The 57,671-nt window shown below is 35.0% G+C and carries 61 protein-coding genes, 4 pseudogenes and 2 riboswitches (2 of these 67 only partly in view); of the genes and pseudogenes, 50 read left to right on the top strand and 15 right to left on the bottom strand.

Annotated elements, in window-relative coordinates:
* The 10 genes from M014_RS0108850 to M014_RS0108805 all read left to right on the top strand — a co-directional run.
* On the top strand, window positions 1–820 hold the 3' portion of the coding sequence (locus M014_RS0108850; protein WP_026591405.1) for an aldehyde dehydrogenase. 548 nt of this gene lie to the left of the window's left edge; the window shows 820 of its 1,368 coding nt (coding positions 549–1,368); its start codon lies off the left edge, out of view; the stop codon is at window positions 818–820.
* Between the two features lie 235 nt (window positions 821–1,055).
* Window positions 1,056–2,039, top strand: a complete 984-nt coding sequence (gene potA, locus M014_RS0108845) for a spermidine/putrescine ABC transporter ATP-binding protein PotA (RefSeq protein WP_026591404.1) — start codon at window positions 1,056–1,058, stop codon at window positions 2,037–2,039.
* Window positions 2,036–2,881 (top strand): ABC transporter permease, encoded by an 846-nt coding sequence (locus M014_RS0108840; protein ID WP_026591403.1) that lies wholly within the window; start codon window positions 2,036–2,038, stop codon window positions 2,879–2,881. Before potA ends, M014_RS0108840 begins: the two co-directional genes overlap by 4 nt.
* 6 nt (window positions 2,882–2,887) lie before the next feature.
* Complete coding sequence (gene potC / locus M014_RS0108835; protein WP_026591402.1) at window positions 2,888–3,688, top strand: spermidine/putrescine ABC transporter permease PotC; 801 nt, start codon at window positions 2,888–2,890, stop codon at window positions 3,686–3,688.
* Window positions 3,689–3,729: 41 nt separating this feature from the next.
* Window positions 3,730–4,779, top strand: coding sequence for a polyamine ABC transporter substrate-binding protein (locus tag M014_RS0108830; RefSeq protein WP_026591401.1), 1,050 nt, complete (start codon window positions 3,730–3,732; stop codon window positions 4,777–4,779).
* 59 nt (window positions 4,780–4,838) lie between these two features.
* On the top strand, window positions 4,839–5,486 hold the full coding sequence (locus tag M014_RS0108825) for a phosphatase PAP2 family protein (RefSeq protein WP_026591400.1): 648 nt from the start codon (window positions 4,839–4,841) through the stop codon (window positions 5,484–5,486).
* A gap of 222 nt (window positions 5,487–5,708) precedes the next feature.
* Window positions 5,709–7,904 carry an MMPL family transporter gene (locus M014_RS0108820; protein ID WP_026591399.1) on the top strand — a complete coding sequence of 732 codons (2,196 nt, stop codon included), beginning with the start codon at window positions 5,709–5,711 and terminating at the stop codon, window positions 7,902–7,904.
* Window positions 7,905–8,249: 345 nt separating this feature from the next.
* Window positions 8,250–8,666 (top strand): hypothetical protein, encoded by a 417-nt coding sequence (locus M014_RS0108815; protein WP_026591398.1) that lies wholly within the window; start codon window positions 8,250–8,252, stop codon window positions 8,664–8,666.
* A 100-nt stretch (window positions 8,667–8,766) separates the two neighbouring features.
* Window positions 8,767–9,681 (top strand): RluA family pseudouridine synthase, encoded by a 915-nt coding sequence (locus tag M014_RS0108810; protein ID WP_026591397.1) that lies wholly within the window; start codon window positions 8,767–8,769, stop codon window positions 9,679–9,681.
* A gap of 100 nt (window positions 9,682–9,781) precedes the next feature.
* Window positions 9,782–10,387 carry a DUF1648 domain-containing protein gene (locus tag M014_RS0108805; RefSeq protein WP_026591396.1) on the top strand — a complete coding sequence of 202 codons (606 nt, stop codon included), beginning with the start codon at window positions 9,782–9,784 and terminating at the stop codon, window positions 10,385–10,387.
* A 210-nt stretch (window positions 10,388–10,597) separates the two neighbouring features.
* Here M014_RS0108805 and M014_RS0108800 read toward each other — a convergent pair whose 3' ends face one another.
* The gene (locus tag M014_RS0108800) at window positions 10,598–11,398 is read right to left on the bottom strand and encodes a CAP domain-containing protein (RefSeq protein ID WP_026591395.1); all 801 of its coding nucleotides are present in this window, start codon (window positions 11,396–11,398) and stop codon (window positions 10,598–10,600) included.
* 458 nt (window positions 11,399–11,856) lie between these two features.
* Window positions 11,857–11,991: pseudogene (locus M014_RS30600) on the bottom strand (glycolate oxidase); the annotation flags it as partial.
* A gap of 374 nt (window positions 11,992–12,365) precedes the next feature.
* Between M014_RS30600 and M014_RS0108795 the strand changes: the two are divergent.
* The 9 genes from M014_RS0108795 to M014_RS0108755 all read left to right on the top strand — a co-directional run bounded on the left by M014_RS0108795 (window position 12,366) and on the right by M014_RS0108755 (window position 20,655).
* Complete coding sequence (locus M014_RS0108795; RefSeq protein ID WP_026591394.1) at window positions 12,366–13,337, top strand: lipoprotein; 972 nt, start codon at window positions 12,366–12,368, stop codon at window positions 13,335–13,337.
* On the top strand, window positions 13,334–14,005 hold the full coding sequence (locus M014_RS0108790; protein ID WP_026591393.1) for a response regulator transcription factor: 672 nt from the start codon (window positions 13,334–13,336) through the stop codon (window positions 14,003–14,005). Before M014_RS0108795 ends, M014_RS0108790 begins: the two co-directional genes overlap by 4 nt.
* 1 nt (window position 14,006) lies before the next feature.
* Window positions 14,007–15,407 (top strand): sensor histidine kinase, encoded by a 1,401-nt coding sequence (locus tag M014_RS0108785; RefSeq protein ID WP_026591392.1) that lies wholly within the window; start codon window positions 14,007–14,009, stop codon window positions 15,405–15,407.
* A 318-nt stretch (window positions 15,408–15,725) separates the two neighbouring features.
* Window positions 15,726–16,415, top strand: coding sequence for a FadR/GntR family transcriptional regulator (locus tag M014_RS0108780; RefSeq protein ID WP_255259962.1), 690 nt, complete (start codon window positions 15,726–15,728; stop codon window positions 16,413–16,415).
* 170 nt (window positions 16,416–16,585) lie between these two features.
* On the top strand, window positions 16,586–17,305 hold the full coding sequence (locus M014_RS0108775; protein ID WP_026591390.1) for a (Fe-S)-binding protein: 720 nt from the start codon (window positions 16,586–16,588) through the stop codon (window positions 17,303–17,305).
* A 16-nt stretch (window positions 17,306–17,321) separates the two neighbouring features.
* Entirely contained in the window at window positions 17,322–18,743 is a 1,422-nt protein-coding gene (locus M014_RS0108770) for a LutB/LldF family L-lactate oxidation iron-sulfur protein (protein WP_026591389.1), read from the top strand.
* The gene (locus M014_RS0108765; RefSeq protein WP_026591388.1) at window positions 18,743–19,453 is read left to right on the top strand and encodes a LutC/YkgG family protein; all 711 of its coding nucleotides are present in this window, start codon (window positions 18,743–18,745) and stop codon (window positions 19,451–19,453) included. The genes M014_RS0108770 and M014_RS0108765 overlap by 1 nt, the downstream gene beginning before the upstream one ends.
* Before the next feature lie 114 nt (window positions 19,454–19,567).
* Window positions 19,568–20,290 carry a prepilin peptidase gene (locus M014_RS0108760; RefSeq protein WP_026591387.1) on the top strand — a complete coding sequence of 241 codons (723 nt, stop codon included), beginning with the start codon at window positions 19,568–19,570 and terminating at the stop codon, window positions 20,288–20,290.
* Window positions 20,291–20,343: 53 nt separating this feature from the next.
* On the top strand, window positions 20,344–20,655 hold the full coding sequence (locus tag M014_RS0108755) for a cyclic-phosphate processing receiver domain-containing protein (RefSeq protein ID WP_026591386.1): 312 nt from the start codon (window positions 20,344–20,346) through the stop codon (window positions 20,653–20,655).
* A 33-nt stretch (window positions 20,656–20,688) separates the two neighbouring features.
* On the opposite strand, the gene M014_RS0108750 is transcribed toward M014_RS0108755, so the two are convergent.
* From M014_RS0108750 to phaQ, 7 genes are all read right to left on the bottom strand, one after another.
* Window positions 20,689–21,540 carry a formate/nitrite transporter family protein gene (locus M014_RS0108750; RefSeq protein ID WP_026591385.1) on the bottom strand — a complete coding sequence of 284 codons (852 nt, stop codon included), beginning with the start codon at window positions 21,538–21,540 and terminating at the stop codon, window positions 20,689–20,691.
* Window positions 21,541–21,818: 278 nt separating this feature from the next.
* Entirely contained in the window at window positions 21,819–22,616 is a 798-nt protein-coding gene (locus tag M014_RS0108745) for a TerC family protein (protein ID WP_026591384.1), read from the bottom strand.
* A gap of 79 nt (window positions 22,617–22,695) precedes the next feature.
* A riboswitch (yybP-ykoY riboswitch) is annotated at window positions 22,696–22,872 on the bottom strand.
* Window positions 22,873–22,910: 38 nt separating this feature from the next.
* Window positions 22,911–24,230, bottom strand: coding sequence for a TrkH family potassium uptake protein (locus M014_RS0108740; RefSeq protein WP_026591383.1), 1,320 nt, complete (start codon window positions 24,228–24,230; stop codon window positions 22,911–22,913).
* A 115-nt stretch (window positions 24,231–24,345) separates the two neighbouring features.
* Window positions 24,346–24,531: an alpha/beta-type small acid-soluble spore protein gene (locus tag M014_RS0108735; RefSeq protein ID WP_000241213.1), complete on the bottom strand. Its 186-nt coding sequence runs from the start codon at window positions 24,529–24,531 to the stop codon at window positions 24,346–24,348.
* 171 nt (window positions 24,532–24,702) lie between these two features.
* Window positions 24,703–25,146, bottom strand: a complete 444-nt coding sequence (locus tag M014_RS0108730) for a MaoC family dehydratase (protein WP_026591382.1) — start codon at window positions 25,144–25,146, stop codon at window positions 24,703–24,705.
* Between the two features lie 101 nt (window positions 25,147–25,247).
* Window positions 25,248–25,772 (bottom strand): polyhydroxyalkanoic acid inclusion protein PhaP, encoded by a 525-nt coding sequence (phaP, locus tag M014_RS0108725; RefSeq protein WP_026591381.1) that lies wholly within the window; start codon window positions 25,770–25,772, stop codon window positions 25,248–25,250.
* A 42-nt stretch (window positions 25,773–25,814) separates the two neighbouring features.
* Window positions 25,815–26,267 carry a poly-beta-hydroxybutyrate-responsive repressor gene (gene phaQ, locus M014_RS0108720; RefSeq protein ID WP_026591380.1) on the bottom strand — a complete coding sequence of 151 codons (453 nt, stop codon included), beginning with the start codon at window positions 26,265–26,267 and terminating at the stop codon, window positions 25,815–25,817.
* Between the two features lie 196 nt (window positions 26,268–26,463).
* Between phaQ and phaR the strand changes: the two genes are divergently transcribed.
* The 5 genes from phaR (at window position 26,464) to M014_RS0108690 (ending at window position 31,702) form a co-directional block, all read left to right on the top strand.
* Window positions 26,464–26,934, top strand: a complete 471-nt coding sequence (gene phaR / locus M014_RS0108715) for a polyhydroxyalkanoic acid synthase subunit PhaR (protein ID WP_026591379.1) — start codon at window positions 26,464–26,466, stop codon at window positions 26,932–26,934.
* 155 nt (window positions 26,935–27,089) lie between these two features.
* Window positions 27,090–27,833 (top strand): acetoacetyl-CoA reductase, encoded by a 744-nt coding sequence (locus tag M014_RS0108705; protein WP_026591378.1) that lies wholly within the window; start codon window positions 27,090–27,092, stop codon window positions 27,831–27,833.
* A gap of 83 nt (window positions 27,834–27,916) precedes the next feature.
* Window positions 27,917–29,002 carry a class III poly(R)-hydroxyalkanoic acid synthase subunit PhaC gene (gene phaC / locus M014_RS0108700; RefSeq protein WP_026591377.1) on the top strand — a complete coding sequence of 362 codons (1,086 nt, stop codon included), beginning with the start codon at window positions 27,917–27,919 and terminating at the stop codon, window positions 29,000–29,002.
* A gap of 135 nt (window positions 29,003–29,137) precedes the next feature.
* Window positions 29,138–30,331, top strand: coding sequence for an NAD(P)/FAD-dependent oxidoreductase (locus M014_RS0108695; RefSeq protein WP_026591376.1), 1,194 nt, complete (start codon window positions 29,138–29,140; stop codon window positions 30,329–30,331).
* Window positions 30,332–30,352: 21 nt separating this feature from the next.
* The gene (locus M014_RS0108690) at window positions 30,353–31,702 is read left to right on the top strand and encodes a TrkH family potassium uptake protein (RefSeq protein WP_026591375.1); all 1,350 of its coding nucleotides are present in this window, start codon (window positions 30,353–30,355) and stop codon (window positions 31,700–31,702) included.
* 37 nt (window positions 31,703–31,739) lie between these two features.
* On the opposite strand, the gene M014_RS0108685 is transcribed toward M014_RS0108690, so the two are convergent.
* Window positions 31,740–32,075, bottom strand: a complete 336-nt coding sequence (locus tag M014_RS0108685) for a DUF3905 domain-containing protein (RefSeq protein WP_026591374.1) — start codon at window positions 32,073–32,075, stop codon at window positions 31,740–31,742.
* Window positions 32,076–32,247: 172 nt separating this feature from the next.
* On the opposite strand from M014_RS0108685, the gene M014_RS29605 reads away from it, so the two are divergent.
* The 4 genes from M014_RS29605 to cbpA all read left to right on the top strand — a co-directional run bounded on the left by M014_RS29605 (window position 32,248) and on the right by cbpA (window position 35,686).
* The gene (locus tag M014_RS29605) at window positions 32,248–32,400 is read left to right on the top strand and encodes a hypothetical protein (RefSeq protein ID WP_026591373.1); all 153 of its coding nucleotides are present in this window, start codon (window positions 32,248–32,250) and stop codon (window positions 32,398–32,400) included.
* Window positions 32,401–32,834: 434 nt separating this feature from the next.
* A complete protein-coding gene (locus M014_RS0108675; RefSeq protein WP_026591372.1) occupies window positions 32,835–33,617 on the top strand; it encodes a DeoR/GlpR family DNA-binding transcription regulator in 783 nt (260 codons plus the stop codon).
* Between the two features lie 692 nt (window positions 33,618–34,309).
* Window positions 34,310–34,939 carry a class II aldolase/adducin family protein gene (locus M014_RS0108665; RefSeq protein ID WP_026591371.1) on the top strand — a complete coding sequence of 210 codons (630 nt, stop codon included), beginning with the start codon at window positions 34,310–34,312 and terminating at the stop codon, window positions 34,937–34,939.
* Window positions 34,940–35,062: 123 nt separating this feature from the next.
* A complete protein-coding gene (gene cbpA / locus M014_RS0108660; RefSeq protein ID WP_026591370.1) occupies window positions 35,063–35,686 on the top strand; it encodes a cyclic di-AMP binding protein CbpA in 624 nt (207 codons plus the stop codon).
* A 62-nt stretch (window positions 35,687–35,748) separates the two neighbouring features.
* On the opposite strand, the gene M014_RS0108655 is transcribed toward cbpA, so the two are convergent.
* On the bottom strand, window positions 35,749–36,516 hold the full coding sequence (locus M014_RS0108655; protein ID WP_026591369.1) for a divergent polysaccharide deacetylase family protein: 768 nt from the start codon (window positions 36,514–36,516) through the stop codon (window positions 35,749–35,751).
* Window positions 36,517–37,047: 531 nt separating this feature from the next.
* On the opposite strand from M014_RS0108655, the gene M014_RS0108650 reads away from it, so the two are divergent.
* Window positions 37,048–37,329 (top strand): aspartyl-phosphate phosphatase Spo0E family protein, encoded by a 282-nt coding sequence (locus M014_RS0108650; protein WP_026591368.1) that lies wholly within the window; start codon window positions 37,048–37,050, stop codon window positions 37,327–37,329.
* Window positions 37,330–37,358: 29 nt separating this feature from the next.
* On the opposite strand, the pseudogene M014_RS26630 reads toward M014_RS0108650, so the two are convergent.
* Window positions 37,359–38,355, bottom strand: a pseudogene (locus M014_RS26630) (DUF3149 domain-containing protein).
* Window positions 38,356–38,586: 231 nt separating this feature from the next.
* Between M014_RS26630 and M014_RS0108630 the strand changes: the two are divergent.
* The 4 genes from M014_RS0108630 to M014_RS30005 all read left to right on the top strand — a co-directional run bounded on the left by M014_RS0108630 (window position 38,587) and on the right by M014_RS30005 (window position 42,249).
* Window positions 38,587–39,033, top strand: coding sequence for a MarR family winged helix-turn-helix transcriptional regulator (locus M014_RS0108630; protein ID WP_026591364.1), 447 nt, complete (start codon window positions 38,587–38,589; stop codon window positions 39,031–39,033).
* 468 nt (window positions 39,034–39,501) lie between these two features.
* On the top strand, window positions 39,502–41,196 hold the full coding sequence (locus M014_RS0108620) for a M3 family oligoendopeptidase (protein ID WP_026591363.1): 1,695 nt from the start codon (window positions 39,502–39,504) through the stop codon (window positions 41,194–41,196).
* Between the two features lie 140 nt (window positions 41,197–41,336).
* The gene (locus M014_RS0108615; protein ID WP_026591362.1) at window positions 41,337–41,870 is read left to right on the top strand and encodes a DinB family protein; all 534 of its coding nucleotides are present in this window, start codon (window positions 41,337–41,339) and stop codon (window positions 41,868–41,870) included.
* A 262-nt stretch (window positions 41,871–42,132) separates the two neighbouring features.
* On the top strand, window positions 42,133–42,249 hold the full coding sequence (locus M014_RS30005; protein WP_026591361.1) for a DUF6254 family protein: 117 nt from the start codon (window positions 42,133–42,135) through the stop codon (window positions 42,247–42,249).
* A gap of 8 nt (window positions 42,250–42,257) precedes the next feature.
* Here the strand turns inward: M014_RS30005 and M014_RS0108605 are convergent, their stop codons facing one another.
* On the bottom strand, window positions 42,258–43,466 hold the full coding sequence (locus M014_RS0108605; RefSeq protein WP_026591360.1) for an ATP-binding protein: 1,209 nt from the start codon (window positions 43,464–43,466) through the stop codon (window positions 42,258–42,260).
* 233 nt (window positions 43,467–43,699) lie between these two features.
* Window positions 43,700–43,743, top strand: a riboswitch (PreQ1 riboswitch).
* A 93-nt stretch (window positions 43,744–43,836) separates the two neighbouring features.
* On the opposite strand from M014_RS0108605, the gene queC reads away from it, so the two are divergent.
* Genes queC through queF form a run of 4 tightly spaced genes read left to right on the top strand, consistent with a single transcriptional unit; the run spans window position 43,837 to window position 46,243 of the window.
* Window positions 43,837–44,499, top strand: a complete 663-nt coding sequence (gene queC / locus M014_RS0108595) for a 7-cyano-7-deazaguanine synthase QueC (RefSeq protein ID WP_026591359.1) — start codon at window positions 43,837–43,839, stop codon at window positions 44,497–44,499.
* A complete protein-coding gene (gene queD, locus M014_RS0108590; RefSeq protein ID WP_026591358.1) occupies window positions 44,499–44,993 on the top strand; it encodes a 6-carboxytetrahydropterin synthase QueD in 495 nt (164 codons plus the stop codon). Before queC ends, queD begins: the two co-directional genes overlap by 1 nt.
* On the top strand, window positions 44,986–45,702 hold the full coding sequence (gene queE, locus M014_RS0108585; RefSeq protein ID WP_026591357.1) for a 7-carboxy-7-deazaguanine synthase QueE: 717 nt from the start codon (window positions 44,986–44,988) through the stop codon (window positions 45,700–45,702). The genes queD and queE overlap by 8 nt, the downstream gene beginning before the upstream one ends.
* A gap of 43 nt (window positions 45,703–45,745) precedes the next feature.
* Window positions 45,746–46,243: a preQ(1) synthase gene (queF, locus tag M014_RS0108580; RefSeq protein WP_026591356.1), complete on the top strand. Its 498-nt coding sequence runs from the start codon at window positions 45,746–45,748 to the stop codon at window positions 46,241–46,243.
* 48 nt (window positions 46,244–46,291) lie between these two features.
* Here the strand turns inward: queF and M014_RS0108575 are convergent, their stop codons facing one another.
* Window positions 46,292–46,477, bottom strand: coding sequence for a YkvS family protein (locus M014_RS0108575; RefSeq protein WP_026591355.1), 186 nt, complete (start codon window positions 46,475–46,477; stop codon window positions 46,292–46,294).
* A 237-nt stretch (window positions 46,478–46,714) separates the two neighbouring features.
* Between M014_RS0108575 and M014_RS29600 the strand changes: the two genes are divergently transcribed.
* Window positions 46,715–46,873: a hypothetical protein gene (locus M014_RS29600; protein ID WP_026591354.1), complete on the top strand. Its 159-nt coding sequence runs from the start codon at window positions 46,715–46,717 to the stop codon at window positions 46,871–46,873.
* Window positions 46,874–46,967: 94 nt separating this feature from the next.
* A complete protein-coding gene (locus M014_RS0108565) occupies window positions 46,968–47,570 on the top strand; it encodes a histidine phosphatase family protein (RefSeq protein ID WP_026591353.1) in 603 nt (200 codons plus the stop codon).
* A 36-nt stretch (window positions 47,571–47,606) separates the two neighbouring features.
* Here the strand turns inward: M014_RS0108565 and M014_RS0108560 are convergent, their stop codons facing one another.
* Window positions 47,607–48,185, bottom strand: coding sequence for a GNAT family N-acetyltransferase (locus M014_RS0108560; protein ID WP_026591352.1), 579 nt, complete (start codon window positions 48,183–48,185; stop codon window positions 47,607–47,609).
* 217 nt (window positions 48,186–48,402) lie between these two features.
* Here M014_RS0108560 and M014_RS0108555 point away from each other — a divergent pair, with 217 nt between their 5' ends.
* The 11 genes and pseudogenes from M014_RS0108555 to M014_RS0108510 all read left to right on the top strand — a co-directional run.
* Window positions 48,403–48,597 carry a hypothetical protein gene (locus M014_RS0108555; protein ID WP_026591351.1) on the top strand — a complete coding sequence of 65 codons (195 nt, stop codon included), beginning with the start codon at window positions 48,403–48,405 and terminating at the stop codon, window positions 48,595–48,597.
* Window positions 48,598–48,621: 24 nt separating this feature from the next.
* Window positions 48,622–48,939: a hypothetical protein gene (locus M014_RS0108550; RefSeq protein WP_026591350.1), complete on the top strand. Its 318-nt coding sequence runs from the start codon at window positions 48,622–48,624 to the stop codon at window positions 48,937–48,939.
* 545 nt (window positions 48,940–49,484) lie between these two features.
* Entirely contained in the window at window positions 49,485–49,844 is a 360-nt protein-coding gene (nrdI, locus tag M014_RS0108545) for a class Ib ribonucleoside-diphosphate reductase assembly flavoprotein NrdI (protein ID WP_026591349.1), read from the top strand.
* Window positions 49,831–50,529 (top strand): annotated as a pseudogene (locus tag M014_RS26625) (ribonucleotide reductase N-terminal alpha domain-containing protein); the annotation flags it as partial. The gene nrdI and the pseudogene M014_RS26625, both read left to right, overlap by 14 nt.
* A 289-nt stretch (window positions 50,530–50,818) precedes the next feature.
* Window positions 50,819–52,237, top strand: a pseudogene (locus tag M014_RS26620) (ribonucleoside-diphosphate reductase subunit alpha); the annotation flags it as partial.
* Between the two features lie 170 nt (window positions 52,238–52,407).
* On the top strand, window positions 52,408–53,376 hold the full coding sequence (gene nrdF, locus M014_RS0108535) for a class 1b ribonucleoside-diphosphate reductase subunit beta (RefSeq protein ID WP_026591348.1): 969 nt from the start codon (window positions 52,408–52,410) through the stop codon (window positions 53,374–53,376).
* Between the two features lie 415 nt (window positions 53,377–53,791).
* Window positions 53,792–55,141: an APC family permease gene (locus tag M014_RS0108530; RefSeq protein ID WP_026591347.1), complete on the top strand. Its 1,350-nt coding sequence runs from the start codon at window positions 53,792–53,794 to the stop codon at window positions 55,139–55,141.
* A gap of 208 nt (window positions 55,142–55,349) precedes the next feature.
* Window positions 55,350–56,648: a Glu/Leu/Phe/Val family dehydrogenase gene (locus tag M014_RS0108525; RefSeq protein WP_026591346.1), complete on the top strand. Its 1,299-nt coding sequence runs from the start codon at window positions 55,350–55,352 to the stop codon at window positions 56,646–56,648.
* Between the two features lie 18 nt (window positions 56,649–56,666).
* Window positions 56,667–56,957 (top strand): SAV0927 family protein, encoded by a 291-nt coding sequence (locus M014_RS0108520; protein ID WP_026591345.1) that lies wholly within the window; start codon window positions 56,667–56,669, stop codon window positions 56,955–56,957.
* A 27-nt stretch (window positions 56,958–56,984) separates the two neighbouring features.
* Window positions 56,985–57,233, top strand: coding sequence for a hypothetical protein (locus M014_RS0108515; protein ID WP_026591344.1), 249 nt, complete (start codon window positions 56,985–56,987; stop codon window positions 57,231–57,233).
* A gap of 136 nt (window positions 57,234–57,369) precedes the next feature.
* Window positions 57,370–57,671, top strand: partial view of a sigma 54-interacting transcriptional regulator gene (locus tag M014_RS0108510; protein WP_026591343.1) — the beginning only. Its footprint extends 1,828 nt past the window's final position; 302 of the gene's 2,130 nt are visible here — the first part of the coding sequence; the start codon lies at window positions 57,370–57,372; the stop codon falls past the right edge of the window.

Here is a 57,671-nt window from a genome sequence, read left to right as displayed (position 1 = left end):
TTTCTTTACTGGTAGTGTAGGGGTTGGCAAGATTGTTATGGAAGCGGCAGCGAAAAGCTTGACACCTCTTACGTTAGAGCTTGGTGGGAAAAGCCCATGTATTGTGCATAATGATGCAAAATTAGAAATAGCGGCAAGGCGTATTGTTTGGGGGAAATTTTTGAATGCGGGACAAACATGTGTTGCGCCGGATTACATATATGTTCATTCTTCTATAAAAGAACAACTTATTGAAGCACTGCGAATGGAAATTAAAAATCAATATGGAGAAAAACCTCTACAAAATGAAAATTACGTTCGGATTGTCAGTAAACGTCATTTTGAAAGGCTATGTTCTTTTTTACAAGATGGCAGTGTTGAAATTGGCGGAAAATACAATGAAGAAACTCTACATATAGAGCCAAGTGTTGTAACGAATATTACGTGGCAGGATTCTATTATGGAAGATGAAATTTTTGGTCCGATTTTGCCGATTATGGAGTATGAAAATATAGAAGATATCATTGGGAAAATTCAACGACAACCTAAATCATTAGCTTTATATGTATTTTCAGAGAGTAAAGAAATTCAAAAACAAATTACGCGTAATATTTCATATGGCGGTGGGTGTATAAATGACGTTGTGTATCACCTTGCTACGCCATATTTACCCTTTGGTGGCGTTGGAAGCAGTGGATTAGGAAGTTATCATGGGGAGCAAAGTTTTCGAACATTTTCGCACTATAAAAGCATTTTGTCTCAATCTACAGTATTTGATATGAAAATTCGTTACTCTTCTACAAAAAGTGCTTTAAAATTTATACGAAAGTTGTTAAAATGATGATGGTGTTTATCAGTAGGCGTAGCCGTATGATAAAAACCCCTTCTCGCTTGAAGGGGTTTTTCTGTTCGACATGTGTATCATGCGAAAATGAATCAAACATACTACATAAAGAATAGAAGAGGACGCTGTTAAATAATTATTTTTGTTTGGATCGAAACAAAAAAATCTATAGAAAACTAATATTTATTCATGAATATAAAAATTAAAAATTTGAGATAGATAGGACGGGAAAATGAAAAAGATTATTAAAGTTGAAGCAGTAGAAAAACATTTTGGAGATCAAGTGATTATTCCACCTCTTTCTTTAGACATTAAAGAAGGAGAATTTTTAACAATTCTTGGACCGAGTGGTTGTGGAAAAACAACGTTACTTCGTATGATTGCAGGTTTTGAAACTCCAACAAAAGGTAACCTTTTACTTGATGAAGAAAGAATCAATGACTTACCGCCTTATAAGCGTCATATGAACTTAGTGTTCCAGCATTATGCATTGTTTCCACATATGACGGTGGAGAAAAATATTTGTTTTGGTATGAAGATGCAAAAAGTATCAGCGGCAGAACAAAAAGAGCGTGCAGAAGAAGCGATGCGTTTAACGCAGTTACTTGAATTCCGTAATCGTAAGCCTGCTAAGCTTTCTGGTGGACAACAGCAGCGTGTTGCAATTGCAAGAGCAATCGTAAATAATCCGCGTGTATTATTACTAGATGAGCCACTTGGAGCACTTGATTTTAAGTTAAGAAAAGATTTACAACGTGAGTTGAAAAACTTACAGCGTAATTTAGGAATTACGTTTATATATGTAACGCACGATCAAGAAGAAGCAATGAGCATGAGTGATCGTATTGTCGTTATGAATAAAGGGCATATCGAGCAGATCGGAACGCCAAAGGAAATTTATAAAGCGCCAAAAACAATGTTTGTCGCGACATTCATTGGTGAAAATAATATTATAAAGAATGGGGAAAACAACGTAGCAGTTCGCCCTGAAAATGTGAAAATACGTTCGGTTGAAGAACCAATTTTAAAAGAATACCATCTTGGACATATTGAAGATATCGAGTTTGTTGGAAATATGGAGAAGCTTTATGTACGTGATGAAAAAACAGCAGAACTATTAATGGCATACCAAACTGCAGAGGGAGCAGCGCAGTGGAGTATTGGGGATAATGTATACGTAGGCTGGGAGCAAGAGGATGAGGTGACCTTAAATTGAAAAAAGGGAAACTACTCGCATTACCTACAGTTACATGGTTACTAATCTTCTTTTTAATTCCGCTTGTATTCGTATTAGCATTTGCGTTCTTGCAGCGCGGGGCATATGGAACAGTGGAGATGCAATTTACGTTAGATAATATATCTCGTGTGTTTGATCCCTTGTATATGAACACATTATGGGAAACAGTGAAAATTGCAGTGATCACAACAGTACTTTGCTTACTCATTGGTTACCCGTTTGCATATACAATTACAATTGTTGATCGTAAATATCGTTCGATTTTACTATTATTAGCAACGATTCCGTTCTGGATCAACTTTCTTGTGCGCTCGTATGCATGGATTGTTATTTTACGTTCACAAGGGCTTGTAAATACAGTATTACTAAAGTTAGGCGTTATTAATGAGCCACTAAATTTACTGTATAATACACCATCTGTAGTATTAGGAATGGTATATTCTTTACTGCCATTTATGATTTTACCAGTGTACGCAGCAATTGAGCAGCTAGATAAACGTAAATTAGAAGCAGCATATGATTTAGGAGCAACACCGATGAAAGCGTTTTGGAATGTAACATTACCAATGACAATGTCAGGGGTTGCTACTGGTTCGATTTTAGTATTTGTTTCATCTATTGGAATGTTTGTTGTATCAGACGTTATGGGTGGATCAAAGGTAGCGTTAATCGGAAACGTTATTCAAAACCAATTCTTAGGTGCACGTGATTGGCCATTTGGATCAGCGTTATCCATTATTGTCGTTCTGTTCTCTGTTCTGTTAATTTACTTATATTATCGTGCAACGAAAGTATATAAATACGGAAACGGAGGGGAATAGACAAAGATGAAGAAGTTTTTAGTCTCTTATTCTTGGTTAATTTTATTGTTCTTGTATTTTCCAATGATGATTCTCATGGTATATTCTTTTAACGATTCTCGTATTAACGCGGAATGGGAAGGATTTACGTTCCATTGGTATACTGATTTATTTCAAAAGCAAGATGTTATTGATGCATTTGTAAATAGTATTACAATCGCGATTGTGACGACAATTGTGACAACGGTTCTTGGTGTGATTTTCGCTGTTGCATTACATCGTTATAAATATCGTTTTGAAGGGGCAATTAACGGTCTCGTATATTTACCAATTTTAATTCCTGATATTTTAATGGGATTATCTTTACTTATTTTATTTAGTCAACTTGGCATTGAACTTGGACAAGCAACCATTATTATTGCCCATATTACATTTAGTATTTCATTCGTTGTTGTCATTTTAGCAGCACGTCTTTCTGGAATGGGCCGCGATTTAGAAGAAGCAGCGAATGATTTAGGAGCAACTCCGTGGCAAACGTTTCGTTATATTACGCTTCCTGGAATTGCACCGGGTATTATTTCAGCGGCATTATTAACATTCACACTATCAATCGATGATTTTGTGATTAGTTTCTTCGTATCAGGTCCAGGATCAACAACATTGCCATTATACATTTACAGTATGGTGAAGCGCGGAATATCACCTGAAATTAATGCTCTTTCTACAATTTTAATTGTTGTAATTGTTGGATTAATGGTTGCATCAGAGATCTTCCGTAAAAAAGGTGCAGATGGTGAAGAAAACTCCGGAGGACATCTTCCGCTATAACATAGAGAACAAATTATAAAGAAAGAGGAGGTAATTCATCAATGAAATGGATGAAAACAGTAGCTGGTGCAGCGATTAGCTTCAGCCTTGTTGCCGGCCTATTAGCTGGGTGTGGTGAGAAGAAGGAAGAGCTAAACATTTATAGCTGGGCTGATAATTTTGATGAAGAAGTAATAAAAGATTTTGAAAAGAAATATAATGTCAAAGTTAATTATGATAAATACGCAAGTAACGAAGAAATGCTTGCGAAATTGCAAGCTGGCGGTGCAAAATATGATTTGATTCAACCGTCAGACTACATGGTTAAAACGATGGCAAAAATGGATTTACTAGAGCCATTGGATAAAAAGAACATTCCAAATGTAAAAAATCTTGTTTCAAACTTTAAAACACCTCCATTTGATCCAGAGAATAAGTACTCGCTTGTATACACTTGGGGTGTAACAGGAATTGCTTACAATAAAAAGCACGTAAAAGAAGCACCAACAAGTTGGAATGACCTATGGAATGAGAAATATAAAGGCCATGTTACTTTATTAAATGATTCTCGTGAAGTATTAGGAATGGGTCTGAAAAAGAATGGATTTTCAAATAGCACACAAAATGATGCTGAATTGAAGACAGCAGCTACTGATCTGCAAAAGTTACTTCCTAACTTACTTGCGTTTGATACAGATAATATTAAACAAAAATTTATTACAGAGGACGCTTGGATTGGGACAGTCTGGTCTGGAGATGCAGCGTTCATTGCAAAAGATAATAAAGATATAGAGTATGTCGTTCCAAAAGAAGGCGGTACAATTTGGGCGGATACATTAGCAATTCCAAAAGGTGCGAAACATAAAGAACTTGCAGAGAAGTTTATGAACTACTTAATGGATGAAAAAGTAAGTGTGAAAAACTATGAATCCATTGGATATAGTAATCCAAATGAAAAAGCATGGGAACTTCACAGTAAAGAGTATCGTAATAACCACATGATTTTCTTATCGAAAGACGAGTTGGCTCGTACAGAGTGGCTTGTTGATGTAGATAATAAATTAAAAGAGTATGATCGTTACTGGACGGAGTTAAAAACAAAAGGCGAATAAGTACCAAAAATGCGGTTTCTGAATAGAAATCGCATTTTTTCATAATAGGAGGAAAAGGTTTGAAAAGAAAATTACATCGATATGAGCTCGCTTGTATCATCTTGTTGTTTGTTGCATTTGCTCTCATTGCTTGGAGGATACAAGCAGGTGGTGTGACAACAATTGATTCATATGTGAAAGGGCTTGTAAGAGGATTACAAACAGAAAGTTCACTTTCATTTTTTTCATATTTTACAAAATTGGGATCTGCAATTGGAATTATAGGTACGCTTACGCTTAGTCTTTTCGTTTTTTGGAAGAAGCGCTATTATGTGGCAATGGTTGTTTATCCTATGGCTGTACTAATCACACATCTTGTGAATAAAGGAATAAAAGAAATAGTGAAAAGAGATCGTCCGAGTTTAAATGAAGCGTTTGATGCCCTTGGATATAGTTTTCCAAGCGGCCATGCAATGCTATCAATGGTTACGTATGGATTTCTCGCTTATATCATTGCTGCAAACGTAAAAAATGTGGCTGGGAAAGTTGTTATTACGATTGCGATGGCATTGCTAATCATATGGATTGGATTAAGCAGAATTATTTTATCTGTACATTATCCGACTGATATTTTAGCTGGCTATTGTTTAAGCGGTATGTTATTAATTATTGCTATTTATTTTCATCGTTTGCTTTCTGAGCGATTTGGAACAAATCAAGAAAGATAAAAAACATCCGGAAATTCCTAGAGTACTGGAATTTTTGGATGTTTTTTATTCAGCTATTTGTGGGCAGTAAAAGCGCGATTGATCAGGGCTAATAATCGGTGAGGAATGAAGAAAAAACCTACTGATTAAAGTTTCACTTTATATTATGTTATGCCATTGACTATGGTAAGATGTGCTAAAATATAGTGGGATTCACTAATTATATAAAGTAGGTGAAGATGTGTGAAGACAAATGTACATAAAATAGATAACTGGGGGAAACTAGGTACTTTTTTTTATCGATTTCGTTATACAGTCATTGCTTCATTAGTCGTGTTAGCAATAGCACTCGGTATTTTCGCACCAAAACTTCCAGGGGTATTAGGAGGCGATGGTTTTCAAACAAAAGGAGACTATCAAACGACAAAAGCAATTTTAGATAAGGATTTTAAACAGTCTCAAGATGCGCTCCTTCTCGTTTTTCAGAAGAATAAAGGAGTTTCAAACGAGGATTTTCAAAAACGAATAGAAGAAATTATAACAAAAATTCAAAAGAAAGAAACATATGATTCATTCCATCATCCATTAGAAAATAAAGAAATGTTACAAGATGATATTGCGTATGCGACGATTTTATTTTCCGGGAAAACAAGTAAAGAACGGAATGAAAAGACATTAAAATTTGCAAAAGAAATAAAAAAGGAAAGTAACGATACGTTGAAGGTATCACCCACAGGTTTTCCAAAGATTAATGAAGAAATTAATGAGCGCACACAAAATGATTTGAAAGTAGCAGAAATGATTGGACTGCCAATTGCTTTTCTTGTATTACTATTTTCATTTGGTAGCTTGCTCGCTTCCATCTTGCCGATTTTAAATGGGGCACTTAGTGTTATTAGTACAATGGGAATTTTATATTTTATCGGTGTAGATAAAGAATTATCTATTTTTGTATTAAATGTTGCACCGATGATTGGGCTTGCTTTATCAATTGATTTTGCATTGTTATTTGTGAATCGGTTTCGTGAGGAAGTGGCACATCGTACAGTAAAAGAGGCAATAGCTGTTACGTATCAAACAGCGGGTCGTGCGATTGTATTTTCAGGATTATGTGTATTTGTAGGTTTATCTGGTTTGTTTTTCTTTGAAATTGATTATATTCAGTCTGTTGCGATTAGCGGGATGATTGTTGTTGTGATGAGTATTTTATTTTCACTTACACTTCTTCCAGCCTTGCTATCGTTAATAGGAAAGCGATTACTGAAAAAGAAACAAACTGCACCTCGCACTTCCAATATGTGGCGTAAGTTTGCTCAATTTGTAATGAAGCATCCTATTATGATGATTGTCGTTGTTACAATGTTTATTCTCATCTGTTTGTTACCGCTTCGTACTGCCAATCTTCAATTTCCTGGTGTAGAAGCATTGCCAGAGAAAAGCGATACGCGAATGGCATATGAGAGATATGAAGAGGCATTTAATAAAATTGTGAAAACGCATGCTGATGTTACCTTGGTACTAGAGACGAAGCAGAAAGTAACTGAGAAAGATAGTCTACAAAAGATAGAAGGTATTATTCAGAAGCTGGAAAAAGATAAGCATGTATACAAAGTAAAGAGTTTGTATAGTGAGCTAAATGGAATGACAGCGGAACAGATTGCTACATTATTACAATCACCTCAGCGAACACAAATAACACCTGTATTTGATGCTTATACAAAAGGAAATAAAACAACCATTCAAATTTTCTTAGACACAAAGCCTAAAGCGGAGACTGCGAAGCAATGGGTTCGTGATTTTAAAGACACCTATAAAGATGATGGTATTACATATTATTTAGGTGGTATGACAACATTTCAACAAGAGCTAGAGGATGAAATTAAAGATAAAGTTGTGATTGGTATGTCTGTCATATTCGGCTCTACTTTCTGTATTTTATTATTTGCATTCCGTTCTATACTCATTCCAATTAAGGCGATTGTGATGAATATACTTAGTTTAAGTGCAACAATTGGAATTGTGATTTGGCTATTTGAAGGTGGACATTTTGGATTAGAAGCAAGCTCAGTTTTATTTGTGCTACCGATTTTTATATTCGGTCTTGTATTCGGCTTAAGCATGGATTATGAAGTGTTTCTTATTTCTCGTATCCATGAATTGTATGAAGAGACAGGAGATAATGATGTGGCAACGTTAGAAGGGCTTGTATCAACAAGCCGTATTATTACATCAGCTGCTCTTATTATGATTGTTGTAACAGGAGCATTCGCCTTTACTGATATTTTACCAGTAAAGCAGATGGGGCTTGGTGTAGCACTTGCTATTTTTCTTGATGCAACGATTATTCGGCTTATGCTTGTGCCAAGTTTAATGAAAATGTTCGGAGATTGGAACTGGTGGCTGCCGTTTCGAAAGAAAAAAGTAAAATCATTAGATTGAAAAAAATGTTCATCTTGCAGAAAGGTCACTGGAAAACGAAAGTTTTTCAGTGGCCTTTTGTTGATCTATAAGACTTTCCGTATATATTTATTTTAATTTACTGGTATATCAATCGCGGCTAGGAATACAAAAGCAGATCGCTTCTCATTTCCTACCGTTGTTCTCACAAGGTATGGAACGAAAAAAGGCAATAACCGCCTTTACATGATCGGATACTCTCCCATCCAAAAAGAAAAGTTTTTAGCAGTTTCTCTTATAGATGAGTGCTTTTTTTATGAATAGCATTGTCCACTTTTTGCAAATAGTATGTGGTAAGGACAATACATATAAAAGCAGGTGAAGACAATGTTTCGTTATTTTAAATTTAAGTTAAATGATACTGTACAGTTTGCAGAAAATGATGGGCACATGTATCGCATTGTCGGCTATAGACTCGAAAAAGGATTTTACCCAAAAGATGAATGGACTCATATTATTTATGAATTACTGAGAGAATTTGATGGGTATACAATGGATGCTGAAGAAGAAGAACTTGTGAAAGTCATTCAAGTAGAGGAAGAATATTATAAAATACATGAGATGTCCGGTTATCGATATCCAGTGAAAATGAAATCGAAGCCAAAAGTTTCTAAGGAAGAAACAATAGATAATTTACTGGATGCTTACAACGACTATAGGCGATTAGCAGACTTTTTTAAAGATTTATCTTATGAGCAAAAAGCAGAAGAAATGTTACAAGAAATTAAGAAATTACGTGCTTAGAGGGCAGTCTATTATGTAGACTGTCTTTTGTTTTAAACGATGCATTATCAATCATTTTCCGTTACAATAATAGAATCAATAGAAATAAGGTGGATAAAGCATGGAAATGAAAAGAAAGGGAGAATGGTGTGAAATTACCGTTCCAACTAAATGGAGCAGTATGAGCATTGATTCCTTGTTAAAAGAAGAGTGGAGCGTCCCAAAAAAGCTATTACATCAACTTCGTATGGAAAAAGGCATTATCGTCAATGGAGAACGAAAAGGATGGAGTGAATCTTTACAAGAAGGGGATAAATTGCAAGTTCATATGTTTATCCAGGAGGAGTATGGTGTCCAGCCAGAGTTCGGTGATTTAGAAGTGATATTTGAAGACGATCATGTATTAATTGTAAATAAACCTGCGCACATGGATACGCATCCTTCTAGCAAAGGTGGAACAGGAACACTTGCAAATCTTGTTGCTTTTCATTTACAAATGCAAGGTGTAGAGACGAAAGTACGTCATATTCATCGATTAGATAAAGATACAACGGGTGGTGTTGTATTTGCGAAACACGCAATCGCGGGTGCTATTATGGATCGATTATTAATGGAACGTAAAATTAAAAGAACATATTTGGCATTGGTAGAAGGAAAAGTAAAAAAGAAGCAAGGAAGGATTGACGCAGCGATTGGAAGAGATCGACATCATGCAACGAGGCGCCGTGTGTCTCCAAAGGGTGATCATGCGGTAACACATTATAAGGTAGAGGAATATTTTAAAAACAAAGATGTGACGCTTGTAACATTACAATTAGAGACAGGAAGAACTCATCAAATTCGCGTTCATATGAGTCATAGTGGTCATCCGCTAATTGGTGATACGTTGTATGGTGGACAATCCACATATATGTCAAGTCAAGCCTTACATGCCATGCGGATTGCTTTTTTACATCCTATTACAAAAGAAGAGATCACAGTAGAGGTTCCGCTTCCAAATCATTTAAATAGCATTCTGAAATCTTTCCAAAAATAGAACAAGTAAAGTTTTTCTGTTTAGTTGAGAAAGATATTTTTTTGCAGGAAATTTTTTGTGAAAATAGAAGCCGTAAATAGAAAAGAGAGGTGAAAATTACTTGGTAAGATATAAATATATGATAGGTATATTTCTTGCTTGTTTTCTATTTACGTTGTTTCTATCTCCATATTTACCGAATTATCTAGCGGTGCACTGGAATCAGGATGGTGAACCAAATGAATATGCAAGGAAACAAGTTGTTATGTTATTTATTCCCTGCCTTATTATTTGTCTTCATGGCCTGTTGTATATCATTTCACATTACGTATATAAGTTCAATGAGAATGATCGCAATATTGTGATGAGATTTAAAGAAAATGTATCTCTATTTTTATTATTTATTCATATGCTTATTCTTGTCATTGGTATCGGAATCGATATACCATTTCAAATTGGCCTTATAATAGGAATTAGTGCGTTTCTTTTTATGGTTAGTAAAGGATTTAAAAAAGGAAGAAAAAAAGAAGAGGAGCCGATTGTGTTACAGAAAATACGTTTGTTTAGTCAACGTATATTTCAATACATGTCGTTTATCATATTAATTTGTTTGTTTTTGAAACTACAATGGGGATTTTATCTACTAATTGGTGTGATTAGCTGTGGATCTATTTCTTTTATGTTTTGTATTTTGTATTCATATATACTAGGAAATTATGAAATATAAAAGGAGTCTTCCGTAACAGGAGATTCCTTTTATATAAATCTATTTTGACTTATCTTTTAACATATCAGTTGTGGCTATGAAGCACATAAGGAGCCCTGCATCCATTGTCTCCTTGTGATTTCATATGACATGGGACAACGAAAAAGGATCCGACCGCTTCTATGTGCAGCCGAATCCTCTCCCCTCTAAAAAGAAAGGTTTTTATTTATATTACTTCGTAATAAATTGTTGTGTCCAGTAGTTTCCGCTTTCCACATAGCCAACACCGATGTGAGTGAAACCGCTATTTAAAATATTTGCACGGTGACCTTCACTATTCATCCAAGCTTGTACAACTTCTTCAGGTGTACGTTGACCTTGCGCGATGTTTTCACCAGCAGATTTATAAGAAATACCAAACTTCTTCATCATATCGAATGGAGATCCGTATGTTGGGCTATTATGATCGAAGTAGTTATTTTTTTGCATATCTTCAGATTTGATACGTGCAACTTTGCTTAATTCAGCGTCAACTTTTAATGCTGGTAAACCTTGTTTTGCACGCTCAGCATTTGTTAAATCAACAACGCGTTGTTCAAATTCGCTTAAAGAACCTTTTGCTTCTTCAGCAGGCTTGTTTTCAGCCGGTTTTTGTGTTTCGTTGTTGTTTGTATTGTTGTTATTTTCAGCCGGCTTTTGAGCCTCTGGTTTTGTTGTTTCTTCAGCAGGTTTGTTTTCAGCTGGTTTTTGTTCTACAGGTTTAGTAGTTTCAATTGGTTGCTGACCAGGAATGAAGCAGTTCCCTTGCTGGAATTGTACTTGATTCCATTGTGCTAGAGATTTAATTCCCATAGATTGTAAGAAAGATTGTAATTCTTGTTGATTCATATGTTGCATAACAACTTTAGTTTGCTGAACATTTTGAACCTTCATTGTAGATGGTTGCATTGTTGCTGCTTCCGCACTAAGAGTAGATGCTCCGAATGTGAATGCAGTTGCTGCTGCGACAGATAATAAAACACGTTTTTTCATGACATGTGTCCCCCTATATAAAAGTTTTGTAACTGTTCTTACACAGATTTGTTTTTAACAGCCTGTCTGACTGACAAATTCATCGTAGCATACAAATTGCCGGAAAAAAGATGGAAAAAAATACATAGACTATAAAATTTCCTATTTTATCCTAGATTTAAATATGGGGTGAACTGAGAGAAAACTAGATTGTAAAAGGAATTTTCAGCATTTTCAGCCTCAGTTATAAATGCATTATTTTGGGTATAATTACCTTTTGGAGAAAGAGAGAAACCATTCCCATCAAGGGTTTTAGTATTTTTTTGAGGAATATAATGGATGATTTTTAACAAAACTGTAATCTTTTTGTTGTTCTTTTTTTATATACGGTAACATATTTTTAATCTTGTAGCGCATAAAAAAGCGGCTATCTCTTTACATAGAAGAAGGAGATAGCCGTTTTCATATTGTTACATATATTACGAATTGTATTCAATTGCTTCCAATAATAAGTCTACAATGTAAATGCCTCTCATTTTATGCGAGAGTTTTCCCCGTTCAATACCGAGTTTCATTTGTAGTAATCATCCTAGATTTGCAGTGACAATTGTTGCCCCGTTTTGCAAGCTCTTTTGCGCCACTTTTTCCCCAGCATGATCGTGCAAGTGCCCCGTAACAACTTTTCTCTTTAGGAATTACTAGAGGAGTTTCATCGTAGCGTTCTTTGTTTCCAAAAACATCGTATTCATTAAACAATTAGTAATGGTACCTTGTATATTAATAATGATACTATTTTCAGTAATTAGTCTTTAAACCTCACGGATAATTTTGTTTACTAAGTCAGGAAAAGCATAATTTCCACACCTTTATTTTTATTTGTTGTACATTATATATACAGTTTCATAAAATAGGAAGATTTCACACTTTCCTCACAAATATTTGCTATTTTACAATTATAACGAAATCATTTATAGATGGAGGGAATCTTTTGAAGAAATACTTTTTTCTGCTATGTTTTTTGTTTCTATTAGCAGGATGTCAGGAGAATTCATATACACCGATTGCTAAAAATAAAAATATCATCATAACAACAAATATTAAAGAAGGTAGTGTTAGTTTTATTGATGAAAAGTCGAAAAAGACAGTAACAACATGGGAATTAAAAGAACCTATTACAGGAATTGCAATGCTTTCAGGCGGAGACGAGATGCTTGTGTATGGTAAACAATTAGAAGATATATATGTCTACTCGTTAGCAGAAGGAAAGCAAATTAGAAAATGGAAAACTGGGAAAGGGATTACAAATGTTTTAGTATCAAATGATGGAAAACAATTATTTATGGCTGATCAAAATGAACAAAAAGTACGTTTCTTTACGGTAAATGGAAAAGAGACCGGGAGTGTTTCTGTAGGGAAAGGTCCACTAACAATGGTGCAAAATGATAAACAGCTACATGTATTGAATTTTTATGACACGCAGCTATCTACAATCGATTTAGAAAAAAAGAAGGTTATACAATCTTTTATGGTACCACCAGCATCAACAGGGGCAATGGTTAGTAGCGATGGAAAGGAGATCTGGATTGGTGGACATGGTGATGGAAAGCAAGTGAATGAGAAAGTCTTAGTTTATTCATTAAGTAATGGAGAGATGATTCGTTCTTTACATGCACCATTTATGCCGGTTAGTCTTGTAGGGGATGAAAAGTTTGTATATACATTAAGTCATGGATCAAATACCTTAAGAAAATTTGATACACAAACTTATCAAGAAGTAGGAGCTCTTGAGGTAGGAGCTAATCCGTTTTCTTTTTTGAAGAGTAAGAAAGAGGGATATGTAGCTAGCTATGATAGTAATGAAGTGTATGTAATTGATATTCAAAAAATGAAGGTGAAACAAACGATTGCAGTTGGCAAGGGACCGTTTCAACTAACGCAGCGAGAAGGGGGAGGAAAATGAATAAACATAAGGTGTTACTTGTAGATGATGAAAGTGATATGAGACAACTTGTTGGCATGTATTTAGATAATTTCGGATATGAATGGGGAGAAGCAGAGAATGGAAAAGATGCCCTTCATATGCTTGATACAGAGCATTATGACTTTGTTATTTTAGATATTATGATGCCGGAGATGGATGGTATTTCAGTCTGTAAAGAAATCCGAAAATCATCGGATGTACCGATTATTTTTTTAACAGCAAAAGGTGAAGAATGGAATCGCGTCAATGGTTTACGGATGGGAGCAGACGATTATATTGTGAAGCCGTTTAGTCCAGGTGAACTCATTGCGCGTATGGAAGCTGTATTAAGACGATATACGAAACGTGAGCAACAAGAAGAACTTCAATTCGGTCCAATCGTTATTAATGAAAAAAGCCGGCGGATTGAGACGGAAGGGGAATCTATTTCTCTGACTGTAAAAGAGTTTGATTTACTTTATTTTCTTTGTCAGCATAGTGGACAAGTGTTTAGCCGTGAGCAATTGCTTGAAAAAGTATGGGGATATGATTATGCAGGAAGTACGAGAACGGTAGATACACATGTGAAAACGATGCGTTTAAAACTTGGAGAAAGTGGAAACTACATTCAAACGGTATGGGGTGTAGGTTATAAATTTGAGGTGTAACATGTTTACGATGGTACAAAAGCTTTGGCTTACGGTAGTATGTGCAGTATGTGTAACAGTTTCTTTTCTTTATTTCGTGTCCTTATATTCATATGAAAAGTTATATGTTCAAAACATTGAAGATTCATTAGTAATGGAAGGAAAAAGACTTGTATCTCAATATAAAAAGGAAGAAGGTACGTTAGCGTTTGGAGAAAAAGTTCAAGCATTTGATCATATTGCGAGTGCGGATGTACTTTTTGTGAGCAATCCTCGTGATTTAAGTGCCTGTTTACCTTTTGATGTACATCATCATTCTCTTATTAGTGAAAATGATAGACAAACATTGTTAGATGGAAAGACAGTTACAAAAGTTGGATATGAAGAACATTTTGATCGGAATATTATGGGGGTTGTCATTCCAGTTTTAGAAGGTAAGAAATTAGTTGGTATTGTGTACTCATATATTCCATTAAAGAGTATTAAAGATTTAATATACGATATGGGACTGATTTTAGCTCCATTAGCTTTCGTTATGATTTTACTTACAGTTTGGATTGGTAGAAAAATTATTATTACGATTACAAAGCCTCTTTCACAAATGGAACGAGTTGCGAATCATATGGCAACGGGAGATTTTTCTGAACGTATTACTATTTCGTCGGAAGATGAAATAGGTCGTTTAGGAAAAGCATTTAATAAAATGGCAAATTCATTGGAAATGGAAGATACAAAGCGCAAGGAATTTTTAGCAAATGTTTCTCATGAACTGCGGACGCCGCTCAGTTATATTAAGGGGTATAGTGAAGCGATATTGGATGGCGTTGCAAAGGGACAACAACAATCAAAATTTACACAGCTCATTCATAAAGAAGCTGGTCGTATGCAACGTCTTGTTCATGATTTGTTAGATTTGGCGCAACTTGAAGGAGATCATTTTCCATTAAAAAAACAACCGATTGTGTTTGCGCAGCTTATTGAAGATGTGTTAGAAACGTATGAATTAAAATGTATAGAAAAACGGTTGTATATTTCAAAGGATCTTGATCCTGATATTATTGTGATGATCGATGAAGACAGAATGCAACAAGTACTTCATAACTTGCTGGACAATGCGATTCGATATACAAATCAAGATGGTAGCATCTCTATACAATTGAAGAAAAAAGATAGGCAATGTGAATTGAAAATACAAGATACCGGAATCGGTATTGATGCTGAACATTTAGAGCAGCTTGGCGGACGTTTCTATCGGGTGGATAAAGCGAGAAGTCGTCAGCATGGCGGGACGGGCCTTGGCCTTGCGATTGTCAAACAAATTGTGCATATCCATGGTGGAGAGTGGCGAGTTGAAAGTGAAAAAGGAAAAGGAACGACAGTTATTATAAACTTATATGTAAATGAAGAAGGAAGTATGTTTTAAGTAAAGCATGCTTCTTTTTTATCAAGTTATTTGTGAGTAGTGGAGTTTCTACTGACGATAGTCTACTTTATTTAGATGCTATATAAATAGGAAATAAAGGCGAATCATATAGGAGAAATATAAACTATTACTGGTTGGAATATCCATTAATTGGATCCCTATAACAAAAATTTGGCGATTTTATGAACAAAACATTTGTACTTCTTACTAATTCGTTCTAAAATAGTTATGGATGCTATCTTATTTAAGCGTTTGAATTGTTGTTTGGATGATACTGAGGTGATTTAACTGGAGTACAAATCTATCAAACCGAAAAAAATTTACGAAGAGGTATCTGAAGCCATTTTAACAATGATAAAAAATGGTACATTAAAACCTGGTGACAAACTTCTTCCTGTTCATCAATTAGCTGAGCAGTTTCAAGTTGGCAGATCTGCGATTCGTGAAGCACTAAGTGCCTTGCGAGCGATGGGCTTAATTGAGATGAAACAAGGAGAAGGAACATATGTGAAGAACTTCGATTCTTCTGCATTAACAAAACCTTTAAATAACATGTTGTTAATGAAGAAGGAAGATATTTTAAATTTATTGGAAGTGCGAAAAGTGCTTGAAGTAGGGGCAGTTCGAGCGGCAGCAACAAAACGTACAGAAGATAATTTAAAAAATATGAAGCATTGGTTAGATGAAATGGAAAAAAGTATTGGGAATGAAAGAGCTGGTGAAAAAGCGGACTTTCATTTTCATATGGAAATTGCAAAGTCTTCAGATAACAACATCTTGCTTGAACTTATGAATCATGTTTCGGAAATGATTGCTGAGACGATTGGTGAATCGAGACGCATTATTTTATATGGTGAACAAACAACAGCAGAACGACTTTTAGAAGAGCATCAAGTTATTTACGATGCGGTATTGAAACAAGATGTAGAATCTGCACAACAAGCAATGCTGGATCATTTAACAAATGTAGAGCATATTGTCACAGGTAAACAAGATATAAATTCGTGATTTAGTCTTTCGAAATTTCATTTTTCTGATAAAATAGAGGAAGATTGAGTAAGCGTTTTCTTTTAGGGAGAGGGTCAGGTAGGTCGATTATGCCTAGCTTCTTCTTTCTATCAAGTCATCTGATGACCATATGATTGTTAATGAAGTTGTAATGAGGGGGAATTATAATTATGAAAGTTACTTTGTTTGTTACTTGCTTAGTCGATATGTTTGAAACAAATGTCGGTAAAGCAACAGTTGAATTGTTGGAGCGTTTAGGTTGTGAAATTGAATTTCCAGAAGCTCAAGTTTGCTGTGGACAACCAGCTTATAATAGCGGTCATGTAGAAGCAGCAAAAGAAGCGATGAAGCACATGATTGAGACTTTCGAAGATGCAGAGTATATCGTAACTCCATCTGGTTCTTGTGCGACAATGTTTCATGAGTATCCACACGTTTTTAAAGATGATCCAAAATGGGCACCTCGTGCACAAAAAGTAGCAGATCATACATATGAATTAACACAATTTATTGTAGATGTGTTAAAAGTTACAGATGTTGGAGCTAGCTTAGAAGGAACAGCAACTGTTCATAAATCTTGCCATATGACACGCATGCTTGGAGTAAAGGAAGCACCAGGAATTTTACTATCAAATGTAAAAGGATTAACTGTAAAAGAATTACCAAACGCACAAAATTGTTGTGGTTTTGGGGGAACGTTTTCAGTTAAGATGACACCAATTTCTGAGCAAATGGTAGATGAGAAAGTGAATAGTGTAATGGAAACGGGTGCTGATTATTTAATCGGTGCTGACTGTGGGTGTTTGTTAAACATTGGCGGACGTATTGAGCGCTTAGGTAAGGAAGTAAAAGTAATGCATATTGCTGAGGTATTGAATAGTCGCTCATAAAGGGGGAACATAAGCTATGTCTATGAAAATCAGTGAGAAAAAATTTAATGATCGCGTTGGCGATGGAATTCAAGATTCATTTATGCGTGGGGCAGTATCTTCTGCACAAACACGTTTATATACAAATCGATTAAAAGCAGCCGATGAATTAGGAAACTGGGAAGAATGGCGTGAACTTGGTGAACAAATTCGTCAGCATACGTTAGAAAATCTAGACTACTACTTAATGCAACTAAGTGAAAATGTATCTAAAAGAGGTGGTCATGTTTTCTTTGCGAAAACAAAAGAAGAAGCAGCCAAATACATTCAAGAGGTAGCAAAACAGAAACAAGCAAAAAAAGTTGTAAAATCAAAGTCGATGGTAACAGAAGAAATTAGTATGAACCATGCGCTTGAAGAGATTGGTTGTGAAGTGTTAGAGAGTGACTTAGGTGAGTACATTCTGCAAGTGGATAACGATCCACCATCTCATATCATCGCACCGGCACTTCATAAAAACAGAACGCAAATTCGTGACGTATTTAAAGAGAAGCTTGGATATGAAAATTCTGATGATCCATATGAAATGACAAAGTTTGTTCGTAAACAACTTCGTGAAAAATTTATGGATGCTGAAATTGGAGTAACGGGATGTAACTTTGCAGTTGCAAATACAGGTTCTCTTTGTTTAGTAACAAACGAAGGAAATGCTGACCTTGTTATGTCTATTCCAAAAACACAAATTGCAGTAATGGGTATGGAACGTATGGTTCCAACTATGGAAGAACTAGATGTCCTTGTTGGTTTACTATGCCGCAGTGCAGTTGGGCAAAAATTAACAAGTTATGTAACGGTAGCAGGACCAATTCAAGAAGAAGAAGTAGATGGACCAGAGGAGTTCCATTTAGTTGTTGTAGATAATGGACGATCTCAAATTCTTGGGTCTGAATTCCGTCAAGTCTTGCAATGTATTCGTTGTGCAGCTTGCGTAAACGTATGTCCTGTATATCGTCATGTTGGTGGGCATTCTTATGGATCCATCTATTCTGGTCCAATTGGAGCGGTATTAACACCACTTTTAGGTGGCTATGACGATTATAAAGAACTTCCGTATGCTTCTAGTTTATGTGGGGCATGTACAGAAGCTTGTCCAGTAAAAATTCCATTGCATGACTTGTTATTAAAACATCGCCAAGTCATTGTTGAGAAAGAAGGACGAGCACCACTTGCAGAAAAACTAGCAATGAAGATGTTTAGTATGGGTGCCTCTTCAGCAGCTTTATATAGAATGGGATCGAAAATGGCTCCGACAGCAATGAGTCCATTTACGGCTGGTAATCGTGTAACGAAGGGTGTAGGGCCGTTGAAAAACTGGACGGATATTCGTGAGTTCCCAGCTCCAAGTAAAGAAAGATTCCGAGATTGGTATAAAGATCACAAGAAAGGCGGGAACGACTGATGGCAGGGACAATTCAAAACCGTGATTCTTTTTTAGAGAACATTGCAAAAGAACTTGGACGTGCGCGTAAAACAGAAGGCGTACAGCGTCCAGTGTGGAAAAATAATGTGAACGTAGAAACGTTGAAAGATTATTCAGAGGAAGAATTGCTAGAAGTATTCAAAAAACAATGTACAAACATTCATACGACTGTAATTGAAACAACAAAGGATGAACTAAGTACAGCGATTCAAAAGATAATTGTGGAAAACGGCGGTGGACCTATTTTATTATCGCAGGACGAACGTTTTGCTACGTACGGTTTGAACTCTTTATTTTCTACAGAGCTCCCAAATCAGCATATGGAAGTAAACATTTGGGATCCGGAGAAAAAAGAGGGAAATATTCGTTTGGCTGAAAAAGCAAATATCGGTATTGCCTTTAGTGATTACACATTGGCGGAATCTGGTACAATTGTTGTGCAAAGTCATAAAGGTCAAGGTCGTTCTTTACATTTCTTACCTACGGTTTATTTTGCGATTATCCCACGTGAAACAATCGTACCACGTATTACACAAGCAGTTCAGGATATGAACACGCGTGTAGAGAATGGGGAAGCAGTAGCTTCTTGTATCAATTTCATTACAGGTCCAAGTAACTCAGCTGATATTGAAATGAATCTTGTTGTAGGTGTACACGGACCATTAAAAGCATATTATTTTGTAGTGTAAAATGGAGGAAAGCAGGCTAAGAAATGGCCTGCTTTTTTATTGGAACAAAGATAATGTGAAATGGAAGTATCGTACTCTTTCTGTTATATTTTTTGGGGGAAAGGGGAGGCTGATATGACATTTTATTTATATGCTTTTTTAATTGGAACGGTGCTCGGTTCTTTTTATACGGTTGTAGCAGTGCGTATTCCTATTGGACAATCGATTATTGCTCCGCGTTCTTATTGTCACTATTGTCGCCATACGTTAGGGGCGAAAGAACTTATTCCAATTATTTCATTTTGTTTGCAAAGAGGTTGCTGCTTTCATTGTAAAATGAAAATACCCTTTACGTATACATTGTTTGAGGGGATAACAGGGGTAGCATTTCTTTTTTCTGCGTGCGTAATTGGAATGGATGAAGAACTAATTCTTATATGGACGTTACTTTCTTTACTTATTATTATTACGATGACAGATTTATTCTATATGTTGATTCCAGATGTGGTTTTAGTCTGTTTTACGTGTTTATTTTTAATAGAGCATATTTTTATTTCGCTCGTTCCTTGGTGGGATAGCTTAATAGGCGGAGGGACGATATTAATTGTATTATATTTCGTTCAAATCATATTTCCAAATGGACTTGGAGGAGGCGATGTGAAATTACTTTCGTTACTTGGATTTATAATAGGGGCGAAGGCAATTTGTATTACGCTTTGTTTTGCTTCTATTTTGAGCCTTTGCTTTTTTGGAATTGGTATCTTGCTAAAGCGTATAACACCAAGACAACCATTGCCATTTGGACCGTTTATTGCACTTGGAACAGTATGTTATTTGGCTATGATATATTGGAGATAAAGTGAAAACGTAATTAGCGGGGTATAAATAGCGGGTGAAAGGAGAAGGAGAAAATGAACGTGTATATGGATGATCAAAGACCTAGTCCTTTCGGGTATGTTTTAGTAACAACGGTAGAAGTTGCTTTGAAAATTGTTAGAGAATATGATGTGAGTCTCTTATCTCTCGACTACAATATGGGATGGCGTCAGAAAAATGGTTTAGATTTTTTAGAAGTTTTTTGCATGGAAGGTCTTCATGTAAAGGAAATTCATTTACATACAAATGATTCAATTGGTATGCAGTACATGTTAGAGCAGATAAATAAAGGAAAAGAAGCGGGAGATATTTCTTCAAGTATACAAGTGAAATGTACTGGAAGTTAAAAAAGTTCCAAGGAAACCCGAGGAACTTTTTTCTTAATGTTTCATATGTGCTTGTAAAGGAAGGATCTCTTCTTGTTGAACTGTTTCTAGGTTGTCTTCTACTATGTTAGGTTCTGGATTTTTTTGAGTTAAATAATGATATACCATACCAACGAATACAGATCCACCAACAATGTTACCGATTGTAACTGGAATTAAGTTATGGATAGCACCAGCGAAAGAAATTGTATCTGGATGTGGTGATACTAAAGATAATGCAAATAATGATAAGTTTGCGATGCTATGTTCATAACCAGATAGGAAGAAAGTAAAGACAAGAAACATTATCATAAGTATTTTTGCTGCATCCCCTTTTACTTGAGAAGGAAGAAAACATGCAAGGCACACAAGCCAGTTACATAAAATCGCTTTGAAAAATAATTGCATTGTAGGTGTTCCCATTTTTCCTGCAACGACTGTACTCATCAAATGTCCATGATCGATTGATTGGAAAATACCAGTTGCATAAAATAACAATGCAAAAAATACTGCACCTACTAAGTTACCTGCATAACAAGCAACCCAATTACGAAGTGTATCGCGAATTGTTGTTTTTTTTCGTAGAGTTGAGACTGTAAAATACATTGTATTTCCTGTGAATAATTCAGCTCCACCATATATAATTAATATAAGTGCAATTCCAAAAAACATAGAAGATGTTAAATATGTTGCGGGTGAATGTACAACATTGAAGAAATTTCCTAATTTAAAACATAGTACAATAATAAAACCAATATAGACGCCAGCTAGTGCAGCACGAATGAAATATTGCATAGGATTTACATCCAACATTTGTTTCTTTTTCTGCGCAAGTTGTACAATGTAAGCTAATCCTTGTTCTAGCATAAGTAATACGCTCCTTTAGTGCATTGTCTGTAAGTACTCTTCATATGAATAAGGTACACGTATTTACGCCTAGTTTCAATAAGTTTGTTCAATGTTTCACAAAAAGGACATACCTTCCGAATGAAAGCGCTAACAAATTATAGTATAATATCATATGTTTGTAAAAATAGAGGGGGAATGGAAACTTTTTGTTTTTCAAGGATGGCCGATGGATTAATTGTCCTCCATCTATTTTTTGGGAGTCTATTTCGTGTGAGATAAATGAAAAAGCGCTGTTGTTACAGCGCTTTTTCATCCAAATTCTTTTGTGTAGTTTGGACACTCGTATCTTTTGAGAAAAACCAACCGCCAGCTGCGATTCCGATTAATACAACCCAGAAACCTAATTTCCATGGGGTAGACTCTGGAAAACTATGTGGAATAACACCTAAAGCAGGGTGAGCTAATGTATAAACAGCTAATTTAACACCAACCCAACCAACGATTAAGAAAGCTGCAGTTTCTAAGCCAGGTTTGCGTTTTAATAATTGTACGAAAGCTGATGCTGCAAATCGCATAATGATTAAACCAATGAGCCCACCTGTAAAAATAACAAGGAATTGTCCTGTATCAAGGCTACCAATTGTACCAAGACCTGTTTTTGGTAAAGTTACCGCTAACGCAACAGCAGCTAAAATAGAGTCAACTGCAAATGCAATGTCAGCCACTTCAACTTTAAATACGGTCCACCAAAAGTTTTCTTGTTTTTTCTTTGTTTCTTTTTCTTGTGTTTCTTCATGTGTATTCTTTTTGACATACGTTTTAAATAAATGGTTACCAGCGATAAACATTAAGTAAATCGCACCGATTGCTTGCACTTGCCATACGTCGACTAAGAAAGAAATCATAAACAATGATCCAAAACGGAACACGAAAGCTCCTGCTAATCCGTAAAATAATGCTTTTTTTCGTTTTTCTTCTGGTAAATGTTTTACCATGATGGCAAGAACTAGTGCATTATCAGCAGCTAAAATTCCTTCTAGTGCAATTAAAATAAGCAATACCCAACCATACTCCAATAATAATGATACATCCATGTACATTCTCCTCTCATTTGTATAAATCCTAAACAAGTGAAGAAATTCCCCATTGTTTAGTTTCCCCATATTCCCACCTATCAACGGTAGAAGAATCTAGAAAAAATGCAAAAAAGACCTCTGCCGCTAATAGGCAAAGGTCTTGCTAGACATATGTAATGAAAATGCCAACAAAGCCGGAAGAACTAAGTTCTACGTAATGACGACTTTGTTTCCAAGAATAAGTTCTTGGACGCTACTCCCCTTTGGAGATATGCTATTATATTTTTATTATATGGATGATGTAAATGTTTGTCAACCTGTTAAAATGTCTTCGTTTGGATATTTTATCTTTTTTTGGTTTTTACGTGCAAAAGAAAATGCTAATGTTAAAGGACCCATTTTCCCAAAAAACATCATAAAAATAATAGTTATTTTCCCTATTATTGTAAGTTTTGAGGTGAGCCCCATACTTAGACCAACAGTCCCAAATGCTGAAAATACTTCAAAGGCACTCATTAAGAGAGGAACTTGTTCGGTGATACTTAAAATTAATATGGCAAAGAAAATACATGAGATTGAAATGACTACAATGGCGAGTGATTTTACAATCAAAGCATCTTTGATTGATTTTTTAAAGATGACAATGTCATCTTGCTCTTGTAAAAATTTAAGAACTCCTAATAACATAATTAAAAAGGTTGTTAATTTAATTCCTCCGCCTGTTGAAGCGCTGCCAGCTCCAATGAACATGAGTAACATCATCAATAAAAGAGATGGTTTTGTTAATTGCGCTATGTCTACAGTATTAAATCCAGCTGTGCGTGTGGAAACAGCTTGGAAATAGGCTGCTAGTCCTTCTTCAAACGGTGTAAATCCTTTCATAGAATTTGGATTATGAAATTCAAATATAAAAATTAAGATTGTAGCAGCTACATTTACAATAAGAGTAGATGAGAGCATAAGTTTTGAGTGTAACGTAAGGTTCTTAAAGTTTCGTTTTCTCTTTATATCCACTATGACTGTGAAACCGATTCCTCCTAAAATAATGAGAGAAGAAATTACTATGTTCACGAGTATACTATGAGATTGAGACATTAAATTATCAGTCCAAATAGAAAATCCGGCGTTGTTAAAGGCCGAAATAGCATGAAAAAAGCTATAATATAGCCCATAAAACAATCCGTACTTTGGAATCCATTCAAAAGCAAGAAGAAGGGTAGCAAAACATTCAACTGTAAAAGAAAATAAAAACAATGATTTCGCGAGACGGATCACTCCTCCAATGTTTGTTTGGTTTAATGCTTGTTGTAGTAAAATTCGATTTTGGAGGCCGATTTTTCTTCCGAGCATAATGGCGATTAATATGGCAAAGCTCATAATGCCAAGGCCGCCAACTTGTATGAGTGTTAAAATGACAAGTTGACCAAACAAGGTGAATACTTTTCCTGTGTCAACAACGCCGAGCCCTGTAACTGTAAACGCAGAAACAGTTGTAAATAAGGCATCTAGCCAAGAAATTGAAGTTGTAGTGGAAATAGGTAGTTTTAATAGGCATGTTCCGATAATGGATAGTGCAATAAATGATAACGTAAGTACACGGGGTGGACTCATTTTAATATTAATCCGCTTCATATCATATACCTTTCCTTTCGGCTTTCTCTTTGTAGTATGTCAAAAAGGATGAGAATGTATGTTGAAAAGGAAAAGAGGCAGAATATATCTGCCCCTAAATCAATGTTATATAGAATTATCCACGTAATTGCTGTTGTGCTAAGGAAACGAGACGTTTTGTTACTTCGCCACCAACAGATCCATTAGAACGAGATGCTGTATTAGAACCTAAACTTACACCGAATTCTTGAGCAATTTCATATTTAAATTGTTCTAATGCTTGCTCAGCACCAGGAACAAGTAATTTATTTGTTTTAACCATCAATAACACATCCTAACTTATATTCCAGTTTATTTGTTAAGGACTATTTTTCTAATACAAGCCTACTGTATAAACTGGTATCGTTAGTGTATGTGTTATTGGTTTGGACATACACGGAAGTAATCGGTGCGATTAGAAGTTATTGGATATGAAAAAAGAGTAGCGTATTTGCTACTCTTTTTTCATTATGGTTGCTGTACCTTCGACAACTATGTCATTCAATTGATTATATACATTTGTTTGCAATGTAATAATTTTTTTATCATCACGTTTTTTGATCACTTCTGCGACTACGCGTAAGGTATCACCAATTTTTACAGGTGCACGAAATGATACATTTTGTGATAAATAAATTGTATTTTTTCCTGGTAACTTTGTTCCAAGAACGGTAGAGATATAACCTGAAACAAGCATGCCGTGTGCAATTCTTTCTTTAAACATTGTCGTCTTTGCAAAAGAGTCCAGAATATGAATGGGATTTACATCACCGGTCAATTTTGCAAAATTGATAATGTCTTCATCGGTAATCGTTGTTACTAATGATGCTTGATCGCCAACTTGAATCTCATCATAATGAAGCTCTGGAACAGACTGCGCTTCTTGAAATGGATTCATTTTTTCCTCCTTCTTTTCCATACCGAAAAATGTAAGCCATCTTGATGTAATGGGGGGAAGAAAGAGTTTAGTTTGTTCTGCGGTAAGCTTCCACATTTTCCTTACTTGATGGAAGTAAATAGATTTTTTGAGTTTTCCTCGAACTTTTTTACGAGTTCCAGTTGAGTAGATTTGAACTCCTCCAAAAAACCTTCTAATTGTTTTTGAACCTCATCACGTTGAAGTTGTTGTTGTTCAATGAATTGTTTTGTTGTTTCTTCAAACTGGCCGCTTGTTTGAGTAAGAATTGACAAAGATGTTTTTGTTGGGGACACAGTAAGTTGGTGAATATGATTAGAAAGTTCATTCCACTTTTCTTGCCATTCGTTAATTTGTTCATTTAAGGAGTTACCTGTGAATTGTTTCACATATTCTGTATATTGACTATTATATTGAGTAGTGAATTGTTGTAGTTCTTTTTCAAGCTCATCTACTCCTGCTGTTAATTTATGCAAAGCATCCTGCTGTTGTTTTAACGTTTCTAAAGTAAGTTGCTCTAATTGTTTCCCTGCTGAAGAGAAAAGGGAAAGAGAATGCGACCAATTTTTCCAAAATGCATCGACCAGTTCGTAAGGTTTAGTTTCCATGGTTTGACCTCCAAATATTTTTTTGCATATTGTGAACGCAGATTATTCTGCTGTACCACCAGGTGAAGATGAAGATTTTTTTTCATCCTTTTCTGGAGAAGTAGAAAATGGAAAGAATGCATTGGTGTATAACGTGAAGAATGTTCGTAGCATATTCTGATAATGCTCAAAAGAGGTCGCGCATGTTGCTAAATATTGCTCTCCATATTCTGTTAAAGAATAGATTCGTTTTGCTGGCCCTCCGTCACTTGTATCCCAAGTAGAAGAAATAAGATTTTCTTTTTCTAACTTGCGTAAGGTTCGATAAACATTACCTTGGTCAACAGAAGAAAAGCCGATGTCCATTAACATTTGAATCAGTTTGTAACCGTGAAGACTCCAGTCTTTTAGACAGAGAAGTAAGAAGGGAACTAAGAAGTTTTTTGGCATGGAGTTTGGTTGTTTCGCTTGGTTTTTTTCCAAATTTTCTTGTTGTTCTGGTTCATTATGTAGCATGATTGTGCATCACCTCATGAATCAGTTAGATGGAATTTTTTGCTTATAAGTGCAATTTACACCTATCTGTTTTTAATGTCAATACATTTGTTGGAAGATATAAAAATAAAATACAGACTTGAAGTTTTATTCAGAATATTGGAAAATAGTGAATAGGTTGAATTGTTTCAAAAACAAATAAAGGAGTGTAGGAGAAGTGATTGATCAAAAATTCGATCCACTACAAGCATGGAAAGAAGCTTATGAACAGACCGAAACATTTTGGGGAAAAGCGCTCAATGAAACAATCAAAACAGAAGAGTATTCTGCTTGGATGGGAAGCGTTCTAGATTTGAATTTGTTTTATCAGAAGATGTTAAATGATGCAACAAAGGGATATTTAGAAAAAGTGAACATACCAACCCAAGAAGATATAGCAAGAGTAGCTACGCTTGTTATTAACTTAGAAAATAAAGTTGATAACATTGAAGAGTTTTTGGAAGAAAAAGCAGAATCCATAGGACAATCTCCTACGTTAAAACGCGACGTAACAAAAGTGAAACAAGATATTCGTACATTGGAAAATAAAGTAGATAAGATTTTAGAATTACTGGAAAAACAAAATGAAGTATTAGCAAATTTACAAGAACCTGTGAAAGCGCCAGTGAAACCAGAAAATAAAAAGTGATGAATAAGCGCCTTGTTTACATGTTTCAAAAAGGGAAGGGAGAATCTCTTTTTGGGACAGTATAACGGCGAAAAAATATTATATATGGGACTTTTTCATATAAGTGCCAATTTGATTCATTCATTATCGTTCACAAATTTAAAGGGGGAAAAGAAATGACTCAATTAAATGGTAAAGTAGCGATCGTAACAGGTGGAGCAAAAGGGATTGGAAAAGCGATTACAGTAGCATTAGCAAAAGAGGGAGCAAAGGTTGTTATTAACTATAATAGCAGTAAAGAAGCGGCTGAAAATCTAGTGAATGAATTAGGAACAGAAGGTCATGATGTATACGCAGTTCAGGCGGATGTTTCTAAGCTAGAAGATGCGAAGCGTCTTGTAGATGAAGCTGTGAATCATTTTGGTAGGGTAGATATTCTTGTAAATAACGCTGGTATTACAAGAGATCGTACTTTCAAGAAGTTAAACCGTGAAGACTGGGATCGTGTAATTGATGTGAACCTAAGTAGTGTATTTAATACAACGAGTGCGGCACTTCCTTACATAACAGAGTCTGAAGAAGGAAGAATCATTAGTATTTCTTCTATTATTGGACAGGCCGGTGGATTTGGTCAAACAAACTACTCAGCAGCAAAAGCTGGTATGCTAGGATTCACAAAATCATTAGCACTAGAACTTGCGAAAACAAATGTAACGGTGAATGCGATTTGCCCAGGATTCATTGATACAGAAATGGTAGCAGAAGTACCAGAAGATGTTCGCCAAAAAATCGTTTCTAAGATTCCAAAGAAACGTTTTGGACAAGCTGATGAAATTGCAAAAGGTGTTGTATACCTGTGCCGTGATGGAGCGTATATCACTGGTCAACAGTTAAATATTAACGGCGGATTATATATGTAATGAAGAAAGAGGAGAGTGCATATCCATAGCAGGAGTGCACTTCTTTCTTGAAGAAGGAAATCTATCAAAAAGGAGATAGGAAAATGACTACATTCGTAACAGAATGGGAAAAGCAATTGGAACTATACCCAGAAGAATACCGAAAAGCATATCGTCGTTTTAAAAGAGCGAGTGAAGTTTTACTACGTGAACCAGAGCCACAAGTTGGTTTAACTCCCAAAGAGGTTATTTGGACGAAAAATAAAACGAAGCTGTATCGTTACATTCCAAAGCAGGAAAAAACACATTCTGTTCCTATTTTATTAATTTATGCGCTAATTAATAAACCATATATTATGGATTTAACACCAGGAAATAGCTTGGTAGAATATTTAGTAGATCGTGGTTTTGACGTGTATATGCTTGACTGGGGTACATTTGGGTTAGAAGACAGTCATTTGAAATTTGATGATTTCGTGTTCGATTATATTGCAAAAGCGGTTAAAAAGGTAATGAGAACTGCAAAATCGGACGAGATTTCTTTACTTGGTTATTGCATGGGTGGTACGCTAACATCCATTTATGCGGCGCTTCATCCACATATGCCGATCCGGAACTTAATTTTTATGACAAGTCCGTTTGATTTCTCTGAAACAGGATTATATGGTCCATTATTAGATGAAAAGTATTTTAACTTAGATAAAGCAGTAGATACATTCGGAAATATTCCACCGGAAATGATTGATTTTGGAAATAAAATGTTAAAGCCGATTACAAATTTTGTTGGTCCATATGTCGCTTTACTTGATCGCTCAGAAAATGAACGCTTTGTAGAAAGCTGGAAGCTCGTTCAAAAATGGGTTGGAGATGGTATCCCGTTCCCAGGCGAATCATACCGACAATGGATTCGTGATTTTTATCAAAATAATAAGTTGGTTAAAGGTGAGCTCGTAATTCGAGGACAAAAAGTACAACTTGAAAATATTAAGGCAAATGTCTTAAATATTTCTGCAAAACGCGATCATATTGCGTTGCCATGTCAAGTAGAGGCGCTCTTAGACCATATTTCTAGTACAGATAAGCAATATGTGTGTTTACCGACAGGACATATGTCAATCGTATACGGTGGAACGGCTGTAAAACAAACGTATCCTACAGTTGGAGATTGGCTTGAGGAACGCTCTAATTAAAGTGGTACGCTATAGTGGATGTATGAAGTACCTTTTTGATGCATTCAATAGGAATTCCAACTAGTGTAATCTAGTTGGAATTTTTTTTTTGAAATGATGAAAAATAGGAAAAACATTCGCTTTAGGAGTATAGTGATGAAACTAACATTAGGGAAGTTGTTTTGGAATGAAGGGGTTTGTATGCCTTGTTATCCACTATTAGAAAATGATATGATATGTGATGTGTTGATTGTGGGAAGCGGTGAAACTGGTGCTCATATTGCGTATTTTTTAACATTGTTAGGTATGGATGTTGTACTCATTGATAAACGAAAAATTGCAAATGGAAGTACACTTGCGAATACAGGTCTGCTTCAATTTAGCCATGATAAGTCATTAACTTCTATGATTCATACATTTGGCGAAGCAAGAGGAGTACGTGCGTATCAACTTTGTTATGAGGCGCTGAAAACTTTAGAACAAGTTGTTCCAAAGCTAGAGATGGATCCGTGTTTCATTCCAAAAAGTAGCTTATATTACGCAAGTCAAAATAAAGATATTTCATTTTTACAAGAAGAGTATGAAACATTAAAACGTTATGGATTTCCCGTTGATTATTTTACAGAACGTGACGTTAAGAAGCGTTATTCATTTACAAAACCAGCGGCTTTATATACATACGGGGATGCAGAAGTGAACCCTTATATATTAACGCAAGGTCTTATACATAAAGCAAATCAACTAGGGGCTTCTATTTTTAAAGATACAGAGCTTATGCATATTAAGCCTGTTGAAAAAGATTTAGTTTCCTATACAAAAACAGGTAAGAAAATTATAGCGAAAGCAGTAATTATGGCTACGGGATATGAAACATTATTTGGGAAAAAAGAAGCAAATACAACAGTAGAAACAACTTATGCAATTGTTACAAATAAACAAGAGCATTTTAATGGGTGGCATGAACAATCCTTAATTTGGGAAACGGCTCGTCCGTATTTATATTTTCGCACGTATAAGAATCGAATTATTGCAGGCGGATTAGATGAACCGATGCTATTTCAGAAGTTTGGTGATACGAAGTTATTGCATAAACGAGAATTACTTACTAAAATTATACAAGAGATGTTTCCAAATCTTTCAAATGTAAGAGCTGAATATTATTGGGCTGCTGCATTCGGGGGAAGTCATGATGGCCTTCCTATTTTTAAAGAAGATGGAAAAATCTCCAATCTATATTATGCATTACCGTATGGGGGAAATGGGACTGTATATGGAATGGTATTCGCAAAACTATTTCAGCAGTTATTTACAAAGAAAGAAAATGGTGATTTTTCTTTGTTTAATCGATAAAAAAGGTAGCGAAGTGATGGAATGAGAGATATAAAGAAATTTTTGCAAAAATTGCGTCCGGTACAGCTTATCGTTTTATTTTATTTTATAGCCGTAATTGTTTCGGTAATTTTATTAAGTTTACCATTTTTCATTAAACCAGGTGTAAAGTGGACGTTTATAGATGCTTTATTTACATCTGTTAGTGCTGTAAGCGTTACAGGACTTTCCGTCGTTTCTATTCCAGATACGTTTAATACAGCGGGCATTATCGCCTTGGCTCTTGTGTTACAATTAGGCGGTTTAGGAATTATGGCACTTGGTACATTTGTTTGGATGTTAACAGGTAAGAAAATAGGTTTGCAGCGAAGACGATTAATTATGGCAGACCATAACCAAGGGAATTTATCAGGGCTTGTTGAACTTATGCGGTCTATTTTAATTTTGATTGTTTCAATAGAAGTGATTGGGGCACTCCTCTTGGGTACAAGGTTTTTACTCTATTTTCCAACCTGGCAGGAAGCGTATTTTCATGGTTTTTTTGCCGCTGTTAGCGCGACGACGAATGGCGGATTTGATTTAACAGGTCAGTCGCTTATTCCATATAAAAATGACTATATTGTACAAATTATTCATATGCTGCTTATTATTTTAGGAGCAATTGGATTTCCTGTGCTAATGGAAGTAAAACAGTATTTGAGTAAGGAAAAACATCAATTGTTTCGTTTTTCATTATTTACAAAGCTAACTACCACAACATTTTTTTCGCTTGTTATTGTTGGAACAATCGTTATTTTTTTATTGGAACGAAATCAATTTTTAGTAGGGAAGTCTTGGCATGAAACGGTGTTTTATACACTGTTTCAATCCGTTACAACGAGAAGTGGCGGATTAGCAACAATGGATATACGGGACTTGTCACAGCCGACACTTTTATTTATGAGTGTTTTAATGTTTATCGGTGCTTCTCCAAGTTCAGTTGGGGGAGGGATACGTACGACAACGTTTGCTGTGAATATGCTTTCCTTATATACGTTCGCGAAAGGTGATAGAACGGTACGCATTTTTAAACGACAATTGCATGAGGAAGACGTTTTAAAAGCGTCCGTTGTTATGACTATGGGGATTTTATTATGTGCTTCGGCGTTATTTATTTTGTCTATGACTGAAAATGTACCATTTATGAGTTTAATTGTTGAAGTGTGCTCTGCATTTGGAACGACTGGATTATCAACAGGCATAACTTCTGATTTAACAACGGTCGGAAAACTTGTGTTAATTGTTCTTATGTTTATTGGTCGTGTTGGTATTTTAACATTTATTTTAGCCAGTGGTGGAAGGGAACAACCGCCTCGCTATAAATATCCGAAAGAGAGAATTATTATTGGATAACATGAAACCATTCTACCTATGAGGGTAGAATGGTTTTTTAATCGTTAATACCAAATTGAGGATGCATAAATGAATCTTCGGTTCTGTCTGTTTCGTTCTGTAACAAGTCTTGATTTTCTTCTGAAATCCATCCGATATCATTTGTGGGATGAATCCATTCCTTACCAGCCATAATGGCCGGATCAACTTCATCGCTCCAATTATTAAGTGGGCTATTTTTAGAATTGTATTTACTGTCTCCAATTACAACATCATATTGATTAATAAAGGGTTGTTGCATTTGTTTTCCAGTTCCTTTAAAGGATGGAAAATTCATTTGGTGCGGAAGTGTCTCATCTAAAATGGGTGAATCAATTTGTTGTTTTTTCTTCAAAATAATCGTTCCTTTTTTATTATAGTAGGCGATATAAATTCCTGTTCAAGTATAGTGTTTCCCTATATAAGTTACTTTGTACTTGTTAACACTTCCCATCAATAATTTTTGAAAGTTTTCTCAAACTAAGATAGAAAGTGATAGGTCATTACAGTGAAGGAAGGTATTGTTGATGGTAAAGCGAAAAGTAAAACAACATGCAGCAATGAATCATAATAAAACTCCAAAAGAAAGTCTGCCAGACGCAGAATTTGCGGTAGAGTATGAAAATGAAAACCCAGCGAAATATGCAAATCGTAATTCGAAAAAAAGTAAGCAAAAATGAGGCGTTTTTTACAAACGCCTCATTTTTTTGTGGGATTTTTAATCTTTTTTTAATTTCTTGTAAATTTTATGTTTTTTGTTAGCAGAAAAATTTGAAAAAACATTGAAGTAGCAACGCATTACACAAAAATAAACAACAAACAAAAGATTAATGTTGGTTTAATACTGCTTTTACACTGGGTGTTTATATTGAAGTTGTACATAAGAAAAATAAAAGGAGAGAGAAACAGTGAAGAAGTTTTCCGAAATTCAAAAATCATTTTGATGAGTTAGAAAAACGAGGCATCCGTATTTACGAAGAGATTTGTCTAGTAGAAGAAAACTATGATTTTGTATAAATGAAACTTTCATTCGTCAATTCCTATATGCATTCCATTCCAAAATCTTGAGCTGGGATTTGGTTACCTATATAAGCGAGATAAATGAGGTGAAATTATGTCTGTTGTTGGAGAAGAGAGAAAGCGTAGTATTCTTGAAAAAGTAGAGTTTAAGGGAAAAGTGAAGGTTTCAGAGTTAGCAAGTGAGTTCTCCGTATCAACGGAAACCATTCGAAGATATTTAGAAGAGCTTGATCGGGAAAAGAAATTGAAGAAAGTATATGGGGGAGCGGTCCAACTTCCAGGAGCTGGTATCGAACCACCTATGCTAGAAAGAGAAATGCTACATATTGAAGAAAAGAAAAGAATCGGCTATAAAGCAGCAACTTTTGTAGAAGATGGTGATGTAATTGTTATCGATGATGGGAGTACGCCACTCCAAATGGTTCCTTATCTCGTTCATCGGAAAAACTTAACTGTCGTGACGAGCTCATTTCCTGTTGCAACTCAATTAATTTCTTCTATAAATAAAAAAATGTTTGATGGTGAAGTATTGTTTATTGGAGGAAAGGTGTCTCCAAAACATTGTCGTGTATCAGGTTCTATTTCGCAGCAAGCCATTCGTCAGTTTCATTTTCATAAGGCATTTATTTCAAGTGATGGATTGTTACCTGGCTTTGGGGTCTCGAGTTTTGAATTGGAAAAAGCTAAGTTATCAGAAGCGATGATTCAATTAGCGGAGAAGACATTTATTTTATGTGATCATACAAAACTTGGGGTAAAAGGAAATTATCGAATTGCTGGTTTGTCTAATATAGAGCACATAATTTGCGATAAAAAAATGCCGCATAGTTTTGAAGAATTTATTACAAAAAATAATATTTGTTGGACGATTAGTTAAATATAGGTTTGTCGTTCTAGAAGGGTATATAAAGTGAAACTTTAATCAGTGGGAGTTTTCTTCATCCCCACCGATTATTAACACGACCAATCGAGCTCTTCCTGTCCATTCATGCGGGATAAATTCAAATTAAAAAACTGATATCCCTCCTTCTTTTAAGTGTGAGAGAGGGTTCAGCTATGCATAGAAGGGTTTTTTAGCCCCATGCCAGGTGAGCGATCACTTTTTTGTTCTTCATAGCAGTGACTTATATGTTGAAGAAGCAAAATGGATGTATATAGTTGTGAAAGAGAATTGAAAAAGTTTTGTATCAGTACAAAAAATGGACACATTTTTCAATTTCCTTCATATAATTTACCAATAGAAAGAAAGTTGACTGAAGGAAAGAAGGGGAAGAGGTGTCGGAACGCTTGCATAATAAACTTATATTGTATGCGAATATATTACAAAAGCTCGGCGTTATTACTGAACGGGAAAAGAGTGAGATGCTTCAAATAGTGAACAAAAAAGCTCTGTGAAAGAGCTTTTTTGTCGTGTAATCTGCGCCTAATTTTCAAGTGGAATGGAGAAATCATATTGACAAAAAGAGTTTCTCATGTGATAATTCAATTAAATTTTTGGAATAATCAAAAAATAATTTTTACATAGAAGTGGTTGAACCACTAAAGTGATATTCTCATGGGGGTGACGAAATGTTATTTTTTTTAAAGAAGTGGAAAGAGTTGAGAGATGTAAAAATGGAATTAGCTCTTCGTGATTGGTTTTATGGTACAAAAATTAGTTTATCTATGCGGACATCACAAGAACCGTTAACATTTTTAGTAAATATTGAAGGAAGAGATAAAGGGTTATTTGCAGAAGAAGATTTTATTGTAGTAAATAGTATGTGCGAGCCTGTATTTGCAAATGATGAAAAACCAGCAGTTGAATCGTTTATGCATGCGGATATTTATAAAAAAGGTAATGCGGAGTGTATTTTGCAAGTTCAAACTGTAGATAGTCATTTAATGTCAGAGCTATATGGAAAAGACGGAGAAGTGACATTTGAAAAACGTACTGTAGAACGTGTTTTTGGAAAAGAAGGAATTAAAGAGATTACAATTCCAATTGTAGAAAATGAAAAGAAGTTTGCTGATTTATTAGAGAATCATGTCCCTAATTTTATAGAAGGTGGCGGTGCTGTACTTGTTCATAACTATGGAATGCTTGTATGGGGAAACTCACCAGAAGAGACGAAAAAGTGGCTAGAGGGGTTAGAGTATTTAATGAATTATCATGTGAAATTATTGATGATTAAAGGAAATAAGAGTTCAGTTATATAAAAAGAACAATTCGTTACGCGAAAACCTATAAATGAAAGCGTTTTAAAAATTAATTTCACTCATAAAATATGGGTCTCCTTATTATATATAGATTACATATCGTCATGTGAGGAGGAACGTATTTTGCGAGTTAAATATCATTTTCTGCTGAAACAACAGGTGACATTTTGTAAGGAAAATGATTCAGGGGAACAGGCGTTAAACATTATGAACGAGCAGGGATATAGAGCGATTCCTGTGCTTGCAGAAGATGAGAAGGAATTTAAAGGAATCATTTATAAAGTAGATATTTTAGAACGTAAATGTAATGAAGGATTAGACGATATATATGTGAAAGATATCGTGGAAAATAAATCTGCATTTATTTTTGAAAGGGATTCTTTTTTTCGAGCTTTTTATGTAATTAGGCGTCTTCCATTTTTAGCTGTATTGAATGAGTACAATGAATTTGTTGGTATTTTAACACATTCTAATATATTTGATGTCATTGAAGATTCATTTGGGATGCAAACAGGCGGTTATATAATAACAATCGCGACGCAAGATTGTAAGGGGACAATTAAGGAGTTAGGAACGCTCTTCAAGTCTTATCATATTGGTGGGTTATTTACATTAGACAATGGTGATCGATATATACGCCGTGTAATTGTAAATATTACAGACGATTTAAGCGACAAAGCACTAGAAACATTAATTGCAAAAATAGAGAAAAAAGGATTTCGCGTTAGTCATGTCGATTGTATATAAGATTTATGACACATGGAGGTCAGAGCAGTATGAAAAATAGAGAGCAGCTATATAGCTGCTCTCTATTTTTGTTTGGAAACAGGTGGTGGTGAGAGTACAAGGTCGGATAAGAAAATAAAGTCTGCATGTTCACGTACTTTTGGAATGGAGGATTCAATAACACGAGAAGTAATTTCCCCAGGAGGACCGACATGTCCAATTGCAACTACTACGGGTTTTTCTTTAATTCTTTGTATAAGTAACTGTGCTTGTTTTGTAATGTGAGATGCTGTATAAACATCATCAAAGAATAGTTGATTTTCTACAATAGGAACGCCTAATTCTTTACCGATTTTTGGTACTACGCTATTAGGATTGGTTTTACTATCCAAATAAAAAAGTCCATGCTTTTTACATACTGATAGTATGATTCGCATGATTCGTTCATCAGCTGTTACTTTAGAGCCCATATGATTGTTCATCCCAATTGCATGTGGTATTTCCTTGATTGCTTGTTCAATCCGATTTTCAATTTCACGATCACTTAAATTAGTTGTAATGGCATTAGGTCCGAGCCATTCTTTCTTTCCTTTGATAGGCTCCATTGGCATATGAATAATAACTTCATGTCCTTTTTGGTGTGCGGCTACCGCATCTTGTTTTGAAGATGGAAGAAAAGGCATAACGGCTACAGTAAGTGGTATGGGAAGTGATAGCATTCTTTCCGTTCCCTTCATATTATTTCCAAAGTCATCGATGACAATGGCAACTTTATTAGTATGAGCATATGTTTGAAGAGGAAATATGACAATAGATAATGAAATGAAAACAATAATGATTTGTTTGCGCATATAAGAAATTCCTTTCTGATTGAGTGATTTGTTATAAATAAAGCTCCATTAGGTTTCTAGTTAGTGAAACCTGCATGAATTGGCAGTAAAAGCTCCATTAGTAAGGGTTAATCATCGGCGGAGGATGAAGAAAATCTCACTGATTAAAGTTTCACTTTATTGTTTTCTAATAAAATAAGGTTGCTGTTTTATTTGTGAAGATGGGAACGCAAATCTATAATTATGATTTGCGTTTTCTATATAAATTAAACGAGAAAAATGTCGAAGTAATGTGAAATAAAAATTTAAAAGTCGAGTTTATCTGTTGATTATAAAAAATAACATGAAAAAAATGTCTATTATTGCGAATGTATTTACAAAGATAGAATAATTTGTAATAATTCTCAAAGTGAGGATAAAGATTTGTAAATTACAGGGAGAAAATGTTAAAATTTCTGAGTATTCCAATTCAAATGCAATATACATTTGTAGATTAAATGCATGGAGTAAAAATGAAGTAGAGAGTATGGAAGAATAATGAGGGGGATATGGATGTTTACAGCAAAACGGAAGTACACAATGGAAAAACTTTCGCGTGATATTCGTATGAAACGTGAAGAAATGATTCATTTAGGTTTAACAAACGGATTAAACAGTACCGAAACAATTCAAGTGAGTCAAGAATTGGACAAGCTTATTTTGCAGTATCAACGCTATAAAGAACAACAAACACCAAGATGGTTAACATTTATGAAGATACCCTTTTTTCAAATAGAATATGAAGGGAAATCAAGTGCTTTTTGGAGAATGTTTGTGACTGCTTTTATGAAATAAACATAATTACCCTCTGTAGAGAAGGTTAATTATGCTGAAACTAATGGGAGCTTTATATGGACAGTTGTTCCTTTATTTTCTTTGCTATCAAGCACAATTTGTCCATTATACATTTCTATAATTCGTTTGCATATGACAAGACCTGTTCTGGTATCTTTATTGGTAAAGAACGGATGAAAGAGGTGTTTTTGAATATGCTTTGGAATACCTTTTCCTGTGTCAATAATGTGTAATTGTGCGTGCTCTTCATTACTGGTTACCTGAATTGTTAATGTACCACCAGATGACATAGCTTCAATTGCATTTTTTGTAATATTTAAAACCACTTGTTTCATATGATCTTTTGAACAACGGATATGAACAGGATAATCTGGTAACTGCAAGATAAATATAATATTATGTAAATTCGCTTCCAACTGAATAATAAATGCTATCTCTTTGATAATATCTCGTACATCATACTTTTTTAATAATCGCTGTTGGTTTGCCGAGAATCATAAATTCGCTAACAATTTCATTAATACATTCTATTTCTTGTCCAATAACAAAATAATAAAATTGGTCTTGTTCTTGCGTATATTTTTCCTTTAAAAGTGTTACAAGATCTTTCATTCCGGTAAGAGGATTACGGATTTTGTGAGCTGTACTAGCTGCGAAAATACCAACTAATTCAACTTTTTGTATTTCATTTTGTTGTCTCTCCAATTTTGTTTGTCGTTTCAGCAAAATATATTGAACAAGTAAAAATAATATAGTCCAGAAAAATGCTTGTCTTTTTCATCGGTGTCGTGTAATATCTGCTGAATTTCGTTCGTATTTTCTGTTTCTATATTTACGACCATAGCAAGCATCTCTAATGCGGAAATAGCTTCACCAATATGATCTAAGTAGCCTCTTATGAGCAGCTTGTTTGTTTTCTTTTTGCATTTGGTAGGTGTGATAAGCATAGAAAGCCGCACTGATTCCAAACGTTGGTAATATAACAAGTAGTATATAAAAAGCTATGCTACGTAAATTCCCGTTCAAAGTTGTTACTTCTTCTTTTTTATTATCATTATATATAAACTGTGTTAAAATTGTCATGTTTTTATTTAATGTGTGATTGTTAGTATGGAGGAAGAGTAAAACTGAGAAGTGATTGAGCGATCACTGGGAGATAAAGGGGAAATATCGCCACCAATTTTGCTTTAGGGGTAACCTTTTTATTCGATAGATCGTCTCGAATTCTTGTGAATTTAAGTGAAGGGTTGAAATCGTATGAAATCGAATGATGAGCGAGAAGATATTTCTCAATCTTTAAAATTGTTTATTGCACTATCGCGTGTGCACCGTTTTGTTATGGATACTACAAATAAATCAATACAAAGTAACGGACTAAATCCAACTGAGTTTGCCGTATTGGAATTGCTCTATCATAAAGGAAGCCAGCCACTTCAACAAATTGGAGAGCGTATTTTAATTGCAAGTGGTAGTATTACTTATGTTGTCGATAAATTAGAAAAAAAGGGGCTTGTAAAACGAATTCCATGCCCGAATGATCGCCGTGTTATATATGCGCAGTTAACAGAAGAAGGAGAAGCATTTATCGCTTCTATTTTTCCGAATCATGAAAAAGTTATACATCATTCCTTTGAAATGTTAACAAATGAGGAGCAGGATGAATTGTTATCTTTACTTAAAAAAGTTGGGAAATATGAAAGATGATATATGTAAGTACAAATGAAAAACTAACAGAAAATTGTTCTTTTTTGATGGGAGAGAGTGTCCAACCATGCGTAGAAGGAGCTCCATGCCAAATGAAAACAAAAGGGGAAAATGAATGCAGATCATCCTTTGTTATGCGAGGCAGGGAAATTATATGTTGAAAAATCAAAATGAATGTATATAACATGTTAAAAAAGTTTTTGATGTAAAATGATCAAAGGCTTTTTTGTTTGTCGTGCTATTTACGGACGGAGAGAAGGGAAGAAGATAGGGGGGAATTCCCACGAATAGAGAAGTTTTACTCTATTTTGTATCTATATAGGTAGTAATAGAGTTGAGTTGCTGTTCTACAAAGAGTATGGAAAGCATGGTACAGTTTCTAACGGCTTTTGTTGAAGAATAAAAGGAGATTTAGAAAAGGAAATGGAATTATAGTAAAGGTATATATAATTGAGAGGAGACTTATTCATGTCATTTAAGAATTATGAATATAAACGCCCAAATACAGAAGAATTACAAGAAAAATTTACTGCAGCTTTAAAACGATTTGAAGATGCAAAAACACTAGAAGCGCAAAAGCAAGTTATTCATGATATTAATGAGATTCGCAATGACTTTGGTACAATGGGAAATATTTGTTACATTCGTCACTCTGTTGATACAACAGATGCTTTTTATAAGAAAGAACAAGATTTCTTTGATGAATATTCTCCGATTGTACAAGGCTATACAACGAAATACTATAAAGCATTGATAAATTCTCCGTTACGCGATGAATTAGAGGCTTATTATGGAAAACAGTTATTTGCTTTGGCAGAATGTGATTTGAAAACATATTCAGATGAAATTGTGAAAGATTTGCAATTGGAAAATAAATTATCTTCGCAATATACACAACTTTTAGCAGCTGCAAAAATTGATTTTGAAGGAGAAGAGAGAACGCTATCACAGCTCGGACCTTTTATGCAACATACAAATAGGGATATGCGTAAAAGAGCAAGTGAAGCTTATTATGGCTTTTTAGCTGATCACGAAGAAGAGTTAGATCGTATTTACGATGACCTTGTAAAATTAAGAACGAAGATTGCCAAAATACTTGGTTTTCAAAACTTTGTTGAACTTGGTTACGCAAGAATGTATCGTACAGACTATAATGCGGAAATGGTGGCAAATTATCGTAAACAAGTATTAGATTACATCGTTCCAGTCGCAACAGAATTACGAAATAGACAAAAGGCACGCATCGGTGTCGAAAAGCTAGCTTACTATGATGAGAATTTTGAATATGCAACAGGCAATCCGACTCCAAAGGGAGATGCAGAATGGATTATTAATCATGGAAAAACGATGTACAAAGAATTATCAAATGAAACTGATGAATTCTTTAACTTCATGTTAGATAATGAATTATTAGATTTAGTCGCGAAAAAAGGAAAAGCTGGCGGCGGTTATTGTACATACATTGAAAATTATAAAGCTCCGTTTATTTTCTCGAATTTTAATGGAACATCAGGTGATATTGATGTGCTAACACACGAAGCGGGTCATGCATTTCAAGTATATGAGAGCCGTAAGTTTGAAATCCCAGAGTATAATTGGCCAACGTATGAAGCGTGTGAAATTCATTCCATGAGTATGGAATTTTTCACATGGCCATGGATGAAACTGTTCTTTAAGGAAGATGCGGATAAATATTATTTCTCTCATTTAAGTTCAGCTCTTCTATTTTTACCATACGGTGTATCGGTTGATGAATATCAACATTATGTATATGAAAATCCAGAAGCATCTCCGGAAGAGCGTAAAACGGCATGGCGTAATATTGAAAGAAAGTACTTACCACACCGGGACTATGAAGATAATGACTATTTAGAACGTGGTGGCTTCTGGCAACGCCAAGGGCATATTTATAACTCACCTTTTTACTATATTGATTATACATTGGCTCAAATTTGTGCGCTGCAATTTTGGAAGCGAGCAAGAGACAATAGACAAGAAGCATGGGAAGACTATGTGAACCTTTGTCAGCAAGGAGGAAGTAAATCTTTCCTAGATTTAGTGGAGGTAGCAAATTTAACATCGCCATTTGCTGATGGATGTGTTCAGGGAGTAATCAATGAGATTCAAACGTGGTTACATGCTGTAGATGACACAAAATTGTAAAAATAACCCTTCGTTTTTGCCTATTTTGTAATCGACACATTCACAAAAAAATGAGATAATATAAGAAAATTCAGAATTATCCAAAGGGGTGTTTCTAAAGTAGAAGCGCCTCTTTTTACCAAAAAAGAGGGGGGAGAATTATGCTTCAATCTAATATGAATATTGGTTTGGAAACTTTACTGCAATCTTTACAATCTACAAGAAACACACTCTTATCAGAAATCGAGATGTTAAATGACACGGAAGTGAATGTAAAACCGCGCCGTGATAAATGGAGTATTATTCAAATTTTGCATCATCTACATTTAGTTGAACAATCCGTTACATCATCCCTTGTGTATGCTTTGCAGAAAAAAGACAAAAAAGTAGTGCCACTTAAAGATCTCCAACTTACTCTTGATCGAACACACAAACGAGAAGCTCCTCAACAAATGCAACCAACAGAAACATTAGTGAAAAAACAACAAGGAATTCAGCTGCTTGAACATTCACGAGCAGATTTATTGCATACACTGCATAGTATTGTGGACGAAAAAGAATTGTTTGAAAATTCATTGAAACATCCTGTGTTTCAGGAGCTTACTCTATATCAATGGGTTCAATTCCTTGATTTACATGAACAGCGCCACCTTACACAGTTAAAAGAAGCAAAATATGCGATTTTGCAAAGATAAAGAAAAATTGCCATTCATATGGGAACTATATTTAATAAACAAAGGAAGCGAGGCAGTAGTTAACTCGCTTCTTTTATTTCGTTATTCGTGAGCAATAATCTTCCCTCAAGATTCAGGAAAAGAAGCTAGCGGGAGATAATCACTCATATAATCTAGATTTGTGAGGAGTAATTATCAGTGGAAGATGAAACTAGATTGATGCATATTTTTATCTCTGGTTTTGGAATAATACATAAAGAGAGCATTTAAAGGAGTTGAAAGCATGTCACACAAAAAGAAAGAGCAAGAGCGTAGTTGGAAGGCACGAAAAGAAAATCAAAAACCACATGGGAAAGTAAAGACTTTCGCAGAACTTGTGGATGAAGCGGAAAAAACGTGATGAGATCATCACGTTTTTTGTATGAGTGGGAAAGTTAATAGGAAACTTGTACCAATGTCTTTTTCACTTGTAATATCGATTTTTCCACCCATTGCTTTTACGATGCTGAATACGACCATCATGCCAAGTCCAGTTCCTTTTTCTTTCGTTGAATAGAAAGGGGCACCAAGACGTTTTATTTGTTCTGGATTCATGCCAACACCGGTATCTTTTATGGATAATTGTATCTGTTTATTGTTAGGGGTTAAGGTGAGAATAAGATCCCCTCCCTTTGGCATGGCTTCAATACAATTTTTTAAAATGTTTAACAAGCATTGATTAAATTTCTGTTTTTCGCCAGCAATATGAAATACCTTGCTTTGTTTTGTATAGGCTATTCGGACATTTGTTAGATTAGCGAGCGGAGTAATGAGAGATACTGCATGAAGTAATTCATCTTCTATTTGTAAAATTTGTTCTTTTTCAATACTTGGTTTTGCAAATGTTAGGTAATCTGTAAGTACGTGATTTGCTTGTTCAATACCATGTATGGCAATTTCTATATACAATTTTCGATCTTTTTCCGAGTATTCTTCGGATTGTAGGAGCTGTAAAAAACCTTTTGTTGAAGTTAAAGGATTGCGAACTTCATGAGAGATAGAGGCAGCCATTTCTCCAATAAGGTGAAATTTTTCAGCGTTAATCAGCTCTTCTTGTAAGCGAATTTGTAATTGTAGTACGTTTAGTAAATAAAGAATAAGAATGGTACCAATAATGGTACATAGTTCATACACAATAATATGAGGAAGGTAATACTCAGCGTTAGGAACTTCGGCAAGAAAAAAAGGAACCCAACTAAATACATATACAGAACTATATAAAATAGCGAGTATTACTTTTACCTGATTACTTCCTCTCCGAAAGAGTTTGTATGTAGCAAGGAGAATAATATATAGGAAAATAGAAGCGATAATGGATGGGAAAACCCCAAGGCCTCCTAATAAGAAACGGTATAGGTTTAATACGGCTAAAATTGATCCTCCAGCAATAGGTCCTCCTGTTAATGTGCCAACAATTAATACAATATGACGCATATCAAATTGAAATCCATTGTCCATTTTTGCTGCAAATGAAATACAAAGAATGGTAGCTGAGCTACAAAATAATATAAATACCGTTGAATTTAATTTAGGTGAATGTTTCCCTTTCTGGTTCCAAAATAAGTGATACATGAGCATCATAACGAGAATCGATAGTATATTTAAAAAGAGGTAAATAATAAAAAGTTTCAGGATTGTGCCTCCTTTCGATTTTCATATGTACGGTGTTAATTAAGTATAATCATACTATTAAAATACAAGAAAATGAATCTTAATTTCACCAAAAAACAGAAAAATCAGAAGTTTTCCTGAGGGAGATACAGTATGTTACAATATGTGTTGTCAATGAAAGAAGAAATTCCATGTATAACATGGGAGAGGTTCGCGAACTCCCTCTATAAAAAACTATGGAAACAACAATATCCTTAGGTATTGTTTTGTTTTTTTATTGTGACAGTTCAAGAACGTTCTTTCTTCTTATTCGTATTAGAGAAGGAGAATGAGTGAGATGAAAAAGGAAAAAGCAGTTGTCGTTTTTAGCGGTGGCCAGGATAGTACAACATGTTTATTTTGGGCAATGCAGCAGTTCGCAGAAGTGGAAGCTGTGACGTTTAATTATAACCAGCGTCATAAGTTGGAAATTGATTGTGCAGCTGATATTGCGAAAGAACTCGGAATTAAACATACAGTACTTGATATGAGCCTATTAAATCAACTTGCTCCAAATGCATTAACGAGAACGGATATGGAGATTACACATGAAGATGGTGAATTACCATCAACATTTGTAGATGGACGAAATTTATTATTCTTATCATTTGCAGCTGTGTTAGCAAAGCAAGTTGGAGCACGTCATATTGTAACTGGCGTATGTGAAACAGATTTTAGTGGTTATCCTGATTGCCGTGATGTATTTGTGAAATCGTTAAACGTTACTTTGAATTTATCTATGGATTATCCATTTGTTATTCATACACCACTTATGTGGATTGATAAAGCGGAAACATGGAAGTTATCAGATGAACTTGGTGCATTCGAGTTTGTTAGAGAAAAAACATTAACATGTTATAACGGAATAATCGGTGATGGTTGCGGTGAATGTCCAGCTTGTAAACTTCGTAAAGCAGGTTTAGATACGTACCTACAAGAACGCGAAGGAGCGAATGTATAATGGAGCAGAATTTTTTTGGATTTCGCATCGTAGAAAATTTACAAAAAATAGATAAGGACATTCAGCGTGAACAACTGAAATATCATAATAAACGAGTGATGGTAAGTAAGGAATTTACATTTGATGCAGCGCATCATCTGCACTGTTATGAAGGGAAATGTAAAAATTTACACGGTCACACATACAAAGTTGTTTTTGGAATTAGCGGTTATGTAAATGAGATTGGACTTGCTATTGACTTTGGAGATATAAAAGAAATTTGGAAAAATGAAATAGAAATTTATTTGGATCATCGTTATTTAAATGAAACTTTACCATCGATGAATACGACGGCTGAAAACATGGTCGTTTGGATTTATGAAAAGATGGAAGAAGCACTAAAAAAAGAGGAACGCGCCCATGAATATAAGGGAGCACGTGTTGAATTTGTTCGTCTATTTGAAACGCCAACAAGTTATGCAGAAGTAAGACGGGAGTGGATGATCGGTGAGTAAAATTCCTGTTTTGGAAATTTTCGGACCGACCATTCAAGGCGAAGGAATGGTTGTCGGGCAGAAGACGATGTTTATTCGTACAGCAGGTTGTGACTATAGCTGCACGTGGTGTGATTCCTCTTTTACATGGGATGGATCCGCAAAAGAGCAAATTAGACAAATGACTCCAGAAGAAATTTGGAGTGAACTTGTTGAAATTGGTGGAGAAAACTTTTCACATGTAACCATTTCAGGTGGGAATCCAGTCCTATTGAAAAATTTAGCTGGTTTTCTTTCTTTATTACAAGAAAAGAAAATTCGCACCGCTATTGAAACACAAGGAAGTAAGTGGCAGGAATGGTTGCTTCACATTGATGAAATAACCATCTCACCAAAACCGCCAAGCTCACAGATGAAAACAGATTTTATCATGTTAGATTCTGTTATTGAAAGATTAGCAGGAAAAGATTTTAGTTTAAAAGTCGTTGTGTTTGATGATCATGATTTTGAATATGCGATAAAGGTACATGAGCGTTACCCTCACATACCATTTTTCTTACAAGTTGGAAATAATGATACTAAAACAGTGGACGATGCGATGCTTATTAGGAATTTATTACAAAAATATGAATGGCTCATCGAAAAAGCTGTTCAATGTAAAGAGATGAATGATGCAAAAGTATTACCTCAGCTTCATGCGTTAGTATGGGGAAATAAGCGTGGCGTATAAGAAACTCTTACGAATCTAATTGAATTGAAGGGACGTATAAAGAATGGCAGGAAGATTAGACGAAGATTTAAAAGATGTAACGTTACTTGGAAATCAAAATACAAAATATTTATTTGAATATAGTCCGGACATTTTAGAGACATTTGATAACAATCATCCAAACCGTGATTATTTTGTAAAATTCAATTGTCCTGAATTTACAAGCTTATGTCCAAAAACAGGACAACCAGATTTCGCAACGATTTATATTAGTTATATTCCAGAACAAAAAATGGTTGAAAGTAAATCTTTAAAGTTATATTTATTTAGTTTCCGTAATCATGGTGATTTTCATGAAGATTGTATGAATGTTATTATGAATGATTTAATTAAATTAATGGACCCACGTTATATTGAAGTGTGGGGGAAATTTACACCACGTGGTGGTATCTCAATTGATCCATATTGCAACTACGGTCGCCCTGGTACGAAATATGAGCAAATGGCTGAATATCGTATGATGAATCATGATCTATACCCTGAAACAATCGATAATCGCTAATGAAAAAAGGATCTGTATGTATCGTACGGATCCTTTTTTTCTATTATATTATGCATGTTGATTAATAACTTTATAGTTTTTATGATTTACAACTGTAAGAGGTTCCATATCTAGTTCTCTAAAATTCTCCATGATTGTTATATCGACAATAACGGAGTTTTTATTCACTTTTTGAACACGGCCTTGCATTCCACCTTTAAATTCGATAAGATCTCCAGCTTTTGCGATTTCCATTTCCATAAGCAACTCTCCTTGTTACAGTTTTGCCAAAAAAAGAACAAGTTCGTTCTTTTTTATTTCCCTTTATTTTGAACTATATTCCCCTGTTTGTAAATGTTTCCATGAAATAATTTCAAAAAATAGTAATTTTTTTGTAAGATTTGTATGAATCATTTTCCGTATTTTAGGTTATCCATTGGTGAAAAGTGCTTATATTACAATATAAGGGTATAATAGGTGAGGGGCGGTAAAATGGTATTTGAAATTGTCGGAAGTTTTATAGCATTTTTGTTATTTTTATTCTCACATAAACAATTAAAGATGATACGTATGTATGAGACACGTACATATTTTGATGGGTTAGATGGTGTGCATGCTTCTATTACTCATGAGAGCGGTACAGATATGTAAGGAAGTATGCCTTTCTCTTTCTCCATGGTATGATGACAATAAGAAAAAGCACATAATAATATAGGTGATGAGCGGTGAATGGAGAGTGGAGAAGATGCGAATTTCTTTTATTCGTCACGGTCGCTTAAATAATGTTACAGAATTAATGACAGTATCATCGTTCCGCAAATGGATGGAGCGATACGATTTAGCTAGTATGGAAAAAAATACGGACATACCAATTGATACAATTGAAGCAATTGAATCTGCAAAGCTTATTGTAACGAGTAATCAAAAACGTGCGGTACAGTCAGCTGCAGAATTAACGAATTCTCTTTCTTTTATACAAAGTGCTCTTTTTCGAGAGGCAGAAGTACCATCTAGCTTCTATATTCCGAAATGTGTGAAGTGCAAACCCGCAGTGTGGATATTCATTGGGCGCACAGTATGGATAGTTGGATATTCTAAAGGTGTGGAGTCTTATCGTGAAGCGCAAGAAAGAGCAAGACAAGCAGCTGATACATTAGTTGGATATGCGTTAGTACATGGGCATATCGCACTTGTAGGGCATAGTTATTTTAATGCGATGATTGGGTATGAATTACGTACTAGAGGATGGTCTGGTCCTCCTATTTTTCATAGGAAGCCATGGAGTTGTACAGAATATACATTTCGTGAAGCGATGAATGGAAATATATTAAGTACCAATTTAACATAAAAGCACACGATTACAATAAAGAATCGTGTGCTTTTTTTAAGAAACGAAAGCTTTTTTATATAATGGCTTCACTAAATGAGCATATGGCTCTCCAACAAGCATAACTGTTTTATCCTCTTGGTAACCAAGTCTTTTATATAAAGAGAAAGCTCGCTCGTTTTCTAAATTTACAAGTAATGCGATTTTCTCATAACCTTTTTCATAGGCATCATTTTCTACTGCTTGAATCAACCTTGAACCTATTCCTCTTCCACTATATGTGCTTGAAACGGACAAAGTGTCAATATAATATTCATCGAGTTCTGCTTCTTTTTCTAGCGTAATCGTTGAATCTTGATGGATTTTTTGTAAGTGTTTTACAATTGGAGTATCTAGTTGCTTGGCATGACTGCCGTGATAGGCTACGATGATTCCAACTGCTTGTCCATTTTGTTCTTCAACGAAACAGTTCTCGTAGCTAAGCCGATTTTCATTTTTTGAAAACCAAGTTTCAAGCCCTGTCAAGACTTCTGTTTCTGTTCTCCCACCTGTGATTTTTTCAGCAATTTCATGCAGAGCGTTATACAATAAAGAAGATATTGCCTTCGCATCTGTCTTTTTTGCTTTCCGAATCATATTATCCCTCCTAGTTGTCATGCTTATTGTAACATAAAATAAAGTTTCAATCAGTGATTCAATAATTTCTTGAATTTTATAGGATAAGCTTGAATATCGAATGGATTCAGAAAAGGGGAACCGTTATGGTAGTATATGATGTTTGCTGTGAATGTAAGAAATTTAACATTGTCGACTTGTGGAAGATAGGATAAAATATTGCAGAGAGGTGAAATACATGGATAAACAATTAGCAAATACAATTTTAGATCAACTGAAAAATGGAGAGATAGAAGAGTATATTGTAACTAAGGATGTATTTTATACGTTTCGTGAGGTTGTAGTAAATCGAGAGGATTTTAAACATTTCAGTGGGAATGCACAACGCGGCGGGAAAATTATTTATACATATATAGAAACACCGCGTTCTTAATAGAAGGAAAAGGAGAGGGGAATTATGGGAGAATTTAAACAAGGTATTTTACCGCACTGGGACTATATGTGGAAAGATGGCGCTGGAAACCGGCTTGTAGGAATGATTATGTTTCCAGAGAAACGGAAACGTACAAAAGAAGTTATAGAGAAATTGAAAGTAGCATATGAGCAAGAAACCAAAATTCGAGCAACTGTGAAACTCCTGCATATGAATCAATATGTGGAGGGAATGGTTGTATATTTTGATGAAGAAGCACCAGTGTTTACAATGCAAGATAAAGACGAGAATTTTCATCATTTATTCATAAAGGATATTTTACGTATTGAACATTGCGAATGAGTGATGCTCTGTTTGCAGTCTTTTTTAAATTCTCATTACACTAACAAATAAATTGGAGTGCCATCATAATTATCCTTTTCATTATAATGATATTTTTTATTGTGTAACAAAAAAGAAAGTATATGTATTCAAATAAATAACTGTTTAATCCACAAGGAGGAGAATTTCTTATTTGTGTGATCTAAATAATGTGTAACCGGTTTCGAGCAGATTACAATCTAAAGTCTGTTCTTTTTTGTGTGATGCTGGAGAAATATATTTCTCCAGCATTTACTGTTTTTTGACAAAACAGATTGATAACATTTTTGTAAATATGGTTAAATTCGTTGACAACTTTTTTGAAAAGCACTTTATTGACATGAGTTTTAGAATGTTGTTTCATAGTCTTTGTATTGAAAAAAACGGCTCGTGATGTCGAAAAGTAAAAGTTAAAAAAAGAAAGAATTTATACATATATCTTGTGTCTTGTTTCGAAACATAATACAATATATAGGGAAAACATGAATCGGCATCAAGATATAAAAGGAAGAAAGGGAGGGTCGGAGATGTTAATTGCATATGATTCTATGACAGGAAACGTGAAGCGTTTCATTCACAAATTAAATATGCCGGCCGTTCAGATTAATGAGGATCTAGTATTAGACGAAGATTTTGTTCTTATTACTTATACAACAGGTTTTGGAAATGTGCCGGAACGTGTTTTAGAATTTTTAGAACGCAATAATGCAAATTTAAAAGGCGTATCTGCAAGTGGCAATCGCAACTGGGGAGATATGTTCGGAGCAAGTGCAGATAAAATCTCAACCAGATACGAAGTACCTATTGTATCAAAATTCGAGTTATCTGGAACAAATAATGATGTAGAATATTTTAAGGAAAGGGTGCGGGAGATTGCGACACATTGAACTGAATAATGAAATCACGCAAATGCAAGACGGTTTCTATCAGCTTCATAAAGATAAAGAAGCATTAGAAGTTTTTATGGAAGAAGCGAGAGCGAATACCGTTCATTTTGATAGCGTGGCAGAGCGAATCGAGTATATGAATGAACATGATTACTATTACAACGTTCTGGACGAGTATAAGTTGGAGGAGGTCGAAGAAGTATACAACGTTGCATACGGTGAGAACTTCAAATTCCAATCTTATATGGCGGCATCTAAGTTTTATAAGGACTATGCGTTAAAAACAAATGATCAAAAACAATACTTAGAAAGCTACGAAGATCGCGTATCAATTGTGTCATTATACTTAGGACGTGGTGATGTTAATAAAGCGAAACAATTTGCAAGCATGATCGTAAAACAAAACTATCAACCAGCGACACCAACCTTTTTAAATGCGGGAAGAAGCAGAAGAGGAGAAATGGTGTCTTGTTTCTTGTTAGAGATGGATGATAGCTTAAATTCGATCGGATTTAATATTAATACAGCGATGCAGTTATCGAAAATTGGCGGAGGAGTAGCTTTAAACTTGTCCAAACTACGCGCACGCGGAGAGCAAATTAAAGGTATCGAGAACGCAGCAAGCGGTGTGGTACCAGTTATGAAATTGCTTGAAGATTCGTTTTCGTATGCGAATCAGTTGGGTTAACTTATGGCTCAACTATAAAACCGGGTCAATTGCTGGAACGCCTGAGTATATCGAGGTAGGATACTACGAAGAAATTACGTAGCGCCCCCTAAAAATCCAAGATTGCAGGAAATCAGCAGCCGAGCTCCTAAGTCTATTAGATAGGGAGAAGGTTCAACGACCAAGTGGCTATGTAGGTGACTATATAGCTCGAACCTGGCTTCTCAAACTAAGGTTGTAGGAAAGAGAAGAAGATATGGTCTGAACTCTATAGCGATATAGAGAGGGTAGCAGAAATGACTATCCCCCATATGTTTTAAAGGTATGGAGTAACAATATGCAAAGAAAAGGTGCCGGAGCAGTATATTTAAACATTTTCCATTGGGATATTATTGAATTCCTTGATACAAAAAAAATAAATGCTGATGAGAAGAGCCGTATTCAGTCTCTATCAATCGGTATTATCGTTCCAAGTAAGTTCTTTGAGCTTGCAGAGAAGAATGAACCATTCCATGTTTTTGCGCCATTTACAGTATATAAAGAGTACGGAAAACATTTAGATGATATAGATATCGACGAAATGTATGATGAACTGATGAGCAATCCAAATGTGAAGAAGAAGCCACTTGATATTAGTGCACGTGATATGCTTATTAAGATTGCAATGATTCAGCTTGAGTCTGGTTATCCATACTTAATGTTTAAATCAAATGCGAACAAACAACATCCGTTAAAGGATATTGGAACTGTGAAGATGTCAAACCTTTGTACGGAAATCTTCCAGCTACAAGAAACATCCGAAATTAACGACTACGGTACAGATGACATTATCCGTCGTGATATTAACTGTAACTTAGGATCACTAAATATTGTAAACGTTATGGAAAATAAAGAAATCCGTGAAGCGGTTCATGCAGGAATGGAAGCTTTAACAGCTGTTTCTGATATGACTATTATTCCAAACGCACCAACTGTGAAAAAAGCAAATGATGAGCTGCATTCAGTTGGACTTGGTGCAATGAACTTGCATGGATATTTAGCGAAAAATAAAATTGCTTATGAAAGTGCAGAAGCGAAAGAGTTTGTTCGTACATTCTTCATGATGTTAAACTACTACTCCATTGAAAAGAGTATGGGGATTGCAAAAGAAAAGGGCGAAACATTTAAAGACTTCGATAAGTCTGATTATGCAAACGGCACATACTTTGAAAAGTATGAAACAACAGAATATAGCCCTGTAACAGAGAAAGTACAACAGTTATTTGAAGGGATTTATATTCCAACAAAAGAAGATTGGACAAGTCTAAAAGAACAAGTTCAGGAGCATGGTCTATACAATTCATATCGTTTAGCTATTGCGCCAACACAATCCATTAGTTACGTCCAAAATGCAACTTCAAGCGTAATGCCAATCGTAAGTCAAATCGAATCAAGAACGTATGCAAATGCGACAACATATTATCCAATGCCGTATTTATCAAAAGATACATTCTGGTATTATAAATCTTCTTACGATATGAATCAGTTTAAACTAATTGATTTGATTGCAGAAATTCAAGAGCATATTGACCAAGGAATTAGTACAATTTTGTATGTAAATAGTGATATTTCTACGCGTGAGTTAGCACGTTATTATATCTATGCACATAAAAAAGGTCTGAAGAGCTTGTATTATACAAGAACACGTAAACTAAGCGTGGAAGAGTGTGTAGCTTGTACGGTTTGATGTAAAATAAGATTGAATGATAGAGTAAGACATCATGAGCAGGGTTTTTCTGACCCTGCTCATGCTTAGTTATAAAATTTAAGACGTCTAACATGCGGTTAAGTTTTCATTACAAACTGAAAGCTTTACCGCATGTTAGAAGAGCTTATTGATAGAGAAGGGGCGATTCAATGCGCGCGGTAAACTGGAACAAAAAAGAAGACGATTTTAGTTTAATGTTTTGGAAGCAAAACATCGCTCAGTTTTGGACAGAAGAAGAAATCGCAGTATCTTCTGACAAAAATACTTGGGTGCAATTATCAAAAGAAGAGCAAATTGCTTATAAACGTGTATTAGGTGGTTTAACACTTTTAGATACAAAGCAAGGTGGCGAAGGGATGCCACTTGTACTTGTTCATCTTGAGAATTTACAAGCGAAAAGTGTACTAGCTTTCATGGGTGCTATGGAAGAAGTCCATGCGAAGAGCTATAGTCATATTTTCACAACACTCGCAACAGAAGAAGAAATTGATGACATCTTTGAATGGGTAGATAGTCATCCATTACTTGAGAAAAAAGCAGGTATTATTACAGGGTATTATCGCAAGTTATTAAAGCCACAAGTAACGAAAAAAGAATTATATATGGCTATGGTAGCAAGTGTATTCTTAGAAAGTTATTTATTCTATAGTGGATTCTTCTATCCGCTATACTTAGCAGGACAAGGAAAGTTGACTGCAAGTGGTGAAATTATTAACTTAATCATTCGTGATGAGTCAATTCACGGCGTATTCGTCGGTATTTTAGCACAACAAATCTTCGCAGAACTTTCTGCAGAAGAGCAACAAGAAGTACAAAAAGAAACACAAGAACTATTAATGGAACTGTATGAAATTGAAACTGCATATACAGAAGAAATTTATACGTCTATTGGTCTTGTTGAAGATGTAAACCGTTTTGTTCGTTACAATGCGAATAAAGGGCTTATGAACTTAGGATTAGAGCCACGCTTTGAAGAAGAAGAAATTAACCCAATCGTATTAAATGGTTTACGTACAGATACGAAAAACCATGATTTCTTCTCTGTAAAAGGGAATGGCTATGTAAAGGCAACAAATGTTGAAAAGTTATCAGATGATGATTTCGTATTTGATTTTTAATAAATAGTATTGGAAAAGCTGTCTTTCATGTGAAGGCAGCTTTTTTTGGTAGATATAGTTTACATAATGTTATTATTTCGTGATAAGTTTTTTATTTTCCGACCGATTAAAATTCTGCTTCATTTGCATGTAGTGGTATGAGGGATTGAATAAGTTATGTCAAAATGAATAGAAAATCAAACAAAACTTTAGAAAAATGATTCCACCTGTTATTTCTTTGGAGCAGGAAAAAATAGAGCTGCTCTATTAATTTTTCATCGAAGACAATGTTGGCTTAAAAATTGCATGAATATTCAAAAATAAGAGGAGGTTTTTGTGATAGGACGTATAACATGCAACGTTCATTGAAAGCGTTTTCTAGTTGGCTATCAATTTTCAGATGGAAATTAGAGAGAGAAAGTAGGAGGAATGATAGGTGGGAAAAGAGGTTGGTTTAAAACGTTCATTGGGACTTTGGTCAATTGTTATGCTAGGCGTCGGGTATATGACACCGATGGTGGGGTTTGATACATTTGGAATTGTTTCCGAGAAAACGGGCGGGCATGTTCCAGGGGCTTATCTGATTGCGTTAGCGGGGATGTTATTTACAGCTGCAAGCTACGGCAAAATGGTAAAGGTTTTTCCTACTGCAGGATCTGCTTATACGTATACACAAAAAACAATTAGTGCAAGGTTGGGATTTCTCGTTGGATGGTCATCGTTATTGGATTATTTGTTTTTACCAATGGTGAACGCATTATTAACGAGAATTTATATGTCGGCACTTTTTCCGAGTGTTCCAGATTGGGCATGGGTCATTGGCTTTGTTCTACTGATTACGCTTATAAATATTATTAGTGTAAATGTTACTGCAAATTTCAACACGTTCTTAGTAACATTTCAAGTGCTAGTAATGGTTGTGTTTGTTTTTCTTGTTATAAAAGGTTTAATAGCAGGAGAAGGAACCGGAGAAGTTTTTTCCATTCAGCCGTTTTTTGAATCAGATATACAAATATCACCGTTAGTTGCAGGGGCTACAATTCTTTGTTTTTCATTTTTAGGTTTTGATGCAGTAACTACCTTTTCTGAAGAAACGCCAAACGCAAAGAAGACAATTCCCCGAGCTATTTTTCTTACTGCTTTAATTGGCGGAATTTTATTCATTGTCACTACCTACTTTACACAATCCTTTTTCCCGGATGCATCCGTATTTAAAGATCAAGAATCAGCAGCTCCAGAAATTGCACTATATGTCGGAGGGAAATTGTTTCAAACTTTCTTTTTAGTAGGAACATTTATGGGGACAATTGCTTCTGGTTTAGCGTCTCATACAAGTGTATCGCGATTATTGTATGTAATGGGGCGAGATAATGTAATCCCGCAAAAGATATTTGGATATATTCATCCTCGCTGGCGAACGCCAGTATATAACATTGTTATTGTAGGAATTATTGCACTCTCAGCTATGTTTATTGATTTAGAAACAGCAGCCTCTCTCATTAACTTCGGAGCACTTATTGCTTTTACATTTGTTAATTTATCAGTTATTTCTTATTATGTGATTAAGCAAAAACGATATAAAACTGTTAAAGACTTTTTTAATTTCTTAGTTATGCCTATTTTGGGAGCTGGTACAGTAGCGGTACTCTGGTTTAACCTCAATATTCATTCGCTTATTCTTGGAATTAGCTGGGCTGCTATTGGAATCGGTTATCTTTTATATATTACGAACATGTTTCGTTCAGCACCTCCGCAAATGCATTTTGAAGAAGTACAGGAAATGTAAAATAACAAAAACATCGGGATGTATCCGGTGTTTTTTATTTTGGAGGTTTTAAGGTCATGCAAGTTTGCATAAATCATTCAACTATTCATAAGGAAGGAAAGAAAAAGTATAAGTGAGAAGGCTGAAACGGCAGGATCATCCTTCTCTTATCACTTGGCACGATTATTGCTTCCTAATACTAGTAAAAATAAATAAATGAGGTGTTATCGTGGTAATTCAATCAGAGAAGGAAGATGTAACACAATTTATTCAAAAAAAAGTTGAGGTAGAAAATCCTTTAGAGGAATTTCAGGCCATATTAAAAGAAGCACTCCGGGCTTTACGTTATCCAGAGGAAGTATTCGATTTTCTTAAAAAACCGATGCGTTTTTTAGAAGTAAGTATTCCTGTTCGGATGGATGATGGAAGAACCAAAGTATTTCAAGGGTATCGTGCTCAGCATAATGATGCAGCAGGACCGACAAAAGGTGGCATTCGGTTTCATCCAGATGTTACACCAGAGGAAGTAAAGGCGCTTGCTGGTTGGATGAGTTTGAAATGTGGAGTGACGGGGCTTCCATATGGAGGCGCGAAGGGCGGAATTATTTGTAATCCACAAGAGATGAGTTTCAGAGAACTAGAGCTACTTAGCCGTGGCTATGTAAGAGCGGTAAGCCAAATTGTTGGACCTACTAAAGATATTCCAGCTCCTGATATGTATACAAATGCGCAAATTATGGCTTGGATGCTGGATGAATATGATCATATTAGAGAATTTGATTCTCCAGGTTTTATTACTGGAAAGCCGTTAATGTTAGGAGGATCACAAGGGCGAGAAACAGCAACGTCTAAAGGAGTGTTCTATACGCTTCAATTAGTCAGTGAGCTAAAACATATTCCGCTTCAAAATATGCGAGTAATCATTCAAGGATTTGGAAACGTTGGAAGCTATTTAGCAAAATATTTATATGATGCTGGCGTGAAAGTGGTAGGAGTGTCTGATGCTTTAGGTGGTATTTATAACCCAGACGGTTTAGATGTTCCTTATTTACTAGAAAATCGAGATTCTTTTGGCGTTGTATCGAACCTCTTTAGTAAAACAATCTCTAACCAAGAGTTGTTAGAAAAAGAATGTGATGTACTCATTCCAGCTGCAATTGGAGGGGTAATTACGAAACATAATGCGGAAAAGCTTGGATGTAAGATTGTAATTGAAGCTGCAAATGGCCCAACAACAAAAGAGGCGATAACAATGTTAGAAGAGAAAGACATTTTAGTTGTTCCAGATATTTTAGCGAACTCTGGAGGAGTTATTGTTTCATATTTTGAGTGGTGTCAAAATAACCAAGGATACTATTGGACAGAGCAATATGTTGATCAATGTTTAAAAGAGAAAATTACATCTAGCTTTTTTGATGTATTCAATACTTCAAAGCGTTTCGGGGTAAATATGAAAATTGCTGCGTATATAGAAGGGATCCGTAAGATTGTAGAAGCATCACGTCTTAGAGGTTGGTTACATTTTTAATATAAAGGGAGGGAACATATGAAACTTGATATTTTACTAGAACAAATTGAAAAACAACCCATTGGTTATTACTGTATTGTGTCGAATCATCATCGATACGATATAGCAGTTGCATATTCACAGCAGTTTTTTGGAAAAGCAATGGTTACTTCTATTCAAAATGGAAGAATGATTTTATTAAGCCAAGAGGATATTGGAGAGGAGCAATACTGGGCCCCTAAGCTAGGGATTGAAGTAGAAGATGTAGAAGATTTTCAAAGCTTTTTTCATATGATTCTTCAGGAACAAATGTTGGCAGAACAATATTAATAGAATAAAAGAAGGGAATGATTTATTTTGTATTATGAGATAGTTACGAGCCCATGTTATGGAACAATTGAGAAGGTAGTTATTGATAGAGACTCCCGAATTTACGAATGGGAACCGCTGTTTTCAATTAAAAATGCGAATGGAAAAGTGGAAGTAATTAAAATAGGGTGTAGCGGGGAAGTGCAGTCTTTAGAAGTAGAAGAAGGAGATAAAGTAATTCCAGGTATGGTATTAGCATATATTCAGGAAGATATTTTAATTAGTGGGAGTGATTGATTTTAGGAGGAAGATGGAACTATTCATCTTCCTTTTTTTATTAAAGTAAGTAAAAAAGTATATTGTCAGATTAATTAAAAAAATACGATTTTAATGATACAATACAAGTTAAGCAGTTTAAAGGAGGAGTAACAGAATGTTTTCCATTGCTCATAACAAAATTAGACCTATTGTTTCCATGTCAATCGACCAATCTGAAAAGGAATGGAATATAGATGTTGAAAATATGAAAGAATCTTTTCTGTTTCTAAAAAGGGAAGATCAATTATTTGCATACGTTCATGTTAAGGAGCTGCTATCGAGAAAGGAGCGCTTAACCACTCAAACGTTACTTTTAAATGCTGTTTCACTAGATACAATATGTCATCTTAGCAAAAATATTTCCTTAACAGCTCTCTTTCAAATTATTGGGGCACCCATTGCGATAGTGAAAAATGA

It is taken from the genome of Bacillus sp. UNC437CL72CviS29, assembly GCF_000482345.1.
Taxonomy (GTDB): domain Bacteria; phylum Bacillota; class Bacilli; order Bacillales; family Bacillaceae_G; genus Bacillus_A; species Bacillus_A arachidis.
Note: the sequence above shows the minus strand (reverse complement) of the source record. Positions and strands in the feature narration are given on the sequence as shown.

Coding starts and splice junctions, on each gene's coding strand:
- potA (WP_026591404.1), top strand. CDS start 1,056: ATGAAAAAGATTATTAAAGTTGAAGCAGTAGAAAAACATTTTGGAGAT.
- potC (WP_026591402.1), top strand. CDS start 2,888: ATGAAGAAGTTTTTAGTCTCTTATTCTTGGTTAATTTTATTGTTCTTG.
- M014_RS0108830 (WP_026591401.1), top strand. CDS start 3,730: ATGAAATGGATGAAAACAGTAGCTGGTGCAGCGATTAGCTTCAGCCTT.
- M014_RS0108815 (WP_026591398.1), top strand. CDS start 8,250: ATGTTTCGTTATTTTAAATTTAAGTTAAATGATACTGTACAGTTTGCA.
- M014_RS0108810 (WP_026591397.1), top strand. CDS start 8,767: ATGGAAATGAAAAGAAAGGGAGAATGGTGTGAAATTACCGTTCCAACT.
- M014_RS0108800 (WP_026591395.1), bottom strand. CDS start 11,398: ATGAAAAAACGTGTTTTATTATCTGTCGCAGCAGCAACTGCATTCACA.
- M014_RS0108790 (WP_026591393.1), top strand. CDS start 13,334: ATGAATAAACATAAGGTGTTACTTGTAGATGATGAAAGTGATATGAGA.
- M014_RS0108785 (WP_026591392.1), top strand. CDS start 14,007: ATGTTTACGATGGTACAAAAGCTTTGGCTTACGGTAGTATGTGCAGTA.
- M014_RS0108775 (WP_026591390.1), top strand. CDS start 16,586: ATGAAAGTTACTTTGTTTGTTACTTGCTTAGTCGATATGTTTGAAACA.
- M014_RS0108770 (WP_026591389.1), top strand. CDS start 17,322: ATGTCTATGAAAATCAGTGAGAAAAAATTTAATGATCGCGTTGGCGAT.
- M014_RS0108765 (WP_026591388.1), top strand. CDS start 18,743: ATGGCAGGGACAATTCAAAACCGTGATTCTTTTTTAGAGAACATTGCA.
- M014_RS0108760 (WP_026591387.1), top strand. CDS start 19,568: ATGACATTTTATTTATATGCTTTTTTAATTGGAACGGTGCTCGGTTCT.
- M014_RS0108755 (WP_026591386.1), top strand. CDS start 20,344: ATGAACGTGTATATGGATGATCAAAGACCTAGTCCTTTCGGGTATGTT.
- M014_RS0108750 (WP_026591385.1), bottom strand. CDS start 21,540: ATGCTAGAACAAGGATTAGCTTACATTGTACAACTTGCGCAGAAAAAG.
- M014_RS0108745 (WP_026591384.1), bottom strand. CDS start 22,616: ATGGATGTATCATTATTATTGGAGTATGGTTGGGTATTGCTTATTTTA.
- M014_RS0108740 (WP_026591383.1), bottom strand. CDS start 24,230: ATGAAGCGGATTAATATTAAAATGAGTCCACCCCGTGTACTTACGTTA.
- M014_RS0108735 (WP_000241213.1), bottom strand. CDS start 24,531: ATGGTTAAAACAAATAAATTACTTGTTCCTGGTGCTGAGCAAGCATTA.
- M014_RS0108730 (WP_026591382.1), bottom strand. CDS start 25,146: ATGAATCCATTTCAAGAAGCGCAGTCTGTTCCAGAGCTTCATTATGAT.
- phaP (WP_026591381.1), bottom strand. CDS start 25,772: ATGGAAACTAAACCTTACGAACTGGTCGATGCATTTTGGAAAAATTGG.
- phaQ (WP_026591380.1), bottom strand. CDS start 26,267: ATGCTACATAATGAACCAGAACAACAAGAAAATTTGGAAAAAAACCAA.
- M014_RS0108705 (WP_026591378.1), top strand. CDS start 27,090: ATGACTCAATTAAATGGTAAAGTAGCGATCGTAACAGGTGGAGCAAAA.
- phaC (WP_026591377.1), top strand. CDS start 27,917: ATGACTACATTCGTAACAGAATGGGAAAAGCAATTGGAACTATACCCA.
- M014_RS0108695 (WP_026591376.1), top strand. CDS start 29,138: ATGAAACTAACATTAGGGAAGTTGTTTTGGAATGAAGGGGTTTGTATG.
- M014_RS0108690 (WP_026591375.1), top strand. CDS start 30,353: ATGAGAGATATAAAGAAATTTTTGCAAAAATTGCGTCCGGTACAGCTT.
- M014_RS29605 (WP_026591373.1), top strand. CDS start 32,248: ATGGTAAAGCGAAAAGTAAAACAACATGCAGCAATGAATCATAATAAA.
- M014_RS0108675 (WP_026591372.1), top strand. CDS start 32,835: ATGTCTGTTGTTGGAGAAGAGAGAAAGCGTAGTATTCTTGAAAAAGTA.
- M014_RS0108665 (WP_026591371.1), top strand. CDS start 34,310: ATGTTATTTTTTTTAAAGAAGTGGAAAGAGTTGAGAGATGTAAAAATG.
- M014_RS0108655 (WP_026591369.1), bottom strand. CDS start 36,516: ATGCGCAAACAAATCATTATTGTTTTCATTTCATTATCTATTGTCATA.
- M014_RS0108650 (WP_026591368.1), top strand. CDS start 37,048: ATGTTTACAGCAAAACGGAAGTACACAATGGAAAAACTTTCGCGTGAT.
- M014_RS0108630 (WP_026591364.1), top strand. CDS start 38,587: ATGAAATCGAATGATGAGCGAGAAGATATTTCTCAATCTTTAAAATTG.
- M014_RS0108620 (WP_026591363.1), top strand. CDS start 39,502: ATGTCATTTAAGAATTATGAATATAAACGCCCAAATACAGAAGAATTA.
- M014_RS0108615 (WP_026591362.1), top strand. CDS start 41,337: ATGCTTCAATCTAATATGAATATTGGTTTGGAAACTTTACTGCAATCT.
- M014_RS30005 (WP_026591361.1), top strand. CDS start 42,133: ATGTCACACAAAAAGAAAGAGCAAGAGCGTAGTTGGAAGGCACGAAAA.
- M014_RS0108605 (WP_026591360.1), bottom strand. CDS start 43,466: ATGCTCATGTATCACTTATTTTGGAACCAGAAAGGGAAACATTCACCT.
- queC (WP_026591359.1), top strand. CDS start 43,837: ATGAAAAAGGAAAAAGCAGTTGTCGTTTTTAGCGGTGGCCAGGATAGT.
- queD (WP_026591358.1), top strand. CDS start 44,499: ATGGAGCAGAATTTTTTTGGATTTCGCATCGTAGAAAATTTACAAAAA.
- queF (WP_026591356.1), top strand. CDS start 45,746: ATGGCAGGAAGATTAGACGAAGATTTAAAAGATGTAACGTTACTTGGA.
- M014_RS0108575 (WP_026591355.1), bottom strand. CDS start 46,477: ATGGAAATCGCAAAAGCTGGAGATCTTATCGAATTTAAAGGTGGAATG.
- M014_RS29600 (WP_026591354.1), top strand. CDS start 46,715: ATGGTATTTGAAATTGTCGGAAGTTTTATAGCATTTTTGTTATTTTTA.
- M014_RS0108565 (WP_026591353.1), top strand. CDS start 46,968: ATGCGAATTTCTTTTATTCGTCACGGTCGCTTAAATAATGTTACAGAA.
- M014_RS0108560 (WP_026591352.1), bottom strand. CDS start 48,185: ATGATTCGGAAAGCAAAAAAGACAGATGCGAAGGCAATATCTTCTTTA.
- M014_RS0108555 (WP_026591351.1), top strand. CDS start 48,403: ATGGATAAACAATTAGCAAATACAATTTTAGATCAACTGAAAAATGGA.
- M014_RS0108550 (WP_026591350.1), top strand. CDS start 48,622: ATGGGAGAATTTAAACAAGGTATTTTACCGCACTGGGACTATATGTGG.
- nrdI (WP_026591349.1), top strand. CDS start 49,485: ATGTTAATTGCATATGATTCTATGACAGGAAACGTGAAGCGTTTCATT.
- nrdF (WP_026591348.1), top strand. CDS start 52,408: ATGCGCGCGGTAAACTGGAACAAAAAAGAAGACGATTTTAGTTTAATG.
- M014_RS0108520 (WP_026591345.1), top strand. CDS start 56,667: ATGAAACTTGATATTTTACTAGAACAAATTGAAAAACAACCCATTGGT.